The organism is Flavobacterium sp. N1719, from assembly GCF_025947045.1.
GTDB lineage: Bacteria > Bacteroidota > Bacteroidia > Flavobacteriales > Flavobacteriaceae > Flavobacterium > Flavobacterium stagni.
The window spans coordinates 2018500-2076170 of the sequence record NZ_CP109993.1 but is presented as its reverse complement, the minus strand read 5'-3'; the positions used below and the strand labels follow the sequence as shown (position 1 = coordinate 2076170).

The window sequence follows — 57671 nt, the reverse complement described above, 5'->3', positions numbered from 1 at the left end:
GCTGCATTGGTAGCTACTGCATTTTTGATTCCGTTGTAAACCTCTAATTTATTAAAAGACCTTGAAGCCAATAAAATTTCATCGCGCTCACTGTCATAAAAAACACCATCGGTATCTAATGAACCAATTGTAAACGATTTTACTGTAGGTGAAGTTTCCAATAAATCGGTATACGATATTTTCCCTGAAGTATTGCTTGAGGTCACTAATCGAAGTTCAGGATTAGAAGGTGCAGACGAATTGTCATCGTTACTACAAGAGAATAAAATTGGGGCAAAGGCTAAGAGTACTAATTTCTTTTTCATAATAAAGTGTGTTAATTGATTTTGACACCTTTACGTACGAAAGAACTTGTAGTTTGGTTTTACAATTGTGGAAATTGTCGTTCAGGGAAGCGACCTTTCACTCCTTTATAAAAAGATAAAAACACGGGAAGGTCAGTATCCAATTGGCCTGACGGGTAAAAAGGAGCGCCAATTCGCACTTCTTTTTTTTCATAATCAAAAGCAACAGGAACGATCGGTACTTTTGCTTTGTGCGCAATAAAATAAAATCCGGTACGCAATTCCTCTACATATTTTCGGGTACCTTCTGGAGCAATTCCTAATCGGAAGACTTCGCGAGAATTAAAAATATCGACGATGGCATCGACTAAATTTTTACCGCCACTTCGATCCAAAGGTGCGCCACCGATTGCACGAAAATAATAGCCGAAAGGAAAAACAAACAATTCTTTTTTACCTACAAAATTCATTTGTTGATTGGCAATTCCTCTCACAAATAAACCAATAAAAAAATCGAAGTTACAGGTGTGTGGCAGTACAGCAATCACACATTTCTTTACATTGGGATCAAATGAACCTGTGAGTTTCCACCCCATGATTTTGTAAAAAATAAATTCGTAAAGCCGTTTTTTCATCCCGTAAATTTTGCGTAAATTTAGAACATTAACCTGTAATCACCTAACTCCATGTTAGCCAAATACCTTAGCTATCTTATTCCAATTAATGTCGTCAAAAAAAAGTCGACGGTTAGTAAAACGTTAGAAGTCACTTGGAATAATGGGCAGTTGGTCTTGGACAGCAAAAACACCAATTATTCCTTTGGGAGTTTGCAACGTATTTTGCGCAAGGGCTTAAAATACATCGGATTTGAACGTATCCGCAATTTCAAATCGATTTTGGTTTTAGGTGTTGCTGGTGGTAGTGTGATTGAAACCCTAGTTGAAGAAATACAATTTAAAGGACAAATCACTGGAGTTGAAATTGATGCTGACATATTACAAATTGCCAAAGACTACTTCAAAATTGATCGTTTTGCCAATTTGGAATTGATTGCAGACGATGCCTTCGAATTTATACTCAAAACAAAAGAACACTACGATTTGATTATCATTGATATTTTTCAAGATACCCAAATGCCCAATTTCTTATTTCAGGATTTTTTTATTCAACGAATCAATGCGTTATTGAAAACGGAGGGTTTTATTTTGTTCAATACAATGGTACTCACGGACAAAGATCGGGCACGCAATTTGGATTACCGCAAAAAATTCAATGCGGATTTTTCATTGCGCATGTACCCGAAAGTGGAGGAACATAACGAATTGTTCACCATTAAAAAATTGCACTAATGGCATTTTTAAAAAAATTATTAGTGGGTAAGTTTACCTATAAAAACAGGCCCAGATTCAATCCGATTCAACGGCGCATTTTAAATATCCGCGCAATTTGGAATAATGACCATCAATACGATAATGGGATTGAAAAGATTGTACGCTTATTCCTTTCTTCGACACAATTGCTTTTTCCAGGGGTTTATATCAAATACCTCGCATGCAAAATCGGTCCCGAATACCAAGACCTTTCCATGGACACTTATATCTTATTGAAAATGGCATTCCCTTGGTTTATTCTAATCCATAACTTACAAGATCAATCCTGGATTGTACTCCTTATGTTGTATATGCTTTTGGAAACCGTATTGTATATCCCAACTCTTATTTTTGCATCAGACCTTTTTATGCAACCCAGATCCTACAAACGATCGATGCTGTTGTTGTTTTTTAATTACCTCGAAATTGTTGTTTCCTTTGCCGTTTTGTATACTTTGGGCCATCATATGAACAAACCGTTTACCCATTGGTTTGACCCCATATACTTTAGTGTCGTTAGCGCCAATTCTATCGGATTTGGAGATTATCACCCCATTACTACTTATGGCAAAATTTTGGTAAGTATTCAGGCGATGTTCTTTTTATCTTTCGTGTTGTTGTTTCTGAATTTCTTCTCCACCAAAGTAAAAAGCAAAGGCTATTTTGATAACGAGGCTGAATAACTGCAAATATCAATGCGTCTGATTCCAGAGTTTTCGCGCTTTTTCAAGATCTTCAGGCGTATCAATCCCAATCCCTACATGGGTGGTTTCCACCATACGAATGCGTTTGCCGTATTCCAAATAACGGAGTTGTTCCAATTTTTCGGAAGCTTCTAAAGGTTTCATAGGCCATTGCGCAAAATCCAACAAGGCTTGTTTTCGGAAGGCATAAATTCCGACGTGTTTCATGTACCGCACGCCTGCTTGCGTATCGCGGGGATACGGAATTACGGAACGGGAGAAATATAGTGCAAATCCTTTTTGGTCGGTAACTACCTTCACATTGTTGGGATTAGCGATTTCTGCTTCATCCGTGATTTCAAACATTAGAGAAGCCAAATCAATTTCATGGTTGACATCTTGGCGGTATACTTCCAAGACTTGAGCTAATGGTTCTTTGACAATAAAAGGTTCGTCACCTTGCACATTGACCACTATATCTGCTTCCAAATGGGCCACCGCTTCTGCAATTCGGTCACTCCCGCTTTCATGTTCGCGCTGACTGCGAATTACCTTTCCCCCATGAGCTTGAATGGCAGTTTCAATTTCATCGGCATCGGTCACTACAAAAACATCGTCAAAGAGTTGGGTTTGAAATGCCGCTTCATAGGTGCGAACAATAACGGGCTTTCCACACAAATCCTGAACTAATTTGGCAGGAAAACGCGTAGAAGCAAATCGAGCGGGAATCACAGCAATGACTTTCATGGTGGTATATTTTGGGTTAAAGATACAGATTTCGCAAAAGTAATAACGAATTTCAAAACGGGTTCCTTCGTAAAAAGATGTTGATTTCATTGCACGTGTGTCCGAAGTGTGTCCGTGATGCGTCCGTGAAAATGATAATTTTCTCGGACTCACTACGGAACCATTACGCAATGATGTCGAACGCATCCCTAAGGAATCTGCTCACTCCACGCTTCTTTACTTTAAGACTATTTTAGGAAAAGCCTCCCTTCTACCGCATAAAAAAATGGGTTAACCGATTAAACTTTTACATCCAAATGTTTTCTAATAGTTTTAGTATCTAAAATTTAATGTCGTATGAAAAAAGTAATTTGTTTTGTTTTGTTACTCTTGGGGGTATCGCTTACCGCCCAAGAACGACCTGCGGGTCCACCACTTAATGACGGTCCGCCTCATGAAAATGAAAATCCGGAAAAGCATTTGGAACGAATGAAAAAGGATTTAAAATTAAGTGATCAACAAGTGAGTCAACTTCGGGAGCATTTTAAAAAAAGAAAAGCGGAACGCGAAGCTTTCAAACCGAAAGATGGAGAACGTCCCCAACCGGCAGAACGAAAAGCACATCATGAAGAACGCATAAAAGCGGATGAAGAAGCGATGAAAAAAAATCTTAACTCCTGAACAATTGAAACAATGGAAGGAGCATCGTGAAGATGGAATTAAAAAGAAACAAGAAAAAAAAGCGAAGAAAAAAGAAAAGAGAAAAGAAAAGAGAAAAGAAAAGAAAAAAGAGAAAAAAGAGTAAACTAGAATTTGGTCAATCGTGTGAGCGCCTTCGGGCGCTTTTTTTTTGTTTCAAGTTTCAAGTTTCAAGTTTCAAGTAGTTTGGGTTTAAAAGTGTAATGGGTAACGTGATTAAAACATTTTTTTGTTTCAGGTTTCAGGTTTAAAGTTTCAAGTTACTTTCTATGAACTAATAATTTCAAATCTTCAAATTGACACATTGCAAATATTTGGTTCTCAAGATTACACAATGTTTGCACAAAGTTGCAGATGGTTTTCACATTTTTGATTAACCACGAAGTCACTAAGATTTGATGACCATTCCGTGGTATTTAAGGACACAAAGTCGCTGCGCTTGGATAAGTTTAGGTAGCAAGTTTCAGGTTACTTTCTAAGAACTTACAATTTCAAACCTTCAAATTGACACATTGCAAATATTTGGTTCACAAGGATAGACGATGTTTGCACAAAGTTGCTGAAGGTTTTCACTTTTTTTTATTAACCACGAAGTCACTAAGATTTGATGACCATTCCGTGGTATTTAAGGACACAAAGTCGCTGCGCTTGGATAAGTGCAGGTTTCAATTATATAGGGTTGAAAAGTGGAAAGGGTTGAAAAGTGTAGCTGGTAACGTGATCAAAACACGATTTTTTCTTGCTTCTTGCTTCATTTCTCTTTCTTCCATCACTATCCTTCAAAAAACTCCTCTTTAAACCCAATCAAGTACAGTTTATCTTTAGCACGGGTCATGGCGGTGTAGAGCCAACGCACATAATCCGCATCCATTCCTTCGGGTAAATAGGGTTGTTCGACAAAAACCGTATTCCATTGTCCGCCTTGCGATTTGTGACAGGTAATGGCATACGAGAACTTCACTTGGAGTGCATTGAAATATTCATTTTGTTTCAACTTCTCCATTTTTTTATACTTCGAAGGTTCGTCTTCATAATCCAACAACACTTCTTCATACAAACGATTGGATTGCTCATAGGTTAACGCCGGCGATTCGCTTTTTATAGTATCCAAGAGCAAAACGGTTTCAAAAGGTATCTGGTCGGGATAATCCACCATCCGAATTTTGACACGGGCAAAGTGAAATCCGTATAATTCTTTAAATCCAAATAGCTCCAAGACTTCGATAATATCGCCATTAGCAATAAAACCAGCAGCATCGGTTTCTTTCAACCAAAAATAATTATTCTTGACCACCATTAAAAAGTCGCCCACCGACAGTTCACTTTCTTTAAAAAGGATACGAGACCGAATTTGTTCATTGTACTGGTTGGCCCGTTTGTTGGAGCGCACAATGAAAGCGGTATCTTCTATGGAATAATTACTGTAGGCACTATTGATAGCATCTTGAATATCATAGCCATCCACCAAACGGATGATATCTTTAAATCCCCTGAGTTGAAATTGGAATTCTTCAAAAAAGGCTTCCTGTAGCATTTCACGCAATTGCGTTGCATTATAAAGTATACCCGACTTTTCCTCTTGTCGCATAACTTCATCGAGTTCGATACTGTCAATTTTTTTATCATAATGCAATGCTAATGTATCGGTATTCAAGGCAGGCGAATCGGTACGATTCACAGGAGGCAACTGAGCGGTGTCGCCTAATACTATAAGCTTGCAATTCTGACTGTTGTACACGTAAAAAATAAGGTCGTCCAACAAAGAACCGTTTTGATACATGCCTGACCCACCATCTTGATCGGAAATCATGGAAGCTTCATCGACAATGAAAATGGTATTTTTGTGTTTGTTTTGTTGTATGGTAAACGAGACGCCGCCAGCCGACTTCTTCGGAAAATAAATTTTCTTATGAATGGTAAAGGCGGGTTTTAGGGAATAATTGGCAATGACTTTAGCGGCTCGCCCAGTGGGTGCCAATAAGACTGACTTATAGTTAATGTCAGCTAAGCAATTGACAAGCGTTGAAATGACCGTAGTCTTCCCCGTTCCCGCATACCCTTTCAAGACGAAAATACTGTCGTCACTTGGGTCAGTGATGAATTGTGCAATTTTTTGAAAAAAGACTTCCTGTTTCAACGTAGGCTGAAACGGAAAGGAATGGTACAAGTGCTGATAAAAATTTTTCATGCCCTACAAAGATAGTCGAGTCGGAGCAAATTTGGGGCAACCCATGAAAGGCTTATATTAACAATATTTCGTAAGTTTGTCCACTCCTATATATATAATGAGTAGCATCATCGACAAAACATACAAACGACTTTCCATTCAGGTTTCCCTGAGCGGATTATCTTTTGCTGTTTTTGATGTAATTACCGATCATATTATTACCTTACAATCGATACCTTTTTCAGCCTTTCAACGCAGTTCGAAAATAGAAGATTTGTTTGCCGTAGTTTTTCATGAATATCCCGAATTGCGAAATTCGTATGACGAAATCAAAATTATTCACAGTAATAATTTGTGTACGTTTGTCCCCACTGCCCTATTTGATTCCGAATTCATTGGAAGTTATTTGCAATACAACACCAAGGTTTTTGAAACGGATTATTTTACCTACGATAGTTTGCCCAACTATGAAATGGAGAATGTGTATATCCCGTATGTGAACATGAATAATTTTTTCATTGACCAATACGGATCGTTTGATTACCAGCATGCCCATACCTTATTGGTTCAAAAATTATTGGATTATTCCAAAAACAATGACCAACGAACGATGTATGTTCATGTAAGTAGTGGTCATTTCGAAATTGTGGTGATTGAAAATCGGAAGTTGCAATTGTACAATTCCTTTGAGTTCAAAACCCCAGAGGACTTTCTCTATTATATTTTATTTACAGCGGAACAATTACATCTGAATCCGGAGTCGTTTCCATTAGTGCTTTTGGGAGCTGTTGAAGAAGAAGATGACTTGTATCAAATGGGGTATAAATATGTTCGCGATGTATCGTTGATGTCGATGAAATTTATGGTGAATGGACGAACGGAGACAGAAAACCGTCAACACTTTATACTAGTACACGCGTGAGAATTATTTCTGGAAAATACAAAGGTCGACGCTTGGTCGCTCCCAAAAACTTACCGGTTCGTCCCACAACGGACATGAGTAAGGAATCGTTATTCAATATTTTAAACAACCATTTTCACTTTTCTGATTTGAAAGTACTCGATTTATTTTCGGGAACGGGCAACATCAGTTATGAATTTGGTTCGCGCGGTTGTCCCGAAATCATCAGTGTGGATGCCGATTTTGGTTGTGTGAATTACATTAAAAAGACGGCCATTGAATTGGATTTAAACATTACGGCAATCAAAAGTGATGTCTTCAAATTCTTAGAACGCCATCGCGGTTCGTACGATGTCATTTTTGCTGACCCACCGTATGATATGGCCGAAAAGGATTTTCATCGTTTGGTCGAACTGATTTTCGAACAAGATTTACTGGATGAACAAGGTGTTTTGGTGGTCGAACATTCCAAAAACACGAAAATGGAGCAACTTGAGTTTTTCTCCTATGACCGAAATTATGGCGCTTCGGTTTTTACCTTTTTTGAATATCCTTCCGAAGAAGAGGAAGAAGAATAAAAAAGCAGACCTGTAAGCCGGATTCTGTATCTCATCTTTTAGGATAAGACCCTTATCATTTATCTGGCCGTATTATTACTAATACGATCTATCTGCCTACCCCCCGACAACGAACGAGTAGCCCTTAACTGTCGGTATACATGGCATTGCACCGCATAGAGTTTACCTGATTTCACTACAGCCGAACTGTACATCCTTTCTGTTGCACTGGTCCTCTTTCGATTACTCGAAAGGACGGGCGTTACCCGCTATGCTACTCTTTGGTGTCCGGACTTTCCTCCATCTCAACGAATCGAGACAGCGATAAGGCGGTCTGCAAGGCAAAGATAGTTTTAATTGTTTGGAATTCGGAATTTGAATTTTAAAATATTATTCGATACGACAACCTCTAGCAAGTAGCAAAAAAAGTAACCGGTTGTGAATAAGTTTTTCGGATTTCAAGTCACATCATTATACTTGAAAACTCAAAAAAACTATATTTGTATTCCAATTGAAATCTATGGAACAATTTATAGTATCGGCCCGTAAATACCGCCCGCAAACGTTTAAAGACGTAGTGGGTCAACAGGCTATTACCAATACGTTGTTGAATGCCATAGAAACCAATCACTTGGCACAAGCCCTCCTATTTACGGGTCCGAGAGGTGTGGGTAAAACCACTTGTGCACGAATTTTGGCGCGTAAAATCAACCAACCAGGTTATGATGACCCAAATGAAGATTTTGCCTTCAATGTTTTTGAATTGGATGCTGCCTCCAATAACTCGGTGGATGACATTCGGAATTTGATTGATCAAGTCCGCATCCCTCCCCAAACCGGACAATATAAAGTGTATATCATCGACGAGGTACACATGCTGTCTACGGCTGCTTTTAATGCTTTTTTGAAAACTTTAGAGGAACCACCGAAGCACGCTATTTTTATTTTAGCGACTACTGAAAAGCACAAAATCATCCCGACTATTTTATCGCGTTGTCAAATTTTTGACTTCAAACGCATTACGGTGAAGGACGCGAAAGAACATTTGGCGGAAGTCGCCCAAAGTCAGGGAATCCAATACGAGGACGATGCTTTACACATCATTGCGCAAAAAGCTGATGGTGCCATGCGGGATGCCTTATCCATTTTTGACCGTGTAGTATCGTATTGCGGAAACAATCTCACCCGTCAAGCAGTAACCGAGAATCTTAATGTATTGGATTTTGAAACCTATGTTATGGTGACGGATTTGATTTTGGAAAACAATATTCCGCAAATATTGGTGGCTTATAATTCGATTTTATCCAAAGGTTTTGACGGCCATCATTTCATTATTGGAATGGCTTCGCATTTCCGTGATTTAATGGTTTGTAAAAATCCGGCGACTCTAACCCTACTCGAAGCGGGTGAACATGCCCAAAAGCTCTACGGTGAACAAGCGCAAAAGTGTTCGCTTGACTTTTTATTGAAAGCCATTGAGTTGGCCAATGATTGTGATTTAAAATACAAAACTTCACAAAACCAGCGGTTATTGGTCGAATTGACATTGATGCAATTGTGCTCCATCACTTTCGATGGAGAAAAAAAAAAGCTGATTTCATAATTCCGCCCACCTACTTCAGAAATTCCAATTATTCCATCACGGAACTCAAACAACCGGAATTTACTGCACCCACTCCACAGAAAACGGAGGAAGTTGAAGTAAAAACTGAAAGTGCAACACCAGCAACGGTTCAACCCACACAAGCGCCAACTGCAGTTTCTCCAACAACACCTGTTCCACCGCCAACAGTGGCAAAACCCTTAACGACACAATTGCCAGGCAATGAAGGTAGTGGAAAAGTTTCAGCCTTATCATTATCAAGTATTCGAGCGAAAAAAGAATTGCAAGAACAACAACGTAATGTAGTGCGTGAAGAAGCCAAAGCATTACCGACAGAGAAGTTCACCGAAACGGAAATGTTGGAGCAATGGTACAAATATGCTGATCGTTTAAATGACAAAGGGCATAAAATCATGGAGGCCTTATTGCGCATAAACGACCCTCAATTAGAAGGAACTCGTATTATTCATACGCTTCCAAATGAAGGTTCGAAGTTGGATTTTGAAAAAGAAAAACCCGAATTGGTTGCTTTTTTACGCGCCAAATTGCACAACCACGAAATCAGTTTGGATATTGAAGTGAATGAAGAAGTGAAAAGTAAAGTAGCCTTCACTCCCCAAGACAAATTCAACCGTTTGAATGAAATCAACCCCAACTTGGAGTTGTTACGAAAGCTATTTGATTTGGATGTTTAACGTTTGGTCGTTAAAAATGTAATCAATCCATTCATGTAGGTTTCCTGGTCATCGTACATTGCCATATGACTTCCTTTTGCACAATATAAATACGAACCTTTTGGGAATTGTTGGGCCATCCATTCCATATATTTGGGATCCATGGTATCATATTTTGCACCAATGACTAAAGTCGGAATCGCAATATTTTTCAATTGACCAGAAACATCCCAATGGGTTAATTTTCCTGAAATTCCCAATTCACTTGGTCCTTGCATGGTAATATATAAAGAAGAATTCAGTCGGCTGAACGCTCGATTTACGGGTTCGGGCCATTGGTTTACAGGAAGTCGAAGAATGTGTTGATTGTAATAATTAGCCATCAGCAATTCCATATACTTTGGATTTGTGTAGTCTTTCTTGGCTTCCAATTCACGAATTTGTACAAGTACTTTTGGGTCCAATTGTTTTTCCAAGACTTTGGAATATTCCCCATATTTTGGGCAACTTGCCATCATATTGGAAACAATTAACCCTTTCAAATTGTCCTGATATTTCAAGGCATATTGCATAGCGAGTATCCCTCCCCAAGAGTGACCCAACAGATAAAAATTGTCTTGGGTTAGGTTTAGCGCTTTTCGCACTTGTTCCACTTCTTCCACATAGCGCGGTAAATCCCAAAAGGTAGTATCGTTGGGATTATCAGAAAAACCAGTTCCTAATTGATCGTAATAAATGTACTCAATTTCGGCGCCTGGCAGAAAACTGTCCATGCATTCAAAATACTCGTGCGACATACCTGGACCACCATTCAAAAGCAACAATTTGATTTTAGGATTATTTCCAATTCGTTTGGTCCAGACGTTAAATTTTCCTTTGGGCGTTGTAATTTCGACCATCTTTACCCCACCATTCTTCATACCTTTTGTCGTATCTTGGTGATAATGCAAGGATGATTCTGTCTTTTGACAACCAACAAAAACAAGAACAATAAGAAGTAATCCAACTAACTTTTTCATAAGAATAAGATTAAATTTTTCCATAATACATCGCTTTCACGATGCCGTCTGAGAGTCCGATTTTAGGAACAAATAGTTGACGAGCGCCGCTCCATTTCATCGCATTTAGGTAGATACGAGTGGCTGGAATAATAACATCGGCACGGTCGGTATTCAACCCTAATTCAGCAATACGTTGTTCATAGGTAAGCGAATTCAGATACTGGTATTGTGAATTGAGATACAAATACGACAAGGGTTTGTCTTGTAATTTTCCCGATAATTTGAACAATTTATTGATATTTCCACCGGAACCAATAAGGATGATTTCATCATAAGGGGCACACGTTTCTTTAATCCACGATTCAATTTCTGACCAAGTGGAATCGGGTACCATGTCATTAATTAAACGAACTGTTCCGTTTCTAAAGGATTTCGAAGTCACCATTTTGCCTTCAGAAAACAAGGAGAATTCCGTACTTCCACCTCCAACATCTACATAAAGATAGGTGCGATCTGAGGCAATGAACGTATGCAAATCGGAAGATGCGATAATAGCTGCTTCCGTTTTTCCATCAATAATTTCGATATCAATGGTTGCTTTTTCTTTGATTATTTGGGTAATTTCTAGTCCGTTTTTTGAATCCCGCATAGCAGAAGTAGCACAGGCTTTATAGCGTTCCACTTTATAGACTTTCATTAAGAGTCGGAACGCTTCCATCGCATCCACCATTCGGATTTTATTTTCTTCAGAAATAATTCCGGAAGTAAAGGCATCTTGTCCGAGACGAATAGGTACGCGGATTAACGCAGATTTGTTGAATTGAGTTTCTTTTCCATCTTGTTCGACAATATTGGTAATGAGCAACCGCATGGCATTAGAACCGATATCAATTGCTGCATATTTTTTTATGGTGATCATTTCGATTTGGGGCAGTATTAAGGTATTAATAATTTATCTTCAAACAGTCGTTTAAAGTAGTCATACATTTCATATTGGGCACGAAAAACGGGTTCATCCTCTTTTCGCTTTCGGTATTTATTATCCAACTTATCTGAGTGAAAACGGGCTTTTACATTTCCTTTCCAACCTATTTCAAAGGTATCGATAAGGATTTTTTTGATATCCTCTTGGTATATAGGGCAGGTCACTTCTACCCTTCCGTCCAAATTTCGAGTCATAAAGTCGGCCGAAGAAATGTATACCTCTGGATTTCCTTCGTTTCCAAAGATAAAAACACGAGCATGTTCCAATAAATTATCGACGATACTTATCGCTTCTATATTTTCACTCATTCCTTTAACACCGGGGATTAAGGAACAAATACCCCGAATTTGTAAACGAATTTTAACTCCGGCATTACTGGCTTCATATAACTTTTCCACCATTTCAAAATCGGATAACGAATTCATTTTCAAATCCATGTAAGCAGGCTTTCCTAAAGTAGCATTTAGAATTTCGCGATCGATTAATTTATAAATACGGCTTCGGGAATAGTGCGGCGATACAATTAAATGTTTGTAGCGATGTAATCGGTAATTGATATCAAAAAATTCAAAGATTTTGGTGACATCTTTTAAGATTTGTTGGTGACTGGTGAACAGGGTTACATCGGTATACACTTTGGCCGAAGACTCATTAAAATTACCTGTCGAAATGAAACCGTAACGCTTAATTTTGTGGTTTTCCAAGCGTTCAATCACACATATTTTACTGTGTACTTTTAGTCCTTTGATCCCAAAAATCAATTCAATTCCTTCTTGCTGCATGGTTTCTGAATACGAGATATTACTCTCTTCATCGAAACGCGCTTGGAGTTCAATTTGCACCACAACACGCTTACCATTACGCGCGGCATTGATAAGCGAACTGATAATTTGGGAGTTCTTGGCCAAGCGGTACAAGGTAATTTTAATTGTGGTTACTTTCGGGTCTAGAGCAGCTTCTCTCAAGAATTTGATCAGGTAGGCAAACGACTGAAAGGGAGCGTACACCAAATAATCTTTTTTGGCAATTTTATTTAAAATACTGCCTTCTAGAGACAACCCAGGTACGGGTAGCGGTGTCTTTTTTTGGTACAACAAATCAAAACGACCGAGGTTGGGAAAATCCATATAATCCCGACGGTTGTGGTAGCGACCGCCAGGAATGATACTATCGGATTTATCAATACCCATCCTGTTTAAGAAAAAGTTTAGGGTATCTTTATCGATGGCTGTATCGTAGACAAATCGCACCGGTTCGCCCACACGACGCTCTTTCACCGAAGATGCAATTTTCTGCAACATACTTTTATTCAAATCACTATCGATATCCAACTGGGCATCGCGAGTAATTTTAATCATATGGGCAGAAATACTTTCGTAATCGAAAATATTAAAAATTGAACTTAGATTATACCGAATCACATCATCCAAAAGCATGATGTATTGTTTATTTTCAAGGGATGGTAAAACGACTACACGGTTGATATTTTTTGGAATTTCTACTATGGCATATCGAACTTCCTTAGAAAGAACACGACTAAACATGTTGGCATTTTCATCCTTTCGCATGACTAATTTAACAGCCAAATAGCCCGAAGTATCCTTTAATAAAGGAAATTCTGCTAAATCATTTAAGATTACTGTAACGAGTTCGGGACTTACACTTTGAATGAAAAAATCGTGAATATAATTTTGATGTTCCTGACACAATTGTGTCTCATTTACAATTATAATATTCTCTTTTTCTAATTGCTTTTCAATATCACTAAGGATGCGTAAACTCTCCGTTTGTTGTTTGATTACAATATCGGTAATCTCTTTCACCAATTGCTGGGCGGAAATTCCTCCTAAGATTTTTTCACCAGTTTGTCCAGACAAACTAAGTCGGCGAATGGCCGCAAACCGCACACGGAAAAACTCATCTAAATTATTAGAAAATATACCGAGAAAGCGAAGTCTATCGAGTAAGGGCACTGTTGGATCAGCGGCTTCTTGTAATACACGGGCATTGAAAGTGAGCCAGCTTTTTTCGCGGTCAATGAATTTGTTTTTTTTATCGTTTATCATGCTAATTAATCTCTGGGTGTTCGAAAACGAACGGTTTTTCCTTTTTGAATTTGGCTCCAATTTTCGCAGTCAAACTCAATCGTTACCCAACCGGAAGTGGGAACATTTTCAATATAACGGTCCCCAAATTTATTAACAAAATCTGTAATAGCAGAATTATGACCAAAAAGAAAAACGTGTGTTAACGAAGAAGGCAGTTTTTTAACAAATGTTTCAAGTTGTCGCACGTCAAAAGTGTAGAGTTCAGGGATAATTTCGAATGCATTTTGCTTGATTGGCAATCCCTCCAACATAAGATTTGCTGTTGAACGTGCGCGAACAGCTGGACTTGAAAAGACATAATCGGCATCTTTAATTATGCTTTGAACATGTTCACGTATAACTGTTGCTCGTTGAATTCCGACTTCATTTAAAGGACGAAGTTTATCCTCAAGAGGCAGATCCCATGAGGATTTTGCATGTCTAATCAGAGAAAGTTGATATTTCATATTCTTGTAAGATTTTTCATGTTATATATTTCATCAAATGCATTTTATCCGCTTTTTTATGCATTTTATCGATGTTTTTTTTGGTCAGACAGAAAATACTGACTACTTTCGATTTGTTAAATTATGCATTTTATCGATAATAATATTTATCAGTTGTAGAATTTATTTAATAAAAAATGAGGAAAAAACGTTCTAAAATGCATCGTCAACTAGCAAAAATTAGCCCTTAAATAAACGTAAAAAGGTCAAAATCGTAATTTCAACGAGTTTTGTGGTAGTTCACAGATAAAATTAAAATTTTGAAACTTATCAACATAATTTTGAACAATGTTAACTTTATCCTAAATACACAGTAACAATAATAACAAAATCAACCCAAATAAATCAAACATGAACAAATCAATTAGTTCTTATTTAGTCTTGAGAAATGTGATTACGATAATCGTCTTCCTCCTCTCAATGCAAAGTGAAGTGTTTGCCCAGCAAGCAGGTTCTCCCAGAGTTTCAACGATTAAACTACTTGACACCTATGTTGGAGGCGGTACTGACCCTGATCGTACTCGACTCAAAGAATTAGTGTACGAGGTACAATCGTCCGTTTACTTTTATGACAATGTAGTGAAAACTTACGGCAACACGCCGGTTAGTTTATTCACTGATTTCAACGGATTTATTCGTCTACCACAGGCTACTTTTCAAAAGGAAACGATTGAACTGTTAACCATACGAATTGACAATCCATCCCAAATCATTAGTACATTGAATCTATCAACCTTGAGTGCATTTACCAAGTTGAAGTATATTTATATATTAACTTCATTCCCCTATACCCTACAACAAATCTCTCAAGTTGTAACTTCTTCAAATACCAATTACATTGTCGTGTACAAAAGCGACATGGGTTCGTAATCATTCAAATTTAGATCAAAGTTGAATACCATGAAAAATAACTATATGACTCACAAATCTAACAAAACCAAATTTTTGCTTCTCCAGCTTTTATTCCTTTTTGGGATGATTGGAAGCTTAAATGCTCAGGTTTATGTTCCCTTTACACAACGAACTTCGTCGTACACTCCGACGAAAACCGTTTATAATGTAAAAGGGGATTTTACCATGATTGGTAATACCAACCTGACCCTACAAAATTATGGTGCGACAACCAACAATAATAACAACACGATGGTGTATGTGGATGTTGATGGAAATAGCATCACTGGCCTAGGTGGTAGTCCGACCTTCAACTCTTCGTCAGCGGATTTGACCCTTTCAACTGAAAACGGTGCAATTCCTTCCTGTTCACGCATTGTTTTTGCCGGATTGTACTGGACAGGTCGAGCCAATCAATCGGGTACTGCTTCCAATACGTTCAGCGTAACAAAAACCATCGGGGGTACATCATACACCAAGACATTTGACAAACGTAAAGCGTTATTGAAAGGTCCTGGTGCAACTGCTTATACAACGCTTCAAGCTTCCTCTACAAATATTTATTACCCTACTTCCAATGGGGATTATATTTATTCTGGATATGCTGAAATTACCGACTATGTTAGACAATACGGTTTAGGTTCATATACTGTAGCCGATTTAGCTTTACGTGATGGTAATGGCGGTGGAACAGGATATTCCGGAGGTTGGGGTATCATTGTAGTTTACGAAAACTCCAAAATGAAATACCGTGATGTGACTATCTTTGATGGTCATGCTTACATGAATGGTTCATCTACAACAAATTTACCTGTATCAGGTTTTAATACGGTACAAACAGGTAATGTAGGAATCAAATTAGGTATGATGGCTTCAGAGGGTGACGTAAACCTTACTGGGGATTTCTTTAGAATTAGAAATTTAAACACTAATAATTACACAACTCTTTCCCATACCGGTAATTCTGCGTCGAATTTCTTTAATTCTTCTATAGCCACGGGTGGAAATACGCGAAACCCTAACATAGCAAACAATACAGGTATTGATATAGCAATGTTCACGCTTAACAATACGAACAATACCATTATCGGAAACAGTCAAACGTCAACCAACTTCCAATACGGTAGTGGTGGTGACGTTTATGCTATTTTTAATATAGCCATGGCCGTAGACGCCTATGTTCCTGAACAAGAAGGTATGTTGAGTGTAACTCAATTGAACAATGTAAACGTTACGACACCTCCTTATTCCATTCAACCCGGTCAGGATATGACTTTTAGTGTGGAAATTAAAAACTTAGGTACAGAAGCGGTAAATAATACTAAAATTGTTATTCCTATTCCGTACAATACTACTTATGTAACTAACAGTGCTTCGGGATCGGTATTATTCACGCCTCTACCTTCACCAAACACGATAACCTTCAATCCTACGCTAGGTGCAACGGGTTCGATAGTTTGGGATTTTGGAACATTACCTTTACCTTCTTCGCCCAATCAAGTATTAGCTCGATTGACATTTAAATTAAGAGCTACTACAGATTGTACAATATTGAACAATACTTCTTGTGGTAATAACATTCAAATAAACGGAACCATTTCTGGTGTCGGTGCGATAACTGGAGTTGCTTTAAACAACAAACCGTTAATTCAAGGGTATACCACCAATGGTACTTGTGTGGGAGAACCCATCGCTCAAGCCATTTCAATTGGAATCAATGGAACTAATTATGTGAATGCCAATTGTCAAGGTGTTCCAACAGTACGAAACTTCTACTATTGTGGTGCTGGAACAACAGTTCCAGTATCTGATGTAGCTTCAAGTTTCCCAACAGGATCTTCTTTTTACAACGAATATCCAGTTGATTCCAATACTGTGGAATACAATGCTTCAAATCCATTCCCAATTGATGCAGGAACAACGGTAACTTATTATGCAGTTCCTCCTGGAAGCACTGGATGTAATATTCCATTTACCATTTCAAGATGTAACAAAATTATTGCTAATGACGATTCGGGAACTTCTATTATAGGAGCTTCAGGTGGAACATCATTTACCAATGTTTTAACCAACGATACTTTAAATGGAAATCCAGTAGTTGCTTCACAAGTTACCGTATCTCAAGTTTCATCAACAAATTCTGGGGTTTCATTAGTAGGTAACAATGTAGTAGTTGCTCCAGGTACTCCTGCAGGTAATTATACATTAGTATATCAAATTTGTGAAGTTTCCAATCCAACAAATTGTGATACAGCAACGGTTACAGTGCCAGTAACTGCAGCAGTAATTAATGCAGAAAATGATAACGGTTCAGCTAACGGTTACACGGGTGGTACTGCTGTTCCTAATGTGTTGGTAAACGATACCTTAAACGGTCAACCCGTTACTTTGGCGCAAGTGAACTTAACACAAGTTTCTACAACCAATCCAAATGTAACTTTAGACCCTGCAACCGGTGCGGTGAATGTTGCCCCTGGAACGCCTGCAGGTACGTATACTCTTGTTTACCAAATTTGTGAAATCTTAAACCCTGCTAACTGTGATACAGCTACTGTAACAGTTACTGTAGGTGCTGCTCCTATCATTGCTAATGACGATGCGGGAACACCAGTGAATGGTTTTGCAGGTGGAACTTCTTTCACTAACGTATTGGTAAACGATACACTTAACGGTCAGCCAGTTCTTGCTTCTCAAGTGAACACTACGTTTGTATCTTCTACAAACCCAGGTGTGACTTTAGTAGGTACGGATGTGGTAGTTGCTGCTGGAACGCCTGTTGGTAACTATACTTTGGTATACCAAATCTGTGAAATCTTAAACCCAACTAATTGTGATACAGCTACTGTAACAGTAACTGTGAACGCTGCTCCTATCGTAGCTAACGACGATAGCGGTTCAGCTAACGGTTATACTGGTGGTACTGCTGTTCCTAATGTGTTGGTAAACGATACCTTAAACGGTCAACCTGTTACTTTGGCGCAAGTGAACTTAACGCAAGTTTCTACAACCAATCCAAATGTAACTTTAGATCCTGCAACCGGTGCGGTGAATGTTGCCCCTGGAACACCTGCAGGTACCTATACTTTAGTATACCAAATCTGTGAAATCTTAAACCCTGCTAACTGTGATACAGCTACTGTAACAGTTACTGTAGGTGCTGCTCCTATCATTGCTAATGACGATGCGGGAACACCAGTGAATGGTTTTGCAGGTGGAACTTCTTTCACTAACGTATTGGTAAACGATACACTTAACGGTCAGCCAGTTCTTGCTTCTCAAGTGAACACTACGTTTGTATCTTCTACAAACCCAGGTGTGACTTTAGTAGGTACGGATGTGGTAGTTGCTGCTGGAACGCCTGTAGGTACTTATACTTTAGTATACCAAATCTGTGAAATCTTAAACCCAACTAATTGTGATACAGCTACTGTAACAGTAACTGTGAACGCTGCTCCTATCGTAGCTAACGACGATAGCGGTTCAGCTAACGGTTATACTGGTGGTACTGCTGTACCTAATGTGTTGGTAAACGATACCTTAAACGGTCAACCTGTTACTTTGGCGCAAGTGAACTTAACGCAAGTTTCTACAACCAATCCAAATGTAACTTTAGATCCTGCAACCGGTGCGGTGAATGTTGCCCCTGGAACGCCTGCAGGTACGTATACTCTTGTTTACCAAATCTGTGAAATCTTAAACCCAACTAATTGTGATACAGCTACTGTGACTGTAACGGTACACACCGCTCCTATCATTGCTAATGACGATGCGGGAACACCAGTAAACGGTTTTGCAGGTGGAACTTCTTTCACTAATGTATTGGTAAACGATACACTTAACGGTCAGCCAGTTCTTGCTGCTCAAGTGAACACTACGTTTGTATCTTCTACAAACCCAGGTGTGACTTTAGTAGGTACGGATGTGGTAGTTGCTGCTGGAACGCCTGCAGGTACTTATACTTTAGTATACCAAATCTGTGAAATCTTAAACCCAACTAATTGTGATACAGCTACTGTAACAGTAACTGTGAACGCTGCTCCTATCGTAGCTAACGACGATAGCGGTTCAGCTAACGGTTATACTGGTGGTACTGCTGTACCTAATGTGTTGGTAAACGATACCTTAAACGGTCAACCTGTTACTTTGGCGCAAGTGAACTTAACGCAAGTTTCTACAACCAATCCAAATGTAACTTTAGATCCTGCAACCGGTGCGGTGAATGTTGCCCCTGGAACGCCTGCAGGTACGTATACTCTTGTTTACCAAATCTGTGAAATCTTAAACCCAACTAATTGTGATACAGCTACTGTGACTGTAACGGTACACACCGCTCCTATCATTGCTAATGACGATGCTGGAACACCAGTAAACGGTTTTGCAGGTGGAACTTCTTTCACTAATGTATTGGTAAACGATACACTTAATGGTCAGCCAGTTCTTGCTGCTCAAGTTAACACTACGTTTGTATCTTCTACAAACCCTGGTGTAACTTTAGTAGGTACGGATGTGGTAGTTGCTGCTGGAACGCCTGCAGGTAACTATACTTTGGTATACCAAATCTGTGAAATCTTAAACCCAACTAATTGTGATACAGCTACTGTAACAGTAACTGTGAACGCTGCTCCTATCGTAGCTAACGACGATAGCGGTTCAGCTAACGGTTACACGGGTGGTACTGCTGTTCCTAATGTGTTGGTAAACGATACCTTAAACGGTCAACCCGTTACTTTGGCGCAAGTGAACTTAACGCAAGTTTCTACAACCAATCCGAATGTAACTTTAGATCCTGCAACCGGTGCGGTGAATGTTGCCCCTGGAACACCTGCAGGTACGTATACTCTTGTTTACCAAATTTGTGAAATCTTAAACTCAACTAATTGTGATACAGCTACTGTGACTGTAACGGTACACACCGCTCCTATCATTGCTAATGACGATGCGGGAACACCAGTAAACGGTTTTGCAGGTGGAACTTCTTTCACTAATGTATTGGTAAACGATACACTTAATGGTCAGCCAGTTCTTGCTGCTCAAGTGAACACTACGTTTGTATCTTCTACAAACCCTGGTGTAACTTTAGTAGGTACGGATGTGGTAGTTGCTGCTGGAACGCCTGCAGGTAACTATACATTGGTATACCAAATCTGTGAAATCTTAAATCCAACTAATTGCGATACAGCTACTGTAACAGTGACTGTGAACGCTGCTCCTATCGTAGCTAACGACGATACGATTACTGCTCTTTGTTCTGAAAATGGAATTTTTGCTAATGCAATTTCGAACGACACATTAAACGGTATAGCTATTGCTAATGGCCAAGTTAACTTTACTGTTATCTCAGGGTCAGCAACAAATGTTGTTATAGATTCAAATGGAAATATTTCTTTATCAGCTTCAGGAAGTTGTGGAACTTATACTTTCACTTACCAAATTTGTGAAACATTAAATCCTAACAATTGTGATACAGCTACAATTACCTTGACGATTCAAGATACTACTGCACCTACTTTCGTAGAAGCTACGCCAGCTAACGTAACAGTGGAATGTTCTAACGTTCCTGCGGCAGCAACATTGACTGCTACAGACAACTGTGGAGCAGCTACGGTAACCTTCAACGAAGTAACTGCTGCAGGTAACTGTGCAGGTAACTATACATTAACGCGTACATGGACAGCTACGGACGCTTGTGGTAACACAACTACTGCTACGCAAGTAGTAACCGTTCAAGATACTACTGCGCCTACTTTCGTAGAAGCTACGCCAGCTAACGTAACAGTGGAATGTTCTAACGTTCCTGCGGCAGCAACATTGACTGCTACAGACAACTGTGGAACGGCTAACGTTACTTTCAACGAAGTAACTGCTGCAGGTAACTGTGCAGGTAACTATACATTAACTCGTACATGGACAGCTACGGATGCTTGTGGTAACACAACTACTGCTACACAAGTTGTAACCGTTCAAGATACTACTGCACCTACTTTCGTAGAAGCTACGCCAGCTAACGTAACAGTGGAATGTTCTAACGTTCCTGCGGCAGCAACATTGACTGCTACAGACAATTGTGGAGCAGCTACGGTAACCTTCAACGAAGTAACTGCTGCGGGTAACTGTGCAGGTAACTATACATTAACTCGTACATGGACAGCTACGGATGCTTGTGGTAACACAACTACTGCTACACAAGTAGTAACCGTTCAAGATACTACTGCGCCTACTTTCGTAGAAGCTACGCCAGCTAACGTAACAGTGGAATGTTCTAACGTTCCTGCGGCAGCAACATTGACTGCTACAGACAACTGTGGAACGGCTAACGTTACTTTCAACGAAGTAACTGCTGCAGGTAACTGTGCAGGTAACTATACAATAACTCGTACATGGACAGCTACGGATGCTTGTGGTAATACAACTACTGCTACGCAAGTAGTAACCGTTCAAGATACTACTGCGCCTACTTTCGTAGAAGCTACGCCAGCTAACGTAACAGTGGAATGTTCTAACGTTCCTGCGGCAGCAACATTGACTGCTACAGATAACTGTGGAACGGCTAACGTTACTTTCAACGAAGTAACTGCTGCAGGTAACTGTGCAGGTAACTATACATTAACTCGTACATGGACAGCTACGGATGCTTGTGGTAATACAACTACTGCTACACAAGTTGTAACCGTTCAAGATACTACTGCACCTACTTTCGTAGAAGCTACGCCAGCTAACGTAACAGTGGAATGTTCTAACGTTCCTGCGGCAGCAACATTGACTGCTACAGACAATTGTGGAGCAGCTACGGTAACCTTCAACGAAGTAACTGCTGCAGGTAACTGTGCAGGTAACTATACATTAACGCGTACATGGACAGCTACTGACGCTTGTGGTAACACGACTACTGCTACGCAAGTAGTAACCGTTCAAGATACTACTGCGCCTACTTTCGTAGAAGCTACGCCAGCTAACGTAACAGTGGAATGTTCTAACGTTCCTGCGGCAGCAACATTGACTGCTACAGACAACTGTGGAGCAGCTACGGTAACCTTCAACGAAGTAACTGCTGCGGGTAACTGTGCAGGTAACTATACATTAACGCGTACATGGACAGCTACGGATGCTTGTGGTAATACAACTACTGCTACACAAGTTGTAACCGTTCAAGATACTACTGCACCTCAAATTACTGCTCAAGCTTCTAATTTAGTTGTTGAGTGTGATGGATCAGGTAATACCAATACTTTACAAACTTGGTTAGCTAATCAAGGTGGAGCTTCAGCTACTGATAACTGTGGTAATGTAATTTGGACTAATAATTTCAGTGCTATGGCAAATGACTGTTCAGCAGCAATAACTGTAATTTTCACTGCGACTGACGCTTGTGGTAATACAGCAACAACTTCTGCTACTTTCACTATCCAAGATACTGTAGATCCAACTTTCGTAGAAGCTACGCCAGCTAACGTAACAGTGGAATGTTCTAACGTTCCTGCGGCAGCAACATTGACTGCTACAGACAACTGTGGAACGGCTAACGTTACTTTCAACGAAGTAACTGCTGCAGGTAACTGTGCAGGTAACTATACATTAACGCGTACATGGACAGCTACGGACGCTTGTGGTAACACAACTACTGCTACGCAAGTAGTAACCGTTCAAGATACTACTGCACCTACTTTCGTAGAAGCTACGCCAGCTAACGTAACAGTGGAATGTTCTAACGTTCCTGCGGCAGCAACATTGACTGCTACAGACAACTGTGGAGCAGCTACGGTAACCTTCAACGAAGTAACTGCTGCAGGTAACTGTGCAGGTAACTATACATTAACGCGTACATGGACAGCTACGGACGCTTGTGGTAACACAACTACTGCTACGCAAGTAGTAACCGTTCAAGATACTACTGCGCCTACTTTCGTAGAAGCTACGCCAGCTAACGTAACAGTGGAATGTTCTAACGTTCCTGCGGCAGCAACATTGACTGCTACAGACAACTGTGGAACGGCTAACGTTACTTTCAACGAAGTAACTGCTGCAGGTAACTGTGCAGGTAACTATACATTAACGCGTACATGGACAGCTACGGATGCTTGTGGTAATACAACTACTGCTACGCAAGTAGTAACCGTTCAAGATACTACTGCGCCTACTTTCGTAGAAGCTACGCCAGCTAACGTAACAGTGGAATGTTCTAACGTTCCTGCGGCAGCAACATTGACTGCTACAGATAACTGTGGAACGGCTAACGTTACTTTCAACGAAGTAACTGCTGCAGGTAACTGTGCAGGTAACTATACATTAACTCGTACATGGACAGCTACGGATGCTTGTGGTAATACAACTACTGCTACACAAGTTGTAACCGTTCAAGATACTACTGCACCTACTTTCGTAGAAGCTACGCCAGCTAACGTAACAGTGGAATGTTCTAACGTTCCTGCGGCAGCAACATTGACTGCTACAGACAATTGTGGAGCAGCTACGGTAACCTTCAACGAAGTAACTGCTGCAGGTAACTGTGCAGGTAACTATACATTAACTCGTACATGGACAGCTACGGATGCTTGTGGTAACACAACTACTGCTACACAAGTTGTAACCGTTCAAGATACTACTGCGCCTACTTTCGTAGAAGCTACGCCAGCTAACGTAACAGTGGAATGTTCTAACGTTCCTGCGGCAGCAACATTGACTGCTACAGACAACTGTGGAGCAGCTACAGTAACCTTCAACGAAGTAACTGCTGCGGGTAACTGTGCAGGTAACTATACATTAACGCGTACATGGACAGCTACTGACGCTTGTGGTAACACGACTACTGCTACGCAAGTAGTAACCGTTCAAGATACTACTGCGCCTCAAATTACTGCTCAAGCTTCTAATTTAGTTGTTGAGTGTGATGGATCAGGTAATACCAATACTTTACAAACTTGGTTAGCTAATCAAGGTGGTGCTTCAGCTACTGATAACTGTGGTAATGTAATTTGGACTAATAATTTCAGTGCTATGGCAAATGACTGTTCAGCAGCAATAACTGTAATTTTCACTGCGACTGACGCTTGTGGTAATACAGCAACAACTTCTGCTACTTTCACTATCCAAGATACTGTAGATCCAACTTTCGTAGAAGCTACGCCAGCTAACGTAACAGTGGAATGTTCTAACGTTCCTGCGGCAGCAACATTGACTGCTACAGACAACTGTGGAACGGCTAACGTTACTTTCAACGAAGTAACTGCTGCGGGTAACTGTGCAGGTAACTATACATTAACTCGTACATGGACAGCTACGGATGCTTGTGGTAACACAACTACTGCTACGCAAGTAGTTACCGTTCAAGATACTACTGCACCTACTTTCGTAGAAGCTACGCCAGCTAACGTAACAGTGGAATGTTCTAACGTTCCTGCGGCAGCAACATTGACTGCTACAGACAACTGTGGAGCAGCTACGGTAACCTTCAACGAAGTAACTGCTGCGGGTAACTGTGCAGGAAACTATACATTAACTCGTACATGGACAGCTACGGATGCTTGTGGTAACACAACTACTGCTACACAAGTTGTAACCGTTCAAGATACTACTGCGCCTACTTTCGTAGAAGCTACGCCAGCTAACGTAACAGTGGAATGTTCTAACGTTCCTGCGGCAGCAACATTGACTGCTACAGACAACTGTGGAACGGCTAACGTTACTTTCAACGAAGTAACTGCTGCAGGTAACTGTGCAGGTAACTATACAATAACTCGTACATGGACAGCTACGGATGCTTGTGGTAATACAACTACTGCTACGCAAGTAGTAACCGTTCAAGATACTACTGCGCCTACTTTCGTAGAAGCTACGCCAGCTAACGTAACAGTGGAATGTTCTAACGTTCCTGCGGCAGCAACATTGACTGCTACAGACAACTGTGGAACGGCTAACGTTACTTTCAACGAAGTAACTGCTGCAGGTAACTGTGCAGGTAACTATACATTAACGCGTACATGGACAGCTACGGATGCTTGTGGTAATACAACTACTGCTACGCAAGTAGTAACCGTTCAAGATACTACTGCGCCTACTTTCGTAGAAGCTACGCCAGCTAACGTAACAGTGGAATGTTCTAACGTTCCTGCGGCAGCAACATTGACTGCTACAGATAACTGTGGAACGGCTAACGTTACTTTCAACGAAGTAACTGCTGCAGGTAACTGTGCAGGTAACTATACATTAACGCGTACATGGACAGCTACGGATGCTTGTGGTAATACAACTACTGCTACACAAGTTGTAACCGTTCAAGATACTACTGCACCTACTTTCGTAGAAGCTACGCCAGCTAACGTAACAGTGGAATGTTCTAACGTTCCTGCGGCAGCAACATTGACTGCTACAGACAATTGTGGAGCAGCTACGGTAACCTTCAACGAAGTAACTGCTGCAGGTAACTGTGCAGGTAACTATACATTAACTCGTACATGGACAGCTACGGATGCTTGTGGTAACACAACTACTGCTACACAAGTTGTAACCGTTCAAGATACTACTGCGCCTACTTTCGTAGAAGCTACGCCAGCTAACGTAACCGTGGAATGTTCTAACGTTCCTGCGGCAGCAACATTGACTGCTACAGACAACTGTGGAGCAGCTACAGTAACCTTCAACGAAGTAACTGCTGCGGGTAACTGTGCAGGTAACTATACATTAACGCGTACATGGACAGCTACTGACGCTTGTGGTAACACGACTACTGCTACGCAAGTAGTAACCGTTCAAGATACTACTGCGCCTCAAATTACTGCTCAAGCTTCTAATTTAGTTGTTGAGTGTGATGGATCAGGTAATACCAATACTTTACAAACTTGGTTAGCTAATCAAGGTGGTGCTTCAGCTACTGATAACTGTGGTAATGTAATTTGGACTAATAATTTCAGTGCTATGGCAAATGACTGTTCAGCAGCAATAACTGTAATTTTCACTGCGACTGACGCTTGTGGTAATACAGCAACAACTTCTGCTACTTTCACTATCCAAGATACTGTAGATCCAACTTTCGTAGAAGCTACGCCAGCTAACGTAACAGTGGAATGTTCTAACGTTCCTGCGGCAGCAACATTGACTGCTACAGACAACTGTGGAACGGCTAACGTTACTTTCAACGAAGTAACTGCTGCGGGTAACTGTGCAGGTAACTATACATTAACGCGTACATGGACAGCTACGGATGCTTGTGGTAACACAACTACTGCTACGCAAGTAGTTACCGTTCAAGATACTACTGCACCTACTTTCGTAGAAGCTACGCCAGCTAACGTAACAGTGGAATGTTCTAACGTTCCTGCGGCAGCAACATTGACTGCTACAGACAACTGTGGAGCAGCTACGGTAACCTTCAACGAAGTAACTGCTGCGGGTAACTGTGCAGGTAACTATACATTAACGCGTACATGGACAGCTACGGATGCTTGTGGTAACACAACTACTGCTACACAAGTAGTAACCGTTCAAGATACTACTGCACCTACTTTCGTAGAAGCTTTACCAACTGATGTGACTGTTGAATGTACAAGTATCCCAGAATTAGTTGAATTAACAGCAACTGACAACTGTGGTACAGCAACTGTAACATTTAATCAAACAACAGTAGCTGGAAGTTGTCCTAATAACTATACTTTAGTTAGAACTTGGACAGGTACAGACGAATGTGGCAACACTGTTACACACTCTCAAAACATTACTGTTCAGGATACAACGGCTCCAACATTTGTTGAGACTTTACCAACGGATGTAACAGTAGAATGTGCAAATGTTCCTGCTGCAGCTACATTAACAGCTAGTGATTATTGTGGTACAGCGACCGTTACTTTCAATGAAGCTACAACTGCTGGAACTTGCCCAGGTGCTTATACTATAACAAGAACATGGACTGCATCTGATAATTGTGGTAACACAACAACACATGTACAAACCATTACGGTACAAGACACTACAGCACCAGTATTCGTAGGAACTTTACCGACAAATGCAACTGCACAATGTGCTAATGTACCTTCAGCAGCTACATTAACAGCAACTGATAGCTGTGGTGCTGCAACGGTAACATTTAATGAAACTTCTACTGCTGGATCTTGTCCAAGTGCTTACACAATAACAAGAACATGGACTGCAACGGATGCTTGTGGTAATACAACTACACATACACAAATTGTGAATGTGGTTGATACTGTAGCTCCACAAATCGCTACTCCATACTTAGCAGTTGTAAATGTTAATTGTGATGCAATTCCTGCTGTTCCTCAATTACAGTTTACAGATAATTGTAGTGCAACAGTAACTGTAGCTTACAACGAAACTACTTCACCAACACAAAATGGAGTATACACAATTGTGAGAACATGGACTGTATCTGATGCTTGTAACAATACCAATACGTATACACAAACAGTGAACGTTACTTTGGTAGCTGCAACAAACAACATGACTTATGCTGATGTAGTTTGTAATAATGATAACACATTAACTATTAATGTTGCCAATGTTATTTTAGCGCAATTCCCTGGAACAGATATGACTTCGGGTGTATGGACAGATGTGAATAACACAGGCGGATTAAATACTTCAACAGGTGTCTTTAATCCCTATCAAATTGCAAATGGTAGCTATATTATCAAGTATACATTAAGTAATGGAACTTGTCCTGTGGAATATGCAGTAACTATTAATGTGAATGAAAATGCTTGTATTGTATTACCATGTCAAGCGTTAGTAATCAACAATGCATTGACACCTAATGGTGACGGAACTAATGATTACTTTATCATTGAAAACATTGAAGATACCACTTGTTACCCTGAGAATACTGTTGAAATCTACAACCGTTGGGGTGTGAAAGTGTTTGACACATCCAACTATGATAATGAGTCTAGAGTATTCCGTGGAGTGTCTGAAGGTAGATCTACCGTTAACCAATCGGCGGAATTACCAACAGGTACGTACTTCTACATTTTGAAATACAAAAATGCTGAAGGTAATTATGTAACTAAAAACGGATATTTGTACTTATCAAGATAATCTGATCATCCGGGGATAATACCCTTAATCCCCGGGTGTTTTTTAAACACCCAAATAAATGAGAACAAGATTTTTACTTTTCGGAATGCTGTTATCGGGATGGATGAGTTTCGCTCAACAAGATGCCCAATACACACAATATATGTATAACACGATTAACGTCAACCCTGCCTATGCTGGTTCGCGTGGTGTTATGAGTTTCTTTGGACTACACAGAACACAATGGGTCGGATTAGATGGTGCACCAGTTACAAATGCATTTTCAATGAATACGCCAATTAAATTTACTAATCTTGGATTAGGATTATCGTTTGTAAATGACCGAATCGGACCTACGACAGAAAATACAATTTCTGCCGATGTATCGTATTCTATCCAAACTTCTGAGACCTATAAATTATCCTTTGGTGTAAAAGCAACAGGTAATTTATTTAATTTAGATGTTACTAAATTGACATACCAAAATGCGAATGATCCACTACTTCAAAATTTGAACAACAACTTCAGTATGAATATTGGAGCCGGAGCATATTTACATTCAGACAAATCGTATTTAGGTTTATCGGTTCCCAATTTCTTTGAAACAAAACGTTACAATGATAATGATGTAGCTGTTTATAAAGAACGTATGAACTTTTATTTAATCGGAGGTTATGTTTTTGATTTAAGTCCGAACTTAAAATTCAAACCTGCCTTCTTATCAAAAGTTGTTGAAGGAGCTCCTTTCCAATTGGATGTATCAGGTAACTTCTTAATCAATGATAAATTTACTTTAGGAGCCGCTTGGAGATGGGGTGCTGCCATGAGTGCAATGGCCGGATTCCAAATTACCGATGGTTTGTTTGTAGGCTATGGATATGATTTAGAAACTACTAAATTAGCCAACTATAACTCAGGTTCTCACGAAGTATTTTTACGATTTGAATTGTTCAAACGTGACGACCGTATTGTATCACCAAGATTCTTCTAATATAATTATAAGCAACCATGAAAAACAGATTCTTACAAATAGCTTTAATCGCTCTTGCCACTTGTGGAAGCCTTACGGCTCAAAACAAGGAAGCCAAAGGAACAAAGCAGTTTCAAAACTATGCTTATGTTGATGCGATTAAAACGTACGAACGTATTTTTGCCAAAGGATACAAATCTCAAGATATGTTGCAAAAATTAGGAGATTCGTATTACTATAAAGGTGATTTAACTAGCGCTGCCAAATGGTACAACGAATTATTCAATTTCGCACCAGAAAATCCAGCCGAATATTATTTCCGTTATGCACAAGCATTAAAAGCAACCAATGATTACGCAAAAGCCGATCAAATGATGGCGAAGTTTAATCAGTTGAGCGGTAATGATCAACGTGCTAAATTAGCAGCAACACAAAAAGATTATTTAGTCCAAATTAAGAAAAACTCTGGACGTTATACCTTGGAAAATGCAGGTATCAACTCACAATACTCTGATTACGGTGCTGCCTATTATGACAAAAAATTAGTATTTACATCAGCGCGTGATACTGGAAGTTTAGGAAAACGTAAACATACCTGGACGGGTGAAAGTTTTACCAATTTGTATACGGCCGATATTGGTGAACAAGGTAAAGTTTCCAATCCGAAAAGAATGGATATGGGATTAAATTCTCGTTTCAACGAATCGACTTGTGCCTTCACTAAAGATGGTAAAACCGTATATTTTACAAGAAATAGTTTCTTGGATAAACGCGAAAAAAACAGCAAAGGTTCTACCCTATTGAAAATTTACTCGGCTACTTTTAACGACGGGAAATGGTCAAATATTAAAGAACTACCTTTTAACAGTAATGACTTCCAAACCGCTCACCCCGCCTTAAGTGCCGATGAGAAAACCTTATACTTTGTATCGGATATGCCTGGAACAAAAGGGTTGTCAGATATCTTTAAAGTTAGCATCAACGGAGACGGTTCATTTGGAACACCTGTAAATTTAGGTGATGTAATCAACACTGAAGGCCGTGAAACATTTCCAATGATTACTTCTGACGGTGAATTTTATTTCGCTTCTGACGGTCATCCTGGATTAGGAGGATTGGATGTATTCTTTGCTAAAGTTCAACCTGATGGCTCTTTCAAACGTATTCACAATGTTGGTGAACCCATCAACAGTTCAAAAGATGATTTCGCGTATTTAATCAATGAAAAAGACCGTACTGGTTATGTTTCTTCAAACCGTGATGGTGGAAATGGAAATGATGATATCTACCGTTTCAAAGAAAACACCCGATTGGTAGATTGTGAACAAGCCATTAACGGTATTGTTACAGATGTGGCAGACGGTAAACCATTGGCCGGTGTAACGGTTGTTTTACAAGACCAAAACTTCAAAGTATTGAAAGAAATGAAAACCGATGCAGAAGGTAAATTTGATTTTGGGGCTCAAGATTGTGAAACGAAATTCTACCTTAAAACTACATTACCAGAATACAATACCGTAGATACTCCAGTAATGACAGCCAACGAAACAGGGAAAACGTTTGTGCCAATTACCATGGAGAAAACAAAGAAACCATTGGATTTAACGGATGATTTATTGGATAAATTAGGAATTAAAATGATTTATTTTGATTTAGATAAATCAAATATTCGTCCTGATGCAGCCGTTGAATTGGCTAAAATATTAGACGTATTAGAACAATACCCAACCATGGAATTGGATATTCGTTCTCATACAGATTGCCGTCAAACCGCAAAATACAACTTATCCTTATCAGATCGTAGAGCGAAATCTACTGTAGCTTGGTTAATCAAACAAGGAATCAGTCCGAAACGTTTAACAGGTAAAGGGTACGGAGAATCGCAATTGGTTAACGATTGTGCTTGTGAACCCACCAACAAATCCGAATGTACGGAAGAGCAACACCAAGCGAACCGTCGTTCAGAATTCATCATTACCAAATTATAATCTACATTATAAATTGTTTAAACCCGAGAACGCCTCACTGCAAAGTGGGGCGTTTTTCTTGGATATAAGCGGGTTTAACACAAAATATATATGGATTGGGTAAATGATTTATACCTTTTCGAAATCGGATAGTTAAACAACGCTTTTATCGCATTTAATTCTCCAACTACGAATTATACTTTAATCAAATCGAAATGGGTGGTACAATCATTCAGCTTTAGCTAGTAATCCTATTGAAATGAATGATTAAAGAAGATTACTTACAAAGTAATGATGCCAAATATTGGTTTCATTTGCTTGAAAGCCATTTTAAATCGATAACATACATTTTTACTAATATGGAATTGAATATTTGAAAAGTTGATTGCAATTTGTAAAGGATCCAAAAGATAGGTGTAAAAAAACAACACGTGACCTTCAGCCCGGATAGAGCCGGTATACCCCGATTCCGATCGGGGATAAAGGCGAAAGCCGGTGAGAATGGAGTAAACCACCCAACATGTGCTGCCAAATCCTAAAATAAAATACAAACAAAAAACCACCCCGAAGGGTGGCCTTTTTCAAAATCAAACAAAACTATAAATCAATTATTTCTTCATAAATATGTTGGTGTAATAGCGTTTACCAGTAGTTGGGTTTACCGAGATGGAAACTCCAAAGTGGGTGTAATCGCCTTCAATGTTGGCTTTGTGACCCGGACTGTTCAACCATGCATTTAAAACAGAAGTTGGACTAGAGAAATTGTAGGCTACATTTTCCCCTACTCGAACTGCTCCTAAAACATGTTTGATGTTGTTTACGCGATCGTCAAAATAATCATGATTTACCACATTGTTGTCAATCATGTACTCATTGTGCTCATACGATTTGTACGAAATGTGATTTACGATTTGTAAACGCGATTTACCTATACTTTCTCTGTAATCGTTGATACGTTGGATGAGATCTGATTCCTCAGCAGAGTAATCATACGAAGTCACTAAGCGATATTCTTGAGATGAATCGCTGTCGGTGTCTTTAGAACACGATACCATTGTGAATACCAATGCAATTGGCAAAAACAATCTGAGTAGTTTTGCTTTCATAGTAGTAGGTTAAGTTTTGACCGATAGATGTGGGGCAAATATCTTGTCAGTTAATAATTGATGAACGTTGTTTTGATTTGGTTATCCAAACTTACTACTATACCGTCGAAACGACAAATAAAATCGATGAACTACATAAGTAATTTATTTTATAGGGATATTTTCTTACAATTAAGGTGCTAACCGATCAATTTGCCATGTATAATCTGACAGAAGTGTGAACCGAATGCGATCGTGTAAACGGTTGGGGCGACCTTGCCAAAATTCAACAGAAACGGGTCGGACCAAATAGCCACCCCAATGACCAGGTCGCGGAATGTTTTTCCCTTCAAATTCTTTTTCCAATTGGTGTAAATTATCTTCTAAAAAACTGCGGGAAGGAATGACCTCACTTTGGGGCGAAACGATAGCGCCTAACTTACTCCCGTCAGGGCGGCTGTCAAAATAATTATCTGAAACGATTTCGGATGTTTTCTCTGCTTTTCCTTTAATGATAACCTGACGTTCGATACTTGGCCAAAAAAAGGACAAACAAACCTGCGGATTGACTTCCAAGGCTCTCCCCTTTTCAGAATTATAATTGGTGTAAAAAATAAACCCTTCTTCGTTGAACTTTTTTAATAACACCACGCGCGACTTCGGATATCCATCGAGTCCGATAGAAGCTACGGTCATAGCATTGACTTCATCGACTCCACCAAAGTCTTCGGTTTCATGAAACCAGCGGTGAAATAAATTAATAGGATCTTCTGGGAGCTGTGATTCCAACAGCTCACTTTTATCATAGGATTTTCGGTAATTGCCTAAATCTTTCATCGTACACTTATTTGCGTACTAAATTACGGCAAAAGAATGGGAAGTAAAATTAACGCAACGGAATTTCGAATTCTTTGCCGTCATCGGCTAACCAAACGTTAGGAAAAATGGTTTCGGCTTCGGATTGAAATCCGTCAATCGAACCGTATCGCGTAGAATAATGGCCCAAGGCCAATTGACGCACCTTGGCTTTTAAGGCTATAGTTGCCGCTTGCTTGGCAGTGGAATGCATGGTTTTTTCCGCCAAATGGGCTTCTTTTTCTAAAAATGTACTTTCGTGATACAATAAATCAACTCCTTCAATAAGCGGAATAATGCGTTCATCGTACAAAGTATCGCTGCAATAGGCATAACTTCGGGCGACTGCCGGATCAAAACTTAATTCAGTATTTGGGATAACCCGACCATCTTCAAGTGTAATGTCACCGCCGTATTTAATTTTATTATAATAGACTTTGTCAATCGCATACTCCTCAACCGCGGCAATATTCAATTTACGCTCTTTATTTTTTTCTTCAAACAAATAGCCGTTGGTGTAAATGCGGTGGTTCAAGGGTATTGTGGAAACACGCACTTTCTCGTCTTCAAAAATAACTTCGGAAGCTTTGGATTCCAATTCATGAAAAAACAAACTGTACCCGGTATACGAACCCGAAGCGCGCAATTGCGATAGAATAATTTCTTTGATGCCTTTCGGACCATACACGTGCAAATCACTCTCGCGATTTAAAAGCATGAAGGTCGAAATCAAACCGACCAATCCATAAAAATGATCGCCGTGTAAATGGGAAATAAAAATATGATTGATTTTGGAAAACTTTACTTTGCTTTTGCGCAATTGTACTTGGGTTCCTTCAGCACAATCAATCAAAAAAACATGATTCTTGATTTCCAAAACCTGAGAAGTCGGATTGGATAATGTACGCGGCGTGGCGGCATAACAACCAAGTATGGTAAGTTTCAACTATTCTTCCTTTTTTTGATTTTCAATTTTTCCTAAACGAACAATTTTAAGAATCAGAACAATGACGATTCCCAAATTCAGCGCCAATTTTAAATATTCAAAATCACCCGTTTTTAAATTGCCAAAGAATCGGCGAACCAATAAAAAGGTCAGTGCAAACAGTACAACTGTATAGATATATATAAAAGTCTTGTTGTTCATCTTAAAATCCTAAATCGCGTTCAATCTCCTCCATTTCAATAATATCATGCGCCTCTTGGAGCGAAGGCACTACATGCAACTGGGCTGGTACCGCATTGTAATCCAAATCCAAAGCAACAAGGACAAACGATTTCTTTCCTTTGCGATGTACTTTAGACAAAGCTGAAAATAATTTCACATCGGCCAAAGTAGTTGTCACATGCGTGAGGTCTATAATGAGATTCTGTTGGGCAAATTGCGCATGTTCGTGCGTCACTTTTTCACAAAAAGCGGCTATTCCTTCTGCTGTGTTTTTAATTATGGTTGTATGTCCTTTGACGTCAACTTTCATAGGTTATTTTATTTTTGATGCTAATAAATAAATGACCGCCATACGCACGGCTACCCCATTCTCCACCTGATCCAATATCACCGAATGCGGTCCGTCTGCGACTTCAGAAGTGATTTCGACTCCACGGTTAATCGGTCCGGGGTGCATGATTACAATTTCTTTATTAAGCGAATTTAATAGTTCTTGGGTAAGTCCGAATTGCTGCACGTATTCCCGAGTCGATGGAAAATAGGTTACATCCAAACGCTCGTTTTGAATGCGAAGCATATTGGCAACATCACACCATTCGAGTGCTTGGCGCAAATTGGATTCTACCTTTACCCCCAAACTTTCTACATATTTCGGTATTAAGGTTTTGGGGCCGCAAACACGCACTTCAGCTCCTTGCATTTGCAATGCAAAAATATTGGATAAGGCTACCCGTGAATGCAAAATATCGCCTACAATGACTACTTTTTTCCCAGCTACATCACCCAAACGTTCCCGAATGGAATAACTGTCCAATAACGCTTGTGTAGGATGTTCGTGTGCGCCATCGCCCGCATTGACAATACTTGCCTTGACATGCTGTGATAAAAAATACGCCGCACCGGGATGGGAATGGCGCATGACCACCATATCCACTTTCATCGCTAATATATTATTCACCGTATCAATTAAAGTCTCCCCTTTTTTAACAGAAGATTGGGCCGCCGAAAAACTAATGACATCGGCAGATAAACGCTTTTGTGCCAACTCGAACGATAACTTGGTTCGGGTACTGTTTTCAAAAAAGATATTGGCAATTGTAATATCCCGTAACGAGGGAACTTTTTTAATCGGGCGGTTGATGACTTCTTTAAAATGATCTGCCGTTTCAAAAATCAATTGGATATCTTCTTCCTTGAGATATTTGATGCCGAGCAGGTGATTTACGGAAAGTTCAGACATTGTGTTGTAGTTTAGTGTTGTGTGACCAAATAGACGGCATCTTCTCCTTCATTTTCCATCCAACATACCTTGACCTTTTCCTGGTTGATGGCGTCGACTTGACGGCCACGATAATCGGGTTGAATGGGCAAATGGCGACTAAAACGTCGGTCTATGAGGGTTAGTAATTCGACTTCAGAAGGACGACCAAACGATTGAATAGCTGTAAGGGCTGCATTAATACTTCGTCCAGTATACAACACATCGTCAATAAAAACCACTTTTTGATCTTCTACTAAAAAATCAATTTGGGTTTTATTGGCCTCCAAGGGTTTGTCGCCACGTCGAAAATCATCCCGAAAAAACGTAATGTCCAAAAATCCCAAACGAATGTCCTTTACTTGGTATTCGTCACGCAATAATTGGGCAATGCGCTCAGCCAAATATTTACCGCGCGGTTGCAACCCGATTAAAACGGTCGAACTAAAATCAAGGTGTTTTTCGATTAACTGACAAGCCAAACGATGCAGGATGATGTGTACTTCTTTCGAATTGAGTAAGACTTTTTGACTCATAGTGAAGTGTGCTGTTTGGGTGGTAAAAGTACGGATTTTTATTCAACACTATTCAAAAAAAATCCCTCACAAGGAGGGAATTGATTTATTTTTTAATCCAATCGACAATTTGTGCATCCATTGGGGTGACTTGTGGTGCGACCACTTTTTCCAAATGACCGTCCGTTCCAATCAAATACTTTTGGAAATTCCATTCTACCTGATTGTCTTGCAAACCGTTGCGAGATTGCTGTGTTAAGAACTGATACATCGCACACATATCCTCTCCTTTTACAGATACTTTTGCCATCATCGGGAAGGTTACGCCGTAATTTTTTTGACAGAATGTGGCAATCTCTTTATTACTTCCCGGTTCTTGTTGGCCAAAATTATTGGCAGGAAAACCTACAATCACAAAATTTTTGTCTTTGTACTGTTTGTATAAAGCTTCCAATTCTTTATACTGTGGCGTTAATCCGCATTTGGAAGCGGTATTTACTACCAATATTTTCTTTCCTTTTAAAGTAGCAAAGTCAAATGTGTTGCCTTCTAAATCTTCTACTTTAAACTGATAAATCGTTTCACGTGTTGCCATTGAGTCGTTTTCTACAAAATTAGAGGTATTTTCTGCCATAGCATTATCAGTATTTTTACATGATAATAAGCCAAGTATCAGGGCTGTTGCAAGAATTTTTATGTTCATGGTTTATTTTTTTGTCTAAAATTAATCTAAAAAAATTCAACAGTATAGATTACGTTCAATAAAAATGTGTTAATTTTTCGGAGTGAAATAAAACCATAGAGTCAATTAGTCCGTATATACTGACACTCTGAATAAAAAAATTTGTTGAACTAACTTGTTAACACATGACACAGGAACAATTGATTCCGCTGCTCGTAAACAAAGATGAGCGCGCTTTCACAGCCATGTACGACATGTATTCGAAGAGTCTCTATGCCGTAATTGCTAACCTGATAAAGGATAGTGATGAAGCGGAAGACGTCCTTCAGGAAACATTCGTAAAAATTTGGAAAAATATCGATTCGTATAACGACTCCAAAGGTCGGTTCTATACGTGGATATTGAATATTGCCCGTAATACGGCCATTGACAAACTTCGTTCGAAGGGGTACAATAACAGCAAGAAAAACCTAGATGTCGACAACTTCGTATATATGGTTGGAGACAACAGTCGAATGAACAGTCGCATTGATACTATTGGTATTAAGGATTTCATTAAAAAGTTGAAACCTAAATGTATCCAATTGTTAGAACTCTTGTTCTTCCAGGGTTATACCCAACAGGAAGCTTCCGAAGAACTTGAAATTCCGATTGGAACCGTGAAAACACAAAATCGCACGTGTATCAATGATTTAAGAACTTATTTGAACGTATCATGAATTCAAAAGAAATAATCGAATCCGGTGATCTCGAATTATACGTTTACGGGGCTTTACCCAAAAACGAATCTGCCGAGATTGCTGCACTGTCCAAGAAAGACAGTACGGTTCTCAACGAAATCGTATCGATTGAAAAATCGGTCATCAATCTGTCCTCCAGCATTGCCCCAGCGCTGTCAGCAGGTGTGTTCCAATCCATAAAGGAACGCCTCGATATGGGTGGTGGCAACGTGGTACAAATGAACTCGCGTCGTAGCATTACGCCTAACCTTGGTTGGGCCGCTTCTGTCGCGCTATTAGTGGGTGTTGCACTTCAGTACAATAAAGTGGCCGATGCACAATCGGAAATTGGCACTCTTCAAAATGAAAAATCTACCTTGCAGAAATCGGTTGTCGAATTGGAATTGGAAAAACAACAAACCGTTGTAGCGCTCGATGTCATTCGCGATAGTCAAAATACAGTAGTAAGCCTAGCCGGTCAAGCCGCTGCACCCAACGCTACTGCCAAGATTTATTGGAACCAAAAAACCCAAAAAGTCTATGTCGATGCTTCAGGCTTACCGGAACCTCCAAAAGGCAAAGTGTACCAAATTTGGTCGTTGAAATTAGTTCCTGCCCTTACTCCTACTAGTATTGGTCTTTTAAATGATTTCACGAAAAATCCGGGTAAAGTATTTGCTGTAGAAGGAACGGGAGATGCACAAGCCTTCGGAATTACCCTTGAACCTGCTGGTGGTAGTAAATCGCCAACCATGGAACAATTGTACACCTTGGGCAAAGTATAAGTCTTTAATTAACTTTCATACAAACAGAAAAAGGTTCGACAATGTATATCGAACCTTTTTTATTTCTTATCGTTTTCTAGTTACTTCGAAACCTTACGGTACCGCCAGTAAACAAATCCGGCAAATACCATGAAAATTACAAATATGCGAATGTAAATATCTACGTTTTGCTTTTCTCCCGTAGCATACGAGTGCATTCCGGTTAAGTGGAAATTTACTCCAAAATAGGTCATTAATATGGAAGCAAACGCCAAAACACTCATGAAGTTGAACGCAAACAATCCGCGTAATCCCGGAACTAAGCGGGCATGAATTACAAACGCATAAACCATAATACTGATCAACGCCCATGTTTCTTTTGGGTCCCAACCCCAATAACGGCCCCAACTTTCATTCGCCCATTGCCCCCCTAAAAAGTTTCCTATCGTTAATAACACCAACCCTAACGTTAGTGCCATTTCGTTGATATAAGTAATCTCTTTGATGTTCAACTGCATGACTTCTTTGTTCTTTTCGTTGGTGGCCAACATTAAAATCATCGCTACAACACCTAAAATCATTCCCAATGTAAACGGACCGTAACTCATCACAATTACCGCCACGTGGATCATTAACCAATAGGAATTCAATACGGGTTGCAAATTGGCAATTTGTGGATCCATCCAACTCATGTGCGCCACCATCAAAATCATGGAAGTCACAAACGTACCTGCCGCAACGGTCAATTTCGACTTACGGTCAAAAGCCAAACTGAAAAACATGGTCGCCCACGCCACATAAATCATACTTTCATAGGCATCACTCCAGGGTGCATGTCCAGACACATACCAACGGGCAATCAAACCTGCGGTGTGGGTGGCAAACAAAATACCGATGAATAGATGAAAGGCATTGATGGAAATGCGCAACAAACGACTGTTGGTAAAGATGCGAATGATCGTTAGAATCAACATGATACTTCCCGCCAACATGTACAACCAAAATAAGCTGCGGAACACATCGTATTTATTCAATAAAATTTCCGAATCAATTTGCTGGTCTGAAGGGCGAACAGCTTTACCGTATTTCTTTTGGTAATCTTCCAAACCTTTTAATAAGGTATTGGCCATGGTGTAGTTTTTGGTCTTTGTACCTCTTCCCAACTCATTCAAATAATACGGAAAAGCATTCTTGATTTTATCCAAATCGGTTCCCGTCGCTTGGTTCAATTCCATGAAAGAAACCCATTTGTTACTCTTGTCATTTGGAACAGGGAATATCTTTAAAATGCCGCCGTACATCGCACTGTACAACAAATTGATTTTTTTGTCGGCTTCCACAAAATCCTTTTGAAAATTATTCGGATTGGTGGTTTTATAGGCATCATCCAAATAGGGTGATAATTTATACATTCCATTATCCGTAATGAAATCTTTAAATTTCACATACTTAACGTCTTTTCCAACGCCAATGATTTTGCGAATACTGTCGTTTCCTTTTTTCAAATAAATCACAGGCAAATTCTCCCAAGCTCTGGGATACATCACCATGGATAAAAATACTTGATCGGCGTTTAATCCTTCGTAAGTATCGCTTTTACTCACTTTCCGTAACAATTCCGAAGAAAATGTATTCACCGGTTTCATACGTCCGCCATCATCTTGAATGACCAAACGTCCAAATTTCTCCGCTTGTACTTCAGGAACTGCATATTTCTTCACCGAATCCAAATAGTTGATATTCGTGGGCATCGCCATAGGATTGGAATGCTGGTGACCATCATGCTCCGAGTGTTGCGCTTGTATGGCAAAACTGATAAAGAACAAAAGAATCGTTGCTAAAGCATTCTTCTTTTCTTTTACTTTTTCCAATTTCTTTTTCAAATCGGCAAAGCGCGTATTCTTATCAAATAAAATGGCTAACATGCCAAAAAACAATAAAAAGTAGCCAATATAAGTAATCATCGTTCCCCAATAATCGTGGTTCACTGATAAAACCGTTCCTTTTTCATCGGGATCAAACGACGATTGGAAGAAACGATAACCGCCGTAATCCAAAATATGGTTCATGTAAATATCGGCATCGGTGTTTTTCCCATTATCCATGACCGTAACCTTACTTTTAAAAGCCGAATAACTTTTCTCGGTTCCCGGATATTTATCAGCAATAAAATCATTCAATCGCATGGAAAATGGCAACTCATAGACTTTACTACCAAACAGTAACGTGAACTCCAGTCCGCCCAATTTTACCACTTGAGGCTCACCCGTTTTACCTTTGGAACCTACCAATGTAATATCTTGCGATTTACCACCCGAAGTTACAGTAACAATCAAAGCATCATCGGTATTTTTGGCTTTGTAGTTGGTCCCCGATGTCCATTCTTTTTTCCCTTTAATGGGTTGCTCTGGAAAAACAAATTGCGAACCGCCTACATTATATAAAGAGCGAAACATCAAATCTTGTTCAGTAGCTGCGGCAATTTCCCCTTTAAATTGATCCGCCATACGCATGAAATTCCCTGCAAAAGGCGATTTTATCGTTGTCTTTGTCCCATCTGTCGTGATGTTAATCGCGCCCTCCATGGGTTTATTGAGTGAAAATAACAATCCGTGTATGCTTTGCACAACACCTTCTTCTAGAAAATGCTCATGACGTTGACCGCCACCCGCTTCAACCATTTTGATAAAAAACTTTCCGTTGGCATCGGCAGCAATCGTTTGCTTGGCATCCATCATGAATTTTTTATACGAAATTTGGAAAGGAGTTTGATCAAATTTTTCATCGATAGTAAAATTATTGGAGGCAAATGGAGGATAAACCGCTTCAGATAACAATAAGGGCTTCTCAATGATGCGTCGCTTCAATGCCCCTTGGTATTGCCCGTCAATCCAAACCGTTAAATAATTTTTATCGGAATAAAATTGTTTAGCACTTTCACCTTCCCGAATCGGCATTACCCCTTCAAAACTGATGTACCGTGTGATTCCTGCCCCAATAATGATTAAAATAAACGCCAAGTGCAACAATAAGGTCGCCCAATTCTTGCGCAAATGCAATTGATAGCGTTTGATATTCCCAATGAAATTGATCAAAAAGAAAATCAAAATCAACTCAAACCATTTGGTGTTGTAAATCCAGATTCGAGCCGTATCCGTATTGAAATCACTCTCAATAAAAGTTCCCGCCGCCATAGCTGCTGCGTACACAATAAACAATACCGCCATTAATCGGGTGGAATATAAGAAGGAAGCTAATTTATCAGCCATTTTCAAAAAAATTTACGCAAAAATACACCAAAAAAACGTTTTTATCATTTCAACTCATGGATTTTAATGGAATATTAGGAATTGTCTGTTCCCTAGAATAAAATTGCATTTTGCCCCTTTTTTTATACTTTTACAGCCATGATAAAAACGGTGATTATTGGTTCTGGAAATGTGGCCCAACATCTCATTACGGCCTTTCGCGAAAGCGGAAATGTTCACCTTGTCCAAGTTCTAGCCCGCCATCCAAAAACTTTGGAACAGCAATTTCCCGACTTGGACATAATCACTGATGCGGCCTCTCTTGCTGAAGCCGACGTATATGTAATTGCCGTTTCAGATAACGCTATTGGCGCAGTGTCATCCCAACTCCCACTGAACAATAAATTGGTGGTACACACCTCAGGGACTACACCACTTGCTGTTTTAGATCCCAAAAATCGTCGGGGTGTTTTTTATCCGTTACAAACCTTTACCAAAGGAAAACGACTCGCCTATCACCACATTCCGTTTTGCTTGGAAACCGAACACGAGTCGGACTTTGCCATTCTTCACGAATTGGCCCATTCGGTTTCGGAATCGGTGTACCGCATCTCGGAAGACCAACGCAAAGCCTTACATGTCGCGGCTGTTTTTGTGTGTAATTTCACCAATCATTTGTATCAAATAGGCCACGATTTGTGCGAAGAACATCAGGTTCCCTTTGCCATTCTCCAACCGTTGATTGCTGAAACTGCAGATAAAATTCAAACCCTTACCCCACAACAAGCACAAACCGGTCCTGCCCTTCGTGGCGATACCGAAACACTCAATCGGCACTTGGCGGCATTGACCGATGCCACCCAAAAAGAAGTTTACCAACTCTTGACAAAATCCATTATTGATCATGGCAAAAAGCTATAAAGAACTCATGAACGACATCACCACTTTTGTGTTGGATGTTGACGGCGTACTCACCGACGGTACCGTACACGTTTCACCTACCGGAGAAATGTTACGCGAAATGCATATCCGCGACGGATTTGCGATGAAAGCCGCACTCGAAAGTGGTTATAATGTATGCATTATTTCGGGAGGAAGCAATGAAGGCGTGCGCATCCGTTTGCGTAACCTGGGCATCACCGACATTTATTTGGGTTCACCCGATAAAGTGGAAACCTTCAAAGAATATTGTGATATTTATGGCATCCAACCGGATCAAGTTTTGTATATGGGTGACGATATTCCCGATTATCACGTGATGCAAAAAGTTGGCCTTCCCACTTGTCCCCAAGATGCAAGTCCGGAAATCAAAGCCATTTCTACCTATATCTCCCACAAAAATGGCGGGAAAGGTGCCGTTCGGGATGTCATCGAACAAGTGATGAAAGTCCAAGGCAAATGGCATACCTATTACAACGGAAAACACGATTAAACGCTCTATTAGAATCATTACAACATGAAATTTTTACAATTAATTCGCTACCCAAATATTTTAGCCTTAATCGGAATGCTCTTTGTCATTCGTTACGGTTTTTTGGAACAATTAAGTCTTTATTTGGCATTAACCCCACTGGAATTCCTACTTTTTGTTACTGCAGTTGCCTGTATTGCTGCGGGTGGATATATCATCAATGATGTTTTTGACCAAGAAGTTGATGCTATTAATCGTCCCAACCGAGTGCTCATTGGATCCGCAATTTCCGAAGCCAATGCGTATTATTGGTACGGCGGACTCTCTATTACGGGTGTGGGTATCGGAATGTATTTGTCCAATTGCATTGGCCGCCCCGGATTTGGCGTTTTCTTTGTTTTGGTGGTTGCCCTTTTGTATGTGTATTCTTCTTCCCTCAAACAAATGCCTTTTGTTGGGAATTTAGTTATCGGATTGTTGACGGGCGCGACCATTATTTTGGAAGCCATTTTTGATTTGTATCCCATTACGAATGCCAGTAATAATGTAGCCATGTCAGCCTTGTTTGGCATGTTGAAATATTACGCCCTTTTTGCCGTACTACTCACGGTAATTCGTGAAATTATCAAAGATGCCGAAGACCGTGAAGGCGATGATGCACTTGGAATGCAAACTTTACCTCTTGTTTTGGGTACACAAAAAACCAATATCCTTGTGGCGGCAATCGCTGTAATCAGTGCGGTTTTGGCCCTGTATTATTGTTTCACTGACCTTTTCAATAATTCCTATTTCTTAATTATTGGATACTTACTCTTTTTCACCGTTGCTCCATTGTTGTTTATCGCCATCCGCGTGCTGCAAGCCCAAACCAAAGCGGATTATGCACAACTCAGCAAATTGATGAAATTCATTACGCTGTTAGGAATTTTGGCTTTGGCTGTCCTGACTTTTAATTTAAAACACCATGCCGGTTAATTATAAAATCATCTTGGCCTCGGGTTCGCCCCGCCGCCAACAATTCTTCAAGGACTTGGATTTGGATTTTGAAATTCGAATCAAAGAAATTGACGAAGTCTATCCCGATCATTTGCAAGCCGAAGCAATTACCAATTATTTGGCCCAACTCAAGGCTGCTGCTTTTGAAGGGTCGCTTACTGAAAATGAACTTCTCATCACCAGCGACACCCTCGTTTGGTTGCACGGAAAAGCTTTGGGCAAACCAACCGATTATGATCATGCCGTTGCCATGTTACAGGAGCTTTCAGGAAATACCCATGAAGTCATCACTTCAGTTTGCTTTAAAACCCAAACTACTGAGGCTGTTATTTTTGATAAAACAAAAGTCACCTTTGCTCCTTTATCGCTTGATGCCATTCATTATTATCTCGACAAACACCAACCTTTTGACAAAGCAGGGTCGTATGGTATTCAAGATTGGATTGGCCTCACGGGTATTTCTCGAATTGAAGGCTCGTATACCAATGTTGTGGGATTACCGACTGAAAAAGTTTATCACTATTTAACAACTCACTTTTTAAAATAGTCGTACTTTTATAGGGCACAACAAATAATACCTTTTCAGTAATGGAAACGGAGCAGGAAATCAATGCCAAAATATTGAAAGTAACCATGGTCATTCGCGATAATTTCCCCGAATTGCACCAGTACTTAAACGAAATGCCGGTCACCATCCCCATCGATAGCAATCCGGAGATCAATGTCCAACACCTCAAAAAATACTACGAGTCATTGGTCGCTATATTTCGAAATTATGTGGCCGAACACCAACTGAATTATATTAACCAACGCAATCAAGAAGGGCATTTGTAAATGGGATTCAATCAATTTACAACAGAAATCATCGCTACTACTAGTGTGCTTTTCCTTGTCATCGTGCTGCGCATGCTGGTTGCCAAGGTGGTTCGGCGCTTTGCCAAAACCAACCACAACATCGAACACCGCGCCAATTTAGTCATCAAATACATTGACTTGTTGATTAACATCATTGCGGTAATTGCCCTCATTGTCATTTGGGGTGTAAAAAAAGAAGATATTTTAGTGACCGTTTCCTCCATTACTACCGTTATTGGAGTAGCCATGTTTGCCCAATGGTCGATTCTCAGTAACATCACTTCAGGAATTATCCTCTTTTTCTTTTTCCCTTTTAAAATTGGCGACATCATTCGCATCAACGATAAAGATTTTCCAGTTCAAGGAGAAATCGAAGACATCAATGCCTTTCATATTAACCTTCGTTCCAGTGATGGCGAGTTAAGCACCTATCCGAATAACCTACTGTTACAGAAAGGGATAACCGTACTCAATCCCCGTAATGATTCTCCCGAATTCATGGACTAAGGTGTTAAAATGGAAATACTGTAACGATTCCTGAAATTGTTATAACACCTAGTCACTGCATCTGTCGCAACTTTGTATCATAAGCTAAAAACAAAAGTTTATGAAAAGTATACGACTAATAATTGCAGCCTTGTTACTGGGAAGTAGCGCTGCAGTAGCTCAAGTAAATGTCAATATCAATTTTGGAACACCACCGGTTTGGGCACCTGCCGACCGTGTGGAAGTACAGTACTACTACTTGCCTGAAATTGATGTGTATTACGATGTCCCCAACGGCTTGTTCTTGTATTTCTCCAATGGGCGTTGGATTCGTAATGCCTATTTACCCGCCCGTTGCAATCACTACGATATGCGTCGCGGACGTGTCGTATACCTCACCGACTACTACGGCAAAACACCGTACTATTATCACAAAAGACATCGCGCTCGTTATGTCACTGTTCCTCAACGAACCGTAGTGGTGTACCGCGATCACGACGATGATCATGATCGTGGAAGACACCACGGACACCACGAAGGACGTGGCCATGGACGAGGCAGAAGATAACACTAATTCATAATCGTTAGGGTTAATTTAGTTAGTTTAGGGGGAAAAGGAGTACAATGCTGTACTCCTTTTTTTTGTTAAAGAAATTCAAATAAAAAAAGGGTAGCCCATAGAAATCCGTATTTTTGAAGGAATTCAAATTAACTACTAATGCGTCAATCGTTTTTGTTACTGGCTGCTTGTATCGTTGCACTTCCTACATGGGGGCAACGACCTGAAAAACCGAATGCTGCCGACATTTACCACCAAATTGAAAAACTGAATTTTTTGGGCAACGTACTCTATATCGCCGCCCATCCCGATGATGAAAATACCCGATTGATTTCCTTTTTATCCAATGAAGTACATGCCCGAACTGGCTATTTGTCCCTCACCCGCGGTGATGGTGGACAAAACTTAATCGGACCTGAATTGCGGGAATTGTTAGGGGTAATTCGAACCCAAGAACTCATCGAAGCCCGTAAAATTGATGGAGGCGAACAGTTTTTTTCGCGTGCTAACGACTTTGGCTTCTCTAAAAACCCTACGGAAACCCTGCAAATATGGGACAAAAATCAAGTCTTAAGTGATGTGGTATGGGCTATTCGAACTTTTCGACCTGATATTATTATCAACCGTTTTGACCACCGCTCACCCGGCACCACCCACGGTCATCACACGGCATCGGCCATGCTTTCCATGGAAGCCTTTGATTTGGCCAACCAACCCAACCAATTTGCGGATCAATTAGCTTACACCCAACCCTGGCAACCCCAGCGTATATATTTCAATACCTCTTGGTGGTTTTATGGCAGCAAAGAGAAATTTGAAAAAGCCGATAAGAGCAAACAAGCCCAACTCCAAATTGGCGTTTACTATCCCTTTGCCGGAAAATCCAACCAAGAAATTGCAGCCTTGAGTCGGAGCTGCCACCAATCCCAAGGCTTCGGAAATACAGGAACCCGCGGTGAAGAAGACGAATATTTAGAATTCTTAAAAGGCACGGCACCCGCCAACAAAAACAATCTATTCGATGGGATTGATACTACATGGAACCGTCTAGCGGATGGAAAAGCAGTGAGCGAACTGCTCGCTAAAGTGCAAAAAGAATTCAATTATACGAATCCTGGTGCCAGTGTACCCGATTTGATAAAGGCCTACTCGCTCATTCAACAATTGCAAGACCCTTTTTGGCGCAACCAAAAATCGGAGGAAATCAAAAAGATAATCGCCGCTTGTTCCGGTCTCTACCTTGAAGCCGTTTCCGATGTGCAAGAAACAACACCCGGTAGTACAATAAAAGTCAAACTCGAAGCCATCAACCGCAGTGCCAATGCTTGGACTTTAAACCGTGTAGAAACCTATCCTAAAACTGCAGTGAATTGGAATAATCAGGTTTTAACTAATAACAAAGACCTGACAACTAGTTTTGATCTTACCTTGCCAACTGATTATGACTACACGGCGCCCTACTACCTCAAAGAGGAAGGATCCGTAGGCATGTACACCGTAAACGATCGCCTACTCATTGGTAAACCCGATGTACAACGCGCTACCCAAGTTACTTTTTTCCTTTCCATTCAAGGTGTGGAAATTCCGTTTACCCGCAAAATTGTCTACAAATACAACGATGACGTGAAAGGTGAAGTGTACCAACCACTAGACATTGTCCCTGCAGCTACTTCGTCCATCAAAGAAAAAGTCTACATCTTCCCCAAAAACCGCAGTCGCGAAGTGCGTGTAATTGTGAAAGCCGGCAAAGAAAACCTCAGTGGATCGGTGCAATTGCAGGTCCCCTCCGACTGGAAAGTAAGTCCGGAACAACAAACAGTTACCCTCCAACGCAAAGGCGAAACCGCCGAGTTTGTTTTTACCCTAACCCCTCCCAAAGAAGCCGCTGAAGCTGTCATTCAAAGTGTGGTCACAGTGGACAACCAAACCTTCAAACAAGATAAAATAGACATCAACTACCCGCACATCTACAAACAAATGGTATTGAAGTCGGCTGCAGCCAAAGCCATCAAACTCAACATTAAAACCAACGAGGAAAAAATCGCTTACATCATGGGAGCCGGTGATGAAGTGCCCAACAGTCTCACCCAAATGGGGTATGAAGTCACTGTAGTGAAACCCGAATCGCTTACTCCTGAGTTGCTACAATCATTTGATGTGGTGATGACTGGAATTAGAGCCTATAACGTGGTGAATCAATTGGCTTATAAACAACAGGTTTTGTTGGATTTTGTAAAAAGTGGGAAAACGATGATCGTGCAATACAACACGTTGGATGATATGGTGACCAAGGAGTATGCGCCCTACCCACTCAAAATTTCCCGTGACCGCGTTACGGAAGAGAATGCCGAAGTACGCTTTCTCCAACCCAATCACCGCATTTTAAACTATCCCAATAAAATTACGAGTGCCGACTTTACCGGCTGGAAACAAGAGCAAGGCTTGTACTACCCCAGTGAATGGGATGCGCAGTACACGGCCTTGATTTCAGCTAATGATCAAGGAGAAAAACCCAAAGACGGTGCGCTACTCGTCGCTCCCTATGGAAAAGGAACGTATATTTATACCGGATTGAGCTTTTTCCGCGAATTGCCCGAAGGCGTTCCTGGCGCTTTCCGACTCATGGCAAATCTAATTTCGGCAAAAAACTAAACCAATATGAAAACCAACAAGGAAAACCGATGGAGCAATAACTATACTTGGCTGTTAGTCATCAACGCCTTGTATATTTTGATTTTTTATTTACTCATGGAAAACTACTCCTAGTATGCAACAACTGGACTGGATTATTTTATCGGTAACCCTGCTCTCCATTGTCATCTATGGGGTGTACAAAACCAAAGGGAGCCGCAACGTAGAAGAATATATTTTAGGAAACAAGCAAACCAATTGGTTTACCGTGGGGATTTCAGTCATGGCCACCCAAGCGAGTGCCATTACTTTTCTTTCTACCCCAGGACAGGCCTACCACGACGGAATGGGATTTGTACAGTTCTATTTCGGACTCCCGATTGCCATGGTGGTGATTTCCCTGACGTTTATTCCCATTTACCACAAATTAAAAGTCTACACGGCCTATGAATACCTAGAGCAACGGTTCGATCTAAAAACCCGCTCGCTGGCTTCTATCCTATTCTTGATTCAGCGCGGACTTGGAACCGGACTCACCATTTATGCGCCATCCATTGTGTTGTCTACCCTTTTGGGTTGGAACCTCACCATGCTCAATGTCATCATTGGTATTTTGGTGATTGTGTATACCTTTTCGGGAGGTACCAAAGCCGTAAACGTTACCCAAAAACAACAAATGTTTGTCATCATGAGCGGGATGTTGATTACCTTCTTCCTCATATTATCGCTCTTACCCAACGACATGACGCTTTCCAATGCCATGCATATCGCGGGCGCCAATGAGAAAATGAATGTAGTCGACTTTTCATTTGACCCTGAAACCCGCTATACCATTTGGAGCGGTATCGCTGGGGGGTTCTTTCTTAGTTTGGCCTATTTTGGAACCGACCAATCCCAAGTAGGACGCTACCTCTCCGGAAAATCCGATCGCGAGAGTCAGATGGGACTCATCATGAACGGCTTTCTAAAAGTTCCGATGCAGTTCTTTATTCTCCTCATCGGAGTTTTGGTGTTTGTTTTCTTCCAATTCAATGAAGTGCCGTTGAACTTTAATCCCGTAAACAAGGCTATTATTGAAAAGTCGGCCTATGCCAATGATTACCACAAATTAGAAGACCAATTAAAGGCATTGACCGAAGAGAAAAAAGAATACAACCTCTTGTATATCGATCACTTAAATCAGAATTACGACAATCCGATTTTACGGAATCGCTTGACGGCTTTGTCTGGAAAAGAACGGGATTTACGCGATCAAGCCAAAGAACTAATCGCGAAAGCCGATCCCAAAGCGGAGACCAACGATAAAGATTATGTGTTTTTGTATTTCATTCTCAATTACCTTCCCAAAGGATTGATTGGATTGTTACTCGCCGTAATCCTCAGTGCCGCCATGTCGTCCTCGGCATCCGGACTCAATGCACTGGCGTCTACAACGGCTATCGATATCTATAAACGCAATTTAAAAGAAGAGAAATCCGATAAGCATTATGTCATGGCTACGCGCTATTTTACGCTTTTGTGGGGTGTCATTGCTATTTTATTCGCTTGTGTAGGGACGTTGTTTGAAAACCTCATTCAGCTCGTGAATATTGTCGGGTCGATTTTCTACGGTACAGTGCTCGGGATATTCCTTGTCGGATTTTACATTAAACACATCAAAGCAACTGCCATTTTCTACAGTGCCGTGATTTCCCAACTTTTAATCTTCTATATCTATTATCTGGATGTGGTGAGTTTCTTGTGGCTCAATTTTATTGGTGCTCTACTGACCATCGTAATTGCATGGTTGATCCAACGCACGCAGCCCAAAGAATCTCCTGAGGAACTCCAACTTGTCCATGAAAACGAAATTTAAATAGAGCCACCTTCGGGTGGTTTTTTTTACGGTAAGATGTAATGGAAAATGGCAAAAAAGTGAAAAGCACTGCCGCCCAATACAAAGACATGCCAAATGGGATGGTAAAAACGGTTGCGGTCTTTGGCATAAAAATAAATTCCACCCGTATAACAAGCACCGCCTAACGCTATCAATAACAGCGCCGATGAAGAAAGGGCATGAATGATGGGTTGTATACCAATGATGCACAACCAACCCATGACGGCATATAACGTCAAGGATAATTTCTCGTTGTAGCGGTATTTGGAGAACTTGAATACAAATCCGACGACCACCAATACCCAAATCAAACTAAAGAGTGTCCATCCCCAAACGCCTTTTAAACCTACCAACATTACTGGTGTATAGGTTCCAGCGATAAGAATGTAGATACTCAAATGGTCGACACGTTGCCAAAAACGTTTGTGACGCAATTGCACGACCGCATGATAAATTGTTGAAGCGGAGTATAAAAGCACCAAACTGAGTCCGAACACCAAACTCGCCCCCAATTCCAGCAATGTGCCTTTCCAGGCGGTATATCCAACCAAAAGGACCAACGCCACCAACGACAATACGGCACCCAACCCATGGGTGAGCACATTCCAAAATTCCTCTTGCTTGCGGTTCTTCCGTTTCATAGTTTAAAAGTAAGCAAAAAAAAGCCCCTGAAATTCAGGGGCTTGCTATTTATTATTTGCTCCATTCTTTGATGGAATCGTTATTCATTTTTACATAATCATCGTTTTTCGCTTTTTGTGCGCCGGCTAACGATAACTTAGCGGTTTCAATCGCTCCTTTTTTGTCGCCTAATTTCGCTTGGATTAACGATTTTAAACGCAATTGCCAAAATGGTGCTTCTTCACCCGCTTTTACAGCTCCTACCGCTTTGTTTACATATTCCAAAGCTTTTGCCATTTCAATGTTCGCTTGGTAGTAATATTGGGCTGCACTGTAATAATCGTTAGCTGAAGGTCCGGCTAGCGTTTTATTAATACTTGCCATGGCCGCTTTTTGCGTAGGTACCTCAAACTTTACCGCTACAAACGTTTTTTCCCAAGCAATTTCTAATTCAGCCGAGTCATTGGTTACATTACCAATACCCATAGTAAAGGTTTCCACGCGACGATCCGTCATCACAGGTTTTGCATTGGCACGCAACGCCACATCCGCTTCTTTGAATTCTTCTGGTGTTCCCCAGTTGTCGGTAGTTTTGTAGAAAATTACTTCCCAGTTATCCGCTTTTGGTAACGTATACAAGGCATACTTTCCTTTTGCTAAGGTTTTTCCGTCAATTACCACATCTTCACTGAATGACACAAGGGTATTTGCATTCGCACCCGTTCTCCATAATTTACCAAAAGGCACTAAATCGCCAAAAATAGTACGGCCTTTGGCACTGGGACGGGAATATTCAATAGCTACATCGGTCAAACCCACAACTTGATTTACAGTGGCTTTCGGACTCGATTGAGGGGTTTTTACTTGCGCTTCGATCGCATACGATGCAATAAAAAAGGCAATTGCATAGATTAGTTTTTTCATGGTTCATTGTTTTAGTTCTGCCAAAATTACTAAAAGCGATGGGGTCAAACTGTTAATTTAAACTTAAAAGGGAATAAATTTTGTTTAACTTATTTTTCTGTTTGTTAAACAAACTATATCTTTACCAAAAAAAACGATGAAGATCTATACACTGCACGCTAAACAGTTTCTTCCCATAACTCTTGATGAAGCCTGGGATTTCTTTTCCGATCCGATGAACCTAAATACCATCACACCTGATGATATGGGGTTTAAAACACTTTCTGGTGCGGATCGGAAAATGTACCCGGGACAAATCATTCAGTATATTGTTACTCCCTTATTAAACATTCCCATGAAATGGGTAACCGAAATCACACACGTTGACCACAAAAAGTTTTTTGTAGACGAACAACGTTTTGGTCCGTACGCTTTATGGCACCACAAACATTTCTTTAAAGAAGTACCCGGCGGTGTAGAAATGGAAGACATCGTCGACTACAAACTTCCCATGGGAATTTTGGGTCAACTCATGCACCCAATTCTTGTCAAACCGCGCTTGCACCAAATTTTTGACTACCGAAGAAAGAAGTTAATCGAACTCTTTGGCGAATTTAAACCTGAATAACATGAAAAATATCCTATTGATTGGTGGTTCCAAAGGAATCGGTCGTGCCCTCGCTCAACAATTACAGTTTGAGTCCAACCTTTTTGTAGCTTCACGCTCGGTGGAAGATTTGGCCGACTTAAAACTAACCCACATTCCGTTTGATGCGACACAAGATACCTTGGATACTTCTGCCCTTCCTGCTGAAATCCACGGATTGGTATATCTTCCAGGAAGTATAAATCTACGTCCGTTTAAAGGTTTAAAGCCAGAAGCGTTTGAAAGTGATTTGCAATTGAACTTTATCGGACTCGTGAAAGTAGTACAAACTGTATTGCCCCAACTCACCGCTGCTCCCCAGTCGAGTGTGGTGGCCTACAGTTCGGTTGCCGCTTCGATGGGTATGCCTTTTCACACTTCTGTGGCTGCAGCCAAAGGCGCTATTGAAGGTTTTGCTAAAGCATTTGCCGCAGAATATGCTCCTAAAGTGCGCATGAATGTCATCGCGCCTTCGCTCACCGATACGCCTCTTGCAGATAAATTTTTAAACTCGGAAGAGAAAAAAGAAAAAGCGGCTTTACGTAACCCCATGAAAAAAGTGGGCACACCGCAAGATATCGCACAAATGACGGCCTTTTTATTGAGTGAACAAAGCAACTGGATCACCGGTCAAGTGTTTGCTGTAGACGGCGGAATGTCCACATTAATCGTAAATAGTTAAGATGAATATATTCTGGTTCCGAAGAGACCTGAGGGTTGACGACAATGTGGGATTGTACCACGCATTAAGCAGTGGCCAACCCGTATTGCCTATTTTTATTTTTGACACGTCGATTCTTTCGCAACTGCCGCCCGATGATGCTCGTGTGACTTTTATCCACCAGCAATTGGAGTCGATACAGCAGGCACTTCAAGCCGTAGGTAAATCCTTAGCGGTTTTTCACGGCACCCCAGAAGAAGTGTTTACCCAACTTCTTTCGGAACAAAAAATTGACACTATTTACACCAACCACGATTATGAGCCTTATGCCCGTAAACGGGACAAAGCCTTAAATCAATTGTTTAAATCCAAAGGGATAGATTTCAAAACCTCAAAGGATCAGGTGGTTTTTGAAAAGAGTGAAGTTGTCAAGGATGACGGTACACCTTATGTGGTCTATACCCCCTACAGCCGCCGTTGGAAAGAACGCTTTCGTTCCATTACGTTACAACATTATCCGTCGGAAACTTTATTGAATCAAATAACCGATCATTCGTATCCTTTTTTGTCTTTGGAAGACATCGGATTCAAACCTTCCAAAATAAAAGTTCGTCCCTACGATGTATCCGAAACCTTGATACGGAACTACGAAGCGACTCGTAATTTTCCAGCCCTGAATAAAACGTCTTTCCTCGGCATCTATTTGCGTTTTGGAGCCGTTTCCATCCGAAAGATGATGACCAAAGCAATTGCCGAGAAAAACGAAACCTTCTGGAATGAATTGATTTGGCGGGAGTTTTTCATGCAAATCCTTTGGCATTTTCCGCATACAGTGCATCAAAGTTTCAAACCCAAATACGACGAAATTCAATGGAACAATGATGTGGATTTATTCCAAAAATGGTGTTCCGGAACCACAGGCTATCCGATTGTGGATGCTGGAATGCGCGAACTCAACGCTACCGGACACATGCACAACCGCGTGCGCATGATTGTGGCGAGTTTCCTTTGCAAACACTTGCTCATTGATTGGCGTTGGGGTGAAACGTATTTTGCCCTAAAACTCCTCGATTATGAACAAGCGAGTAATGTCGGCAATTGGCAATGGGCGGCCGGTAGTGGTGTCGATGCAGCGCCGTATTTCCGCATTTTCAATCCGAGTGAACAAATCAAGAAGTTTGATAAAGACTGGTATTATATTAAAAAATGGGTGCCTGAAGTGGAAACCTCAGCCTATCCCAACCCCATAGTTGACCATAAAGAAGCCCGCGAGCGTTGCTTAACTGTATACAAAACCGCCGTGGGATAAACCCCTTTTTGCCCCATGAAAGTAGTATGGCTCAAACGCGATTTACGCCTGCACGACCACGAAGCTTTGTTTCGCGCTATCGCAACCAAAGAAAAAGTGCTCTTGCTCTATATTCTTGAGCCCTCACTCCAACAGGATATCCATTACAGTGCGCGGCATTTTAATTTTATCAAAGAATCGTTGGCCGAACTCCAACACGATCTTTTGCCCTTTCACACACAAATCCTTATTGTGGAGGAAGAAGCGACTTTTGTCTTTGAAAAATTAATTGAAATAGCCTCGATTACTGGCGTGTATTCCCACCAAGAAACCGGTATTCAACGCACCTTTCATCGGGATATTGAGGTGAGCGAACTCCTTCGTGCCAACGGCATTCCGTGGTTTGAATACATCACCAATGGCGTTATCCGTGGCCTACGCAACCGCCAAACTTGGAAAGAAGATTGGTACGACTTTATGGAGAAACCCCGCTTTCCGTTTGAAGCCAATGGTCGGACCTTTGTGAAATATACCGAAATCGAGAAACTCGAAATTCACTTTAAAATTCCGTCCCTCGATACGCCTAAGGACGCGCCTTTCCAAAAAGGTGGCCGTTCAATGGGCTTGCGATACCTGAAATCCTTTCTCACCGAACGCGTAGAAAACTACAGCCGCCACATTTCCAAACCCGAATTGGGACGCAAAGGATGCAGTCGGCTTTCACCCTATATCGCTTGGGGCAATCTCTCCGTACGGGAAGTCTATCAATGGACGTGGGAAGTGCGCCAAAAAGGAAAATTCAAACGCCAAATCGACAACTTCGCGTCGCGTTTACGCTGGCAAGCCCATTTTATCCAAAAGTTTGAAATGGAATGTTCGATGGAATTTTACCCCGTCAACAAAGGCTATTTGCACTTAAAGTTACCCGTTAATACAAGCTATCACGAGGCTTGGTGCTCAGGAAAAACAGGAGTGCCTATTGTGGATGCATGTATGCGTTGTTTGAATACCACAGGTTACCTCAACTTTCGCATGCGTGCCCTGGTCGTTTCGTTCTACACCCACCACTTAATGCAACCGTGGCAAAATTGCAGTCCGCACCTCGCCCAACAGTTTTTGGACTTCGAACCCGGAATTCATTACCCCCAAATTCAAATGCAGGCGGGCGTTACAGGCGTGAATATGATTCGTATTTATAATCCGGTGAAGAACTCCATCGAACACGATGCCCACGGGGATTTTATCCGCAAATGGGTACCCGAATTGCGCAACATCCCTGAAGCGTTTATCCACGAACCGTGGAAACTGACGCCCATCGAACAAATGTTGTATGGGTTCGAACCCGGTTATGACTATCCCTTTCCGATTGTGCCTTTGGAAGAAGCGCAGAAAGCGGCTACCGACTTTTGGTGGAATTTTAGAAAACAACAGGAAGTGCGCAGCGACAGTAAACGCATTCTCGCCAAACATACGTTCCCCGACCGCGACTAAACCATTGCAGCCAATTTAGTATACGATAATTCGTTAAAATGTTGTACTACTACATCGGCTTGGGTATAATCTTGTCCTTTGGAATGGAAACTGTCGTACCCTACACAAAATACACCCGCTGCTTTGGCGGCAAGAATCCCGTTGGTACTGTCTTCGATTACGATACATTCGGTTGCTTGATCGCCCGATAAACGTACGGCATGTTCAAAGATCGCCGGATGCGGTTTGGATTGTGGAAACTCTTCTCCGGAAACGATATGACTGAAATGTGGGAACAATTCAAAACGTTTGAAAATACGGTGAATGGTAACTCGTGCTGAAGACGAAGCCAACACCAATTGGATGTTGTGGGCTCTCAAATCCAGTATTAATTCATGGACGCCTTCCAACAAAGTGAGGTCTTCTTTCTGATCAAAGGCGTCATTAAACAACATGCGTTTGGTATCCACCAATTCTTCTACGGTTTGGGGTAAATCAAATTGGTCTTTTAATTTTTGAAAGATATTCTTAGTCGAATTCCCTGTAAACGAGGCATACATTTCAGGTGTAACGGTGATTCCGAGTTGTTCAAACTGTTGGTGGTAGGCATAATGGTGTACGGGTTCGGTATCCACGATTACCCCATCCATATCAAAAATGACGGTTTTTAGCATTAGCTGTTTTTAAAGAGTTGGATTAAAAAATAGAATAAAGGGACAAATACAGCGCCCATCACGCCCAAGAGTATCCATCGGCCGCCGTCAAATGCGGCATTGTGGGCAACTTGCACCGTTTGCCATTCAATGGCAAAGAAAACGCCCACAAGAACCAATTTCAGCGTCCGCAACATACGAACAGCTATCTGGTACAAACGCGGGGCATTGGCTTCGGTAACGGCCACCGGAAAATTAAACCAGTGGGGATGCCGCCCTATATAAGTGAGTCCGATGTACATGGCCGTAGCAATTCCCGACCCCAAAAAAATCGTCCATTTGTCGCCATAGCCATCGACCTGACCTTGACCGTTGAAATGGGTAGGAATTACATCGGGTAACTGCGCGTAGTGTACACTTACATATATCCACGAACTGATCAATCCCAACAAGGCTATGGCTTCTACCCCATTGTCAAAAGCGGTTCGCGGTACAGTGAGTTGGGGACGATTCGTTTCCATTATTTTTTGATAAGATAACGCACTACGGTTTCGGCAGCATGTAGTCCGAACAAACAGGGCATCCATGAATTGGTGCCGTAAAACGACTTTTTGAAATTGCTGCCGTCGGTATGTTTGACACTATCATAATCGGGGCGTTCGCTGGAGTACACCACTTTTACGCCTCCCGAAATACCTTCTTTCTTTAAGCGCTTGCGCACGTGTTTGGCGAGGGGACAGTAATCGGTTTTGCTAATGTCGGTAACTTTTACTTTGGAGGCCAAAAACTTCCCTCCGGCGCCCATATTACTGATCACTTTAACGCCTTTGCGTTTGGCAGCAATCAATAGATTGAGTTTGGGTGTCACACTATCAATACAGTCCAAAACATAATCAAATTCAGGCGAAACTAATTCAAATGCACGTTCCGGTGATAAGAATTCTTTGAGCATTGTGAGTTCGAGTTCGGGATTGATATCCAGCAAACGCGCGCCCATCAATTCCACTTTGGGCAACCCCACGGTAGAATGTAAGGCCGGCAACTGACGGTTGATGTTGGTAATATCCACCACGTCTCCATCGACGATGGTCATCTTCCCTACGCCCGCTCGAGCCAAAAACTCAGCCGCAAAAGAACCCACGCCCCCGAGTCCGACCACCAATACATTGGCATTTCGTAATTTTTCTAATCCTTCCGTTTTAAATAAAAGTTCTGCACGTTCTTGCCAAA

The 57671-nt window shown here is 40.7% G+C and carries 48 protein-coding genes and 1 other RNA gene (2 of these 49 only partly in view); 26 read left to right on the top strand and 23 right to left on the bottom strand.

Annotated elements, in window-relative coordinates; genetic code table 11:
* Both OLM45_RS08905 and OLM45_RS08900 read right to left on the bottom strand, forming a co-directional pair.
* A protein-coding gene (locus OLM45_RS08905; protein WP_264509629.1) for a hypothetical protein crosses the window boundary here: on the bottom strand, positions 1 to 305 show its 5' portion. Its footprint begins 697 nt before the window's first position; the window shows 305 of its 1002 coding nt (coding positions 1-305); the start codon lies at positions 303 to 305; its stop codon lies beyond the left edge, outside the window.
* Positions 306 to 364: 59 nt separating this feature from the next.
* On the bottom strand, positions 365 to 919 hold the full coding sequence (locus tag OLM45_RS08900; RefSeq protein ID WP_264509628.1) for a 1-acyl-sn-glycerol-3-phosphate acyltransferase: 555 nt from the start codon (positions 917 to 919) through the stop codon (positions 365 to 367).
* Positions 920 to 970: 51 nt separating this feature from the next.
* On the opposite strand from OLM45_RS08900, the gene OLM45_RS08895 reads away from it, so the two are divergent.
* Both OLM45_RS08895 and OLM45_RS08890 read left to right on the top strand, forming a co-directional pair.
* Entirely contained in the window at positions 971 to 1633 is a 663-nt protein-coding gene (locus OLM45_RS08895) for a spermidine synthase (protein ID WP_264509627.1), read from the top strand.
* The gene (locus OLM45_RS08890; protein ID WP_264509626.1) at positions 1633 to 2337 is read left to right on the top strand and encodes a potassium channel family protein; all 705 of its coding nucleotides are present in this window, start codon (positions 1633 to 1635) and stop codon (positions 2335 to 2337) included. Before OLM45_RS08895 ends, OLM45_RS08890 begins: the two co-directional genes overlap by 1 nt.
* Before the next feature lie 9 nt (positions 2338 to 2346).
* Here OLM45_RS08890 and kdsB read toward each other — a convergent pair whose 3' ends face one another.
* Positions 2347 to 3084 (bottom strand): 3-deoxy-manno-octulosonate cytidylyltransferase, encoded by a 738-nt coding sequence (gene kdsB / locus OLM45_RS08885; RefSeq protein WP_264512959.1) that lies wholly within the window; start codon positions 3082 to 3084, stop codon positions 2347 to 2349.
* A 336-nt stretch (positions 3085 to 3420) separates the two neighbouring features.
* On the opposite strand from kdsB, the gene OLM45_RS08880 reads away from it, so the two are divergent.
* The gene (locus OLM45_RS08880) at positions 3421 to 3744 is read left to right on the top strand and encodes a hypothetical protein (RefSeq protein WP_264509625.1); all 324 of its coding nucleotides are present in this window, start codon (positions 3421 to 3423) and stop codon (positions 3742 to 3744) included.
* 790 nt (positions 3745 to 4534) lie between these two features.
* Here OLM45_RS08880 and OLM45_RS08875 read toward each other — a convergent pair.
* Positions 4535 to 5950, bottom strand: a complete 1416-nt coding sequence (locus OLM45_RS08875) for an ATP-dependent DNA helicase (protein ID WP_264509624.1) — start codon at positions 5948 to 5950, stop codon at positions 4535 to 4537.
* 97 nt (positions 5951 to 6047) lie between these two features.
* On the opposite strand from OLM45_RS08875, the gene OLM45_RS08870 reads away from it, so the two are divergent.
* Together OLM45_RS08870 and OLM45_RS08865 are read left to right on the top strand one after the other, a co-directional pair.
* Complete coding sequence (locus OLM45_RS08870; RefSeq protein WP_264509623.1) at positions 6048 to 6851, top strand: DUF3822 family protein; 804 nt, start codon at positions 6048 to 6050, stop codon at positions 6849 to 6851.
* The gene (locus OLM45_RS08865; RefSeq protein WP_264509622.1) at positions 6848 to 7408 is read left to right on the top strand and encodes an RsmD family RNA methyltransferase; all 561 of its coding nucleotides are present in this window, start codon (positions 6848 to 6850) and stop codon (positions 7406 to 7408) included. Before OLM45_RS08870 ends, OLM45_RS08865 begins: the two co-directional genes overlap by 4 nt.
* On the opposite strand, the gene rnpB is transcribed toward OLM45_RS08865, so the two are convergent.
* Positions 7406 to 7728, bottom strand: an RNA gene (rnpB, locus tag OLM45_RS08860) — RNase P RNA component class A. The genes OLM45_RS08865 and rnpB overlap by 3 nt on opposite strands.
* Before the next feature lie 179 nt (positions 7729 to 7907).
* Here rnpB and dnaX point away from each other — a divergent pair.
* Together dnaX and OLM45_RS08850 are read left to right on the top strand one after the other, a co-directional pair.
* On the top strand, positions 7908 to 8990 hold the full coding sequence (gene dnaX, locus OLM45_RS08855) for a DNA polymerase III subunit gamma/tau (RefSeq protein ID WP_129462456.1): 1083 nt from the start codon (positions 7908 to 7910) through the stop codon (positions 8988 to 8990).
* On the top strand, positions 8945 to 9685 hold the full coding sequence (locus tag OLM45_RS08850) for a DNA polymerase III subunit gamma/tau (protein WP_264509621.1): 741 nt from the start codon (positions 8945 to 8947) through the stop codon (positions 9683 to 9685). Before dnaX ends, OLM45_RS08850 begins: the two co-directional genes overlap by 46 nt.
* Here OLM45_RS08850 and OLM45_RS08845 read toward each other — a convergent pair.
* From OLM45_RS08845 to OLM45_RS08830, 4 genes are read right to left on the bottom strand one after another with little or no spacing between them, the layout of a single operon-like run.
* Positions 9682 to 10683, bottom strand: a complete 1002-nt coding sequence (locus tag OLM45_RS08845) for a proline iminopeptidase-family hydrolase (RefSeq protein WP_264509620.1) — start codon at positions 10681 to 10683, stop codon at positions 9682 to 9684. The genes OLM45_RS08850 and OLM45_RS08845 overlap by 4 nt on opposite strands.
* 10 nt (positions 10684 to 10693) lie before the next feature.
* On the bottom strand, positions 10694 to 11584 hold the full coding sequence (locus OLM45_RS08840; RefSeq protein ID WP_264509619.1) for a Ppx/GppA phosphatase family protein: 891 nt from the start codon (positions 11582 to 11584) through the stop codon (positions 10694 to 10696).
* A gap of 17 nt (positions 11585 to 11601) precedes the next feature.
* Entirely contained in the window at positions 11602 to 13716 is a 2115-nt protein-coding gene (gene ppk1, locus OLM45_RS08835) for a polyphosphate kinase 1 (protein WP_264509618.1), read from the bottom strand.
* 5 nt (positions 13717 to 13721) lie between these two features.
* Complete coding sequence (locus tag OLM45_RS08830) at positions 13722 to 14204, bottom strand: SixA phosphatase family protein (RefSeq protein WP_264509617.1); 483 nt, start codon at positions 14202 to 14204, stop codon at positions 13722 to 13724.
* A 390-nt stretch (positions 14205 to 14594) separates the two neighbouring features.
* On the opposite strand from OLM45_RS08830, the gene OLM45_RS08825 reads away from it, so the two are divergent.
* Genes OLM45_RS08825 through OLM45_RS08810 form a run of 4 tightly spaced genes read left to right on the top strand, consistent with a single transcriptional unit; the run spans position 14595 to position 31112 of the window.
* Positions 14595 to 15113, top strand: a complete 519-nt coding sequence (locus OLM45_RS08825; RefSeq protein WP_264509616.1) for a hypothetical protein — start codon at positions 14595 to 14597, stop codon at positions 15111 to 15113.
* A 30-nt stretch (positions 15114 to 15143) separates the two neighbouring features.
* On the top strand, positions 15144 to 28175 hold the full coding sequence (locus OLM45_RS08820) for a gliding motility-associated C-terminal domain-containing protein (RefSeq protein ID WP_264509615.1): 13032 nt from the start codon (positions 15144 to 15146) through the stop codon (positions 28173 to 28175).
* 58 nt (positions 28176 to 28233) lie between these two features.
* Complete coding sequence (locus OLM45_RS08815) at positions 28234 to 29145, top strand: type IX secretion system membrane protein PorP/SprF (protein WP_264509614.1); 912 nt, start codon at positions 28234 to 28236, stop codon at positions 29143 to 29145.
* Between the two features lie 17 nt (positions 29146 to 29162).
* A complete protein-coding gene (locus tag OLM45_RS08810; RefSeq protein WP_264509613.1) occupies positions 29163 to 31112 on the top strand; it encodes an OmpA family protein in 1950 nt (649 codons plus the stop codon).
* Between the two features lie 587 nt (positions 31113 to 31699).
* On the opposite strand, the gene OLM45_RS08805 is transcribed toward OLM45_RS08810, so the two are convergent.
* From OLM45_RS08805 to OLM45_RS08770, 8 genes are all read right to left on the bottom strand, one after another.
* Positions 31700 to 32197: a CAP domain-containing protein gene (locus OLM45_RS08805; RefSeq protein ID WP_129462176.1), complete on the bottom strand. Its 498-nt coding sequence runs from the start codon at positions 32195 to 32197 to the stop codon at positions 31700 to 31702.
* Positions 32198 to 32368: 171 nt separating this feature from the next.
* Positions 32369 to 33013 carry a pyridoxamine 5'-phosphate oxidase gene (pdxH, locus tag OLM45_RS08800; protein WP_264509612.1) on the bottom strand — a complete coding sequence of 215 codons (645 nt, stop codon included), beginning with the start codon at positions 33011 to 33013 and terminating at the stop codon, positions 32369 to 32371.
* A 49-nt stretch (positions 33014 to 33062) separates the two neighbouring features.
* Entirely contained in the window at positions 33063 to 33977 is a 915-nt protein-coding gene (locus OLM45_RS08795) for a ribonuclease Z (RefSeq protein WP_264509611.1), read from the bottom strand.
* Entirely contained in the window at positions 33978 to 34178 is a 201-nt protein-coding gene (locus tag OLM45_RS08790; protein WP_264509610.1) for a hypothetical protein, read from the bottom strand.
* Between the two features lies 1 nt (position 34179).
* Complete coding sequence (locus OLM45_RS08785; RefSeq protein WP_264509609.1) at positions 34180 to 34509, bottom strand: ribonuclease Z; 330 nt, start codon at positions 34507 to 34509, stop codon at positions 34180 to 34182.
* Between the two features lie 3 nt (positions 34510 to 34512).
* On the bottom strand, positions 34513 to 35439 hold the full coding sequence (locus tag OLM45_RS08780) for an aspartate carbamoyltransferase catalytic subunit (RefSeq protein WP_129462181.1): 927 nt from the start codon (positions 35437 to 35439) through the stop codon (positions 34513 to 34515).
* Between the two features lie 11 nt (positions 35440 to 35450).
* On the bottom strand, positions 35451 to 35993 hold the full coding sequence (gene pyrR, locus OLM45_RS08775) for a bifunctional pyr operon transcriptional regulator/uracil phosphoribosyltransferase PyrR (RefSeq protein ID WP_264509608.1): 543 nt from the start codon (positions 35991 to 35993) through the stop codon (positions 35451 to 35453).
* Between the two features lie 85 nt (positions 35994 to 36078).
* The gene (locus OLM45_RS08770) at positions 36079 to 36606 is read right to left on the bottom strand and encodes a glutathione peroxidase (protein WP_264509607.1); all 528 of its coding nucleotides are present in this window, start codon (positions 36604 to 36606) and stop codon (positions 36079 to 36081) included.
* 233 nt (positions 36607 to 36839) lie between these two features.
* Between OLM45_RS08770 and OLM45_RS08765 the strand changes: the two genes are divergently transcribed.
* Together OLM45_RS08765 and OLM45_RS08760 are read left to right on the top strand one after the other, a co-directional pair.
* Positions 36840 to 37373, top strand: a complete 534-nt coding sequence (locus OLM45_RS08765; protein WP_129462184.1) for an RNA polymerase sigma factor — start codon at positions 36840 to 36842, stop codon at positions 37371 to 37373.
* A complete protein-coding gene (locus OLM45_RS08760) occupies positions 37370 to 38158 on the top strand; it encodes an anti-sigma factor (protein ID WP_264509606.1) in 789 nt (262 codons plus the stop codon). Before OLM45_RS08765 ends, OLM45_RS08760 begins: the two co-directional genes overlap by 4 nt.
* Before the next feature lie 80 nt (positions 38159 to 38238).
* Here OLM45_RS08760 and ccsA read toward each other — a convergent pair whose 3' ends face one another.
* Complete coding sequence (gene ccsA / locus OLM45_RS08755) at positions 38239 to 41406, bottom strand: cytochrome c biogenesis protein CcsA (protein ID WP_264509605.1); 3168 nt, start codon at positions 41404 to 41406, stop codon at positions 38239 to 38241.
* Between the two features lie 138 nt (positions 41407 to 41544).
* Here ccsA and OLM45_RS08750 point away from each other — a divergent pair, with 138 nt between their 5' ends.
* From OLM45_RS08750 to OLM45_RS08710, 9 genes are all read left to right on the top strand, one after another.
* A complete protein-coding gene (locus OLM45_RS08750; protein WP_264509604.1) occupies positions 41545 to 42306 on the top strand; it encodes a Rossmann-like and DUF2520 domain-containing protein in 762 nt (253 codons plus the stop codon).
* The gene (locus tag OLM45_RS08745; RefSeq protein WP_129462188.1) at positions 42290 to 42817 is read left to right on the top strand and encodes a KdsC family phosphatase; all 528 of its coding nucleotides are present in this window, start codon (positions 42290 to 42292) and stop codon (positions 42815 to 42817) included. The genes OLM45_RS08750 and OLM45_RS08745 overlap by 17 nt, the downstream gene beginning before the upstream one ends.
* A gap of 24 nt (positions 42818 to 42841) precedes the next feature.
* The gene (locus tag OLM45_RS08740) at positions 42842 to 43771 is read left to right on the top strand and encodes a geranylgeranylglycerol-phosphate geranylgeranyltransferase (protein ID WP_264509603.1); all 930 of its coding nucleotides are present in this window, start codon (positions 42842 to 42844) and stop codon (positions 43769 to 43771) included.
* Positions 43761 to 44339 (top strand): Maf-like protein, encoded by a 579-nt coding sequence (locus OLM45_RS08735; RefSeq protein ID WP_264509602.1) that lies wholly within the window; start codon positions 43761 to 43763, stop codon positions 44337 to 44339. The genes OLM45_RS08740 and OLM45_RS08735 overlap by 11 nt, the downstream gene beginning before the upstream one ends.
* A gap of 41 nt (positions 44340 to 44380) precedes the next feature.
* Positions 44381 to 44626 carry a hypothetical protein gene (locus OLM45_RS08730; protein ID WP_129462191.1) on the top strand — a complete coding sequence of 82 codons (246 nt, stop codon included), beginning with the start codon at positions 44381 to 44383 and terminating at the stop codon, positions 44624 to 44626.
* Positions 44627 to 45154 carry a mechanosensitive ion channel family protein gene (locus tag OLM45_RS08725; RefSeq protein ID WP_264509601.1) on the top strand — a complete coding sequence of 176 codons (528 nt, stop codon included), beginning with the start codon at positions 44627 to 44629 and terminating at the stop codon, positions 45152 to 45154. It begins immediately after the preceding gene.
* Between the two features lie 100 nt (positions 45155 to 45254).
* On the top strand, positions 45255 to 45701 hold the full coding sequence (locus OLM45_RS08720) for a hypothetical protein (protein ID WP_264509600.1): 447 nt from the start codon (positions 45255 to 45257) through the stop codon (positions 45699 to 45701).
* Positions 45702 to 45851: 150 nt separating this feature from the next.
* On the top strand, positions 45852 to 48344 hold the full coding sequence (locus OLM45_RS08715) for a PIG-L family deacetylase (protein WP_264509599.1): 2493 nt from the start codon (positions 45852 to 45854) through the stop codon (positions 48342 to 48344).
* 115 nt (positions 48345 to 48459) lie between these two features.
* Positions 48460 to 50178: a sodium:solute symporter gene (locus tag OLM45_RS08710; RefSeq protein ID WP_264509598.1), complete on the top strand. Its 1719-nt coding sequence runs from the start codon at positions 48460 to 48462 to the stop codon at positions 50176 to 50178.
* A 26-nt stretch (positions 50179 to 50204) separates the two neighbouring features.
* On the opposite strand, the gene trhA is transcribed toward OLM45_RS08710, so the two are convergent.
* On the bottom strand, positions 50205 to 50840 hold the full coding sequence (gene trhA / locus OLM45_RS08705) for a PAQR family membrane homeostasis protein TrhA (RefSeq protein ID WP_264509597.1): 636 nt from the start codon (positions 50838 to 50840) through the stop codon (positions 50205 to 50207).
* Between the two features lie 52 nt (positions 50841 to 50892).
* Positions 50893 to 51744 (bottom strand): DUF2911 domain-containing protein, encoded by an 852-nt coding sequence (locus tag OLM45_RS08700; RefSeq protein WP_129462197.1) that lies wholly within the window; start codon positions 51742 to 51744, stop codon positions 50893 to 50895.
* Positions 51745 to 51880: 136 nt separating this feature from the next.
* On the opposite strand from OLM45_RS08700, the gene OLM45_RS08695 reads away from it, so the two are divergent.
* The 4 genes from OLM45_RS08695 to OLM45_RS08680 are packed head-to-tail and all read left to right on the top strand — an operon-like array spanning position 51881 to position 55809.
* The gene (locus OLM45_RS08695; protein WP_264509596.1) at positions 51881 to 52351 is read left to right on the top strand and encodes an SRPBCC family protein; all 471 of its coding nucleotides are present in this window, start codon (positions 51881 to 51883) and stop codon (positions 52349 to 52351) included.
* Between the two features lies 1 nt (position 52352).
* Positions 52353 to 53051: an SDR family NAD(P)-dependent oxidoreductase gene (locus OLM45_RS08690; RefSeq protein WP_264509595.1), complete on the top strand. Its 699-nt coding sequence runs from the start codon at positions 52353 to 52355 to the stop codon at positions 53049 to 53051.
* Position 53052: 1 nt separating this feature from the next.
* Positions 53053 to 54339: a cryptochrome/photolyase family protein gene (locus tag OLM45_RS08685; RefSeq protein WP_264509594.1), complete on the top strand. Its 1287-nt coding sequence runs from the start codon at positions 53053 to 53055 to the stop codon at positions 54337 to 54339.
* A gap of 15 nt (positions 54340 to 54354) precedes the next feature.
* Positions 54355 to 55809: a cryptochrome/deoxyribodipyrimidine photo-lyase family protein gene (locus OLM45_RS08680; RefSeq protein WP_264509593.1), complete on the top strand. Its 1455-nt coding sequence runs from the start codon at positions 54355 to 54357 to the stop codon at positions 55807 to 55809.
* On the opposite strand, the gene OLM45_RS08675 is transcribed toward OLM45_RS08680, so the two are convergent.
* The 3 genes in view from OLM45_RS08675 to OLM45_RS08665 are tightly spaced (each overlapping or abutting the next) and all read right to left on the bottom strand, a layout consistent with a single transcriptional unit that may run on beyond the window.
* Positions 55806 to 56462, bottom strand: a complete 657-nt coding sequence (locus OLM45_RS08675) for an HAD family hydrolase (RefSeq protein ID WP_264509592.1) — start codon at positions 56460 to 56462, stop codon at positions 55806 to 55808. The two genes, OLM45_RS08680 and OLM45_RS08675, sit on opposite strands and share 4 nt — an antisense overlap.
* Positions 56462 to 56962, bottom strand: a complete 501-nt coding sequence (locus OLM45_RS08670; RefSeq protein ID WP_264509591.1) for a DUF1648 domain-containing protein — start codon at positions 56960 to 56962, stop codon at positions 56462 to 56464. Before OLM45_RS08670 ends, OLM45_RS08675 begins: the two co-directional genes overlap by 1 nt.
* A protein-coding gene (locus tag OLM45_RS08665; RefSeq protein WP_264509590.1) for a tRNA threonylcarbamoyladenosine dehydratase crosses the window boundary here: on the bottom strand, positions 56962 to 57671 show its 3' portion. 7 nt of this gene lie beyond the right edge of the window; the window shows 710 of its 717 coding nt (coding positions 8-717); its start codon lies off the right edge, out of view — the gene reads right to left on this strand; its stop codon occupies positions 56962 to 56964. The genes OLM45_RS08670 and OLM45_RS08665 overlap by 1 nt, the downstream gene beginning before the upstream one ends.

Bases quoted from the DNA above. Each gene is read 5' to 3' on its own strand.
- OLM45_RS08900 (WP_264509628.1), bottom strand. From the start codon at position 919: ATGAAAAAACGGCTTTACGAATTTATTTTTTACAAAATCATGGGGTGG.
- OLM45_RS08895 (WP_264509627.1), top strand. From the start codon at position 971: ATGTTAGCCAAATACCTTAGCTATCTTATTCCAATTAATGTCGTCAAA.
- OLM45_RS08890 (WP_264509626.1), top strand. From the start codon at position 1,633: ATGGCATTTTTAAAAAAATTATTAGTGGGTAAGTTTACCTATAAAAAC.
- kdsB (WP_264512959.1), bottom strand. From the start codon at position 3,084: ATGAAAGTCATTGCTGTGATTCCCGCTCGATTTGCTTCTACGCGTTTT.
- OLM45_RS08880 (WP_264509625.1), top strand. From the start codon at position 3,421: ATGAAAAAAGTAATTTGTTTTGTTTTGTTACTCTTGGGGGTATCGCTT.
- OLM45_RS08875 (WP_264509624.1), bottom strand. From the start codon at position 5,950: ATGAAAAATTTTTATCAGCACTTGTACCATTCCTTTCCGTTTCAGCCT.
- OLM45_RS08870 (WP_264509623.1), top strand. From the start codon at position 6,048: ATGAGTAGCATCATCGACAAAACATACAAACGACTTTCCATTCAGGTT.
- dnaX (WP_129462456.1), top strand. From the start codon at position 7,908: ATGGAACAATTTATAGTATCGGCCCGTAAATACCGCCCGCAAACGTTT.
- OLM45_RS08845 (WP_264509620.1), bottom strand. From the start codon at position 10,683: ATGAAAAAGTTAGTTGGATTACTTCTTATTGTTCTTGTTTTTGTTGGT.
- OLM45_RS08840 (WP_264509619.1), bottom strand. From the start codon at position 11,584: ATGATCACCATAAAAAAATATGCAGCAATTGATATCGGTTCTAATGCC.
- ppk1 (WP_264509618.1), bottom strand. From the start codon at position 13,716: ATGATAAACGATAAAAAAAACAAATTCATTGACCGCGAAAAAAGCTGG.
- OLM45_RS08830 (WP_264509617.1), bottom strand. From the start codon at position 14,204: ATGAAATATCAACTTTCTCTGATTAGACATGCAAAATCCTCATGGGAT.
- OLM45_RS08825 (WP_264509616.1), top strand. From the start codon at position 14,595: ATGAACAAATCAATTAGTTCTTATTTAGTCTTGAGAAATGTGATTACG.
- OLM45_RS08820 (WP_264509615.1), top strand. From the start codon at position 15,144: ATGAAAAATAACTATATGACTCACAAATCTAACAAAACCAAATTTTTG.
- OLM45_RS08815 (WP_264509614.1), top strand. From the start codon at position 28,234: ATGAGAACAAGATTTTTACTTTTCGGAATGCTGTTATCGGGATGGATG.
- OLM45_RS08810 (WP_264509613.1), top strand. From the start codon at position 29,163: ATGAAAAACAGATTCTTACAAATAGCTTTAATCGCTCTTGCCACTTGT.
- OLM45_RS08805 (WP_129462176.1), bottom strand. From the start codon at position 32,197: ATGAAAGCAAAACTACTCAGATTGTTTTTGCCAATTGCATTGGTATTC.
- pdxH (WP_264509612.1), bottom strand. From the start codon at position 33,013: ATGAAAGATTTAGGCAATTACCGAAAATCCTATGATAAAAGTGAGCTG.
- OLM45_RS08790 (WP_264509610.1), bottom strand. From the start codon at position 34,178: ATGAACAACAAGACTTTTATATATATCTATACAGTTGTACTGTTTGCA.
- OLM45_RS08785 (WP_264509609.1), bottom strand. From the start codon at position 34,509: ATGAAAGTTGACGTCAAAGGACATACAACCATAATTAAAAACACAGCA.
- OLM45_RS08780 (WP_129462181.1), bottom strand. From the start codon at position 35,439: ATGTCTGAACTTTCCGTAAATCACCTGCTCGGCATCAAATATCTCAAG.
- pyrR (WP_264509608.1), bottom strand. From the start codon at position 35,993: ATGAGTCAAAAAGTCTTACTCAATTCGAAAGAAGTACACATCATCCTG.
- OLM45_RS08770 (WP_264509607.1), bottom strand. From the start codon at position 36,606: ATGGCAGAAAATACCTCTAATTTTGTAGAAAACGACTCAATGGCAACA.
- OLM45_RS08765 (WP_129462184.1), top strand. From the start codon at position 36,840: ATGACACAGGAACAATTGATTCCGCTGCTCGTAAACAAAGATGAGCGC.
- OLM45_RS08760 (WP_264509606.1), top strand. From the start codon at position 37,370: ATGAATTCAAAAGAAATAATCGAATCCGGTGATCTCGAATTATACGTT.
- ccsA (WP_264509605.1), bottom strand. From the start codon at position 41,406: ATGGCTGATAAATTAGCTTCCTTCTTATATTCCACCCGATTAATGGCG.
- OLM45_RS08750 (WP_264509604.1), top strand. From the start codon at position 41,545: ATGATAAAAACGGTGATTATTGGTTCTGGAAATGTGGCCCAACATCTC.
- OLM45_RS08745 (WP_129462188.1), top strand. From the start codon at position 42,290: ATGGCAAAAAGCTATAAAGAACTCATGAACGACATCACCACTTTTGTG.
- OLM45_RS08740 (WP_264509603.1), top strand. From the start codon at position 42,842: ATGAAATTTTTACAATTAATTCGCTACCCAAATATTTTAGCCTTAATC.
- OLM45_RS08735 (WP_264509602.1), top strand. From the start codon at position 43,761: ATGCCGGTTAATTATAAAATCATCTTGGCCTCGGGTTCGCCCCGCCGC.
- OLM45_RS08730 (WP_129462191.1), top strand. From the start codon at position 44,381: ATGGAAACGGAGCAGGAAATCAATGCCAAAATATTGAAAGTAACCATG.
- OLM45_RS08725 (WP_264509601.1), top strand. From the start codon at position 44,627: ATGGGATTCAATCAATTTACAACAGAAATCATCGCTACTACTAGTGTG.
- OLM45_RS08720 (WP_264509600.1), top strand. From the start codon at position 45,255: ATGAAAAGTATACGACTAATAATTGCAGCCTTGTTACTGGGAAGTAGC.
- OLM45_RS08715 (WP_264509599.1), top strand. From the start codon at position 45,852: ATGCGTCAATCGTTTTTGTTACTGGCTGCTTGTATCGTTGCACTTCCT.
- OLM45_RS08710 (WP_264509598.1), top strand. From the start codon at position 48,460: ATGCAACAACTGGACTGGATTATTTTATCGGTAACCCTGCTCTCCATT.
- trhA (WP_264509597.1), bottom strand. From the start codon at position 50,840: ATGAAACGGAAGAACCGCAAGCAAGAGGAATTTTGGAATGTGCTCACC.
- OLM45_RS08700 (WP_129462197.1), bottom strand. From the start codon at position 51,744: ATGAAAAAACTAATCTATGCAATTGCCTTTTTTATTGCATCGTATGCG.
- OLM45_RS08695 (WP_264509596.1), top strand. From the start codon at position 51,881: ATGAAGATCTATACACTGCACGCTAAACAGTTTCTTCCCATAACTCTT.
- OLM45_RS08690 (WP_264509595.1), top strand. From the start codon at position 52,353: ATGAAAAATATCCTATTGATTGGTGGTTCCAAAGGAATCGGTCGTGCC.
- OLM45_RS08685 (WP_264509594.1), top strand. From the start codon at position 53,053: ATGAATATATTCTGGTTCCGAAGAGACCTGAGGGTTGACGACAATGTG.
- OLM45_RS08680 (WP_264509593.1), top strand. From the start codon at position 54,355: ATGAAAGTAGTATGGCTCAAACGCGATTTACGCCTGCACGACCACGAA.
- OLM45_RS08675 (WP_264509592.1), bottom strand. From the start codon at position 56,462: ATGCTAAAAACCGTCATTTTTGATATGGATGGGGTAATCGTGGATACC.
- OLM45_RS08670 (WP_264509591.1), bottom strand. From the start codon at position 56,962: ATGGAAACGAATCGTCCCCAACTCACTGTACCGCGAACCGCTTTTGAC.